Here is a 52449-nt window from a genome sequence, read left to right as displayed (position 1 = left end):
CGCCTAACTCTTTGCCGCCACCGCTCCCCGGGGTGCCCCCCGGGCGCGCGGCCGGCACGCTGTACCCACACTCCACCACCGGGGGGCGGCCGCGCCCGCCCCCCCCGCCACTACCACAACGAAAAAGGCGGCCCTGCGGCCGCCTTTTCGTGGATCACTTGCCCTTGACGTGCTTCATCAAGCGCCGCTTGGCCTTGACCTGGCGTTCGGTCAGCACGTTCTTCTTGCCCTCGTACGGGTTGGCACCCTCGCGGAAGATGAACTGCACCGGCGTACCGACCAGCTTGAAGCGCTTGCGGAAGAAGTTCTCCAGGTAGCGCTTGTACGACTCCTGCAGCTCTTTCAGGCGGGTGCCGTGCACGATGAAGGTCGGCGGGTTGGCGCCGGCCGGGTGCACGTAACGCAGCTTGGAGACATGGCCGCGGATGGTCGGCGGCGGGTTGGTCTCGTAGGCCACTTCCAGCGCCTTGTTCACTTCGCTGGTGGTGAATTCCTTGTTGGCCGACTCGTGCGCACGGTGCACCGCACGGAACAGCTCACGCAGGCCCGAACCATGCTTGGCCGAGATACGCACCGATTCCGCCCACGGCACGAAGCCCAGGCGCAGCGACAGCATCGTTTCGGCCTGCTCGCGCTGGTAGTCGGTCAGGCCATCCCACTTGTTGATGGCAATCACCAACGCGCGGCCGGCATCGAGCACCGCGCCGAGCACGGTGGCGTCCTGGTCGGTCACGCCTTCGGTGGCGTCCAGCATCAGCACCGCCACCTGGCACTGCTCGATCGACTGCATGGTCTTGACCACCGAGAACTTCTCGACAACCTCGTCCACGCGCGAGCGACGGCGCAGGCCGGCGGTATCGATCAGGCGGTATTCGCGACCATCACGCTCCAGGTCCACGGCGATCGAGTCGCGGGTGGTGCCCGGCACGTCGGAGGCGATCATGCGCTCCTCGCCCAGGATGCGGTTGACCAGCGTCGACTTGCCCACGTTGGGGCGCCCGACGAAGGCGATGCGCACGCGGTTCGGATCGTTGTCCAGCTCTTCGCCGCTGCCCTCTTCCGGCAGACGCTGGATCACTTCTTCCAGCAGGTCATCCAGACCCTGGCGATGCGCGGCCGAGACGGTCAGCATTTCGCCAAAACCGTAACGGGCGAACTCCGAACGCACGGTGTCCTCGTCGGTGCCGTCGATCTTGTTGATCAGCAGCAGCGTCGGGCGCGACAGCTTGCGCAGCCACGCCAGGATCTCATCGTCCATCGCCGAGGTGCCCTCACGGGCATCGACGACAAACAGGATCAGGTCAGCTTCGCCAGCGGCAGCGCGGGCCTGGCGCGTGGTAGCGCCAGCCAGGCCTTCTTCTTCCTCTGCGATGCCGCCGGTATCGACGACGAGGAAATGGTTGTCCTCGTCAAGCCGGCAGACGCCATAGTTGCGGTCCCGGGTGACGCCGGGCTGGTCATGGACCAGGGCGTCACGTGTACGGGTGAGTGCATTGAATATGGTCGACTTGCCGACATTCGGCCGTCCAACCAGGGCGACCAAAGGCAGCATCGCGATTACTCCGTATTAATTTGCCAACCGGAATGCGGTCAGCTTGCCATCAACGTTCTGCACCAGCAGCACCCCATCGACGACGATCGGCTGGGCCAGAAGGGCGTCACCGCCACTTTTTGCCCGCGCCGCCATCGCGCCATCGGAGGCCTGCAGCCAATGCAGGTATCCCTTGTAGTCACCGACCACGACGTAGTCGCCGTGCAGGGCCGGACCGGTCAGCGAGCGACGGGCCAGTGCGGTCTGCGACCACATTGCCGCGCCGCTGGCCTTGTCCAGGCCGAACACGCCGCCCTTGTTGTCGGTAACGAAAACATTGCCCGAAGAAACCGCCACGCCACCGGCACCGCCGTGGTCACGCGCCCACAGCGGGCGACCGGTCGGGCCTTCGATGGCCATGGTCTGGTTCTTGAAGCTGCTTACAAACAGCGTATTGCCATCGAGCACCGGGGCGCCATCGACGTCGGCCATGCGGTCCAGCTCGGTACGGCCTTCGCCGGTACCCACGTTCTGGTCCCACAGGGTGCGGCCGTCCTGCATGGCCAGCGCAGCAACGCTGCCCTCGTCCTTGCCGATGAACAGCACGCCCGGGCCCGCCACCACCGGCGCGTTGCCACGCACGGTCAGCGCCGGCAGCTCGCTGGGGTTGAACCACTTCTGGGTACCGTTGCCGGCATCGAAGGCGGTGACACGACCGTCATTGCTGCGCACGAACACCATGCCCTGGGCAATGGCCGGCGCGGCGATGACTTCGTTGGGCACGCGGGCGCGCCACTTCTCGCTGCCATCGTTGATGTCCAGCGCGATCACCTGGCCATCCAGCGTACCGATGACCACCAGGTTCTCGCCGACACCCGGGCCGCCGGACAAGCGCAGCTTGGCCTTCTTCTTTTCCTTCTTCGGCTCCCAGGTCCAGACCTTCTTGCCGGTCTGCAGGTCGATGGCGTGCACGCCACCGGTGATCGCCGCAGCGAACACGTGGCCATTGGCCACTGCCGGGCCCTGGCGTACGCCGATGCGGCGCTCGCCCTTGCCCAGGTTGACCGACCAGGCCTTGCTGACCTTCAGGGTCGGCTCGAACTTGACCAGTTCCGCCGGCTCCTGTGCCTTCTTCGCTGCTGCGTCCTTACCGGCGAACCAGCCCTTCATGGTGCTGCAACCGGACAGCGCCATCCCGAGCAGGAGCACGGTGGCGACGCGCGTGATCATGACCTTCTGACTCATCAAACCGACTCCGCAGGGGCGGCGACGGTGCCGCCGGCGTCCATAACCTTGGTTTCCAGCAGTCGCCGCTGCGGCGCTGCCACGTCCAGCGTCTTCAGCGCCTTCTCATACTGTTCGCGGGCCGCGTCACGCTTGCCCTGCGCCATCAGCGCGTCGCCGTGGATTTCCAGGCTGCTGCTGTCGCTGGCGCTGCCAAGCAGCTTGATCGCTTCATCGCCCTTGCCGGTAGCCACCAGCAGGCGCGCCACACGCTGGTCGACCACGCGCTGCAGGTCACCTTCGACCTTCACCGCGCGCAGGGTGGCCAGCGCTTCTTCATTCTTGCCCGCATCAACCTGGGCCTTGGCCAGCTGCAGCGCGGCCAGGTCGCCATAGATGCTGGACGGGCCAGCCTCCAGCGCCTTGACCGCCTTGGCCGCGTCGTCGAGCTTGTTGTCCTGCAGGCCCACCAGGGCCTTCTGGTACTCGACATTGGCCGAAGCCAGCTTGCCGCCCTGGTCCTTCTGGTACCACTGCCAGCCGGCAATGGCACCGATGGCGATTACTACGCCACCAATGATGCTGGCGCCATTCTTCCGCAGCCAGCTGCGGACGCGTTCACTTTGTTCGTGCTCGTCGAGCAGGTCGTCGATCGCCATGCGTACTCTCGCCCCGCCCATCGGGAGGGACCATTGGGATTATCGAAGGTGGTGAAACCGCGCCTCAGTGTGAAACCGGGACAACGGAGCCTTCAGAGGATACCTGAAAGCGTGCCACGTTGGCTCGCTGATAGGGCGTCAGATCGACGATAGCGCCATTCTGCTGAACCTGGACCGCCGAGGCGTTGCCCAGGGTGACCCGGGCCACCTGGCCGGGGGTGAAGCTGCGGGTCTCGCCGGCTTTGATCAGGGCCTTTTCGACACTGCCGCCATCGGGACCTGCGATATCGACCCAGCTGTCACCACTGAACTGCATGTCCAGATTGGCCGCAGCGGCCGCCGGAGCAGCACGCGGCACCGGCGCCAGGGAGGCGACGTACGGTGTGGCGGCAGGCTTGGCCACCGGCGCGGCAACCACATCGGCCGGCGCTGCCGCAGCGGAGCCCGGCCCGGCCGGGGTGACCGGCACCGCCGCCGGAATCACGTCCAGCGAGGCAGTGCTCGGCGAGGGCGAGGTGCCGTCGAAGTGGCCACGGGTGGCAAACCAGACCGGCACGGCCAGCACCGCGGTGATGCCGACATACAGCGCGCGACGGCCGAGGTTCTCGGCGATCCGCCGTGCGCGGGGGGTATGGGTATGGCTGACCAGGGTCGGCGGAACCACCGGGCCCACCTGGGCCTGCTCCAGCAGTTCACTCACATCCACCTTGAGCAGGCGCGCATAGCTGCGCAGCTGGCCACGCACGAAAACCGGCGCCCCCAACTTCTGCCACTGCTCTGCTTCAAGCGACTTCACCACCTGGACCGGCATGCGCAGGCGCTGGCCGACGTCTTCAAGGGTCAGTCCGGCGGCCTCACGGGCCTGGCGCAGGCGGGTGCCGCAGCCGGCCACAGTGTCGAGATCGCTCACAGTCTGGTCATCAATCACAATGCATCAACCCTGGAGTTAGGAGCCCGCTTCCTGCGGAAATTCCTGTCGAATCCGCTGAAGATAGCGATCAGATGCTGCCCGATCGCCCAGTCGCGCCTCGATTTCAGAGGCAAGTTGTAACACGGAACGCGTGGCCGGTGCAGCCGCAATCCTACGTTCGGCGAAGGCCCGGGCCTCCATGAACTGCCCGCGGCGGAAGCTGAGCTGCGCCATCGACTCCAGCGCAACCGGGTTGTCAGGCACCTGGGACAGGGACGCACGCAGGTCGCGCTCGGCACGTTCGAGCTGCCCGGCATCCAGCGCACAGCCGCCGGCATTGGCCTGCGCGGCCGCCGGGGTGGCGTAATCGGGAGCCTGCAGCGCGCGGTCGAACCACACCAGCGACTCGGCCGCCTGGCCGTGCTGGCACAACCAGGCCGCGTAATTATTGAGCACATCGCCACGCTGGGGGGCCAGCTCGGCGGCCCTGCGGAAGCCGTCTCCGGCCTGCTGTTCGCGGCCCCGGCGGTCTTCAATGCCGGCCAGCAGCATCACCGCATCCACGCCATTGGACTGCAGCTTCAGCGCGCGTCGCACCTTGCGCTCGGCCTCGTCCAGGTTGCCCACCTGCATGTCGCGTGCAGCCAGGGCGAGCAGATCCTCGTAGTGGAACTTCTGGCGCACGCCCGGCGCGTCGCGCACGCTGTGGACCGGCGCCACGCCACCAGGGCCGATCGGAATTTCACTGGTGGTCGTGCAACCGCCGGACGCCACTGCCAGCGCGCCTGCGAACAGGGCCGGCAACAGGCGATCAAGCGGCCGCATCACTCCCCTTCCCTGCCTGCAGCGTCTTGTTGAACTCGGCCTGGCGACGGGTGCGATCCATCACCTGACCCTTGAGCTGGCCGCAGGCCGCATCGATGTCGTCACCGCGCGTGCGGCGCACCATCGTCAGTACATTGCTGTCGAGCAGGATCTTCTGGAAGGCGCGGATGTGCGCTTCTTCCGAACGCTCGTAGCGGGTACCCGGGAACGGATTGAACGGGATCAGGTTGACCTTGCCCGAGTCCTTGGCCTGCACCGCGTTGTCGAACTGGCGCATCAGGCGGGCCAGCTCGCGGGCATGCTCGGGCTTGTCGTTGATGCCCTTCATCAGGGTGTATTCGAAGGTGACCGATTCGCGGCGCTTGTTGGCGCGCAGGTAGCGTGCGCACGAGGCCATCAGCTCGGCGATCGGGTACTTCTTGTTGAGCGGCACCAAGGTCTCGCGCAGCGCATCGTTGGGCGCATGCAGCGACACCGCCAGCGACACGTCGCTTTCGGTGGACAGGCGGTCGATCTGCGGCACCAGGCCGGAGGTCGACAGTGTCACGCGCTTGTTGGCCAGGCCGTAGCCCAGGTCGTCGCGCATCACGCTCATGGCGCGCACGACGTTGTCGAAATTCATCAACGGCTCGCCCATGCCCATCATCACCACGTTGGTGAGGCGGCGCATCTGGTGCGGCACATTGCCCAGGTGACGCGCAGCGATCCACACCTGGCCGATGATCTCGGCGGTGGTCAGATTGCGGTTGAAACCCTGGGTGGCGGTAGAGCAGAACGTGCAGTTCAGGCCGCAACCGACCTGCGAGGACACGCACAGCGTGCCGCGGGTCTTGTCGGGGATGTACACGGTCTCGATGGCGTTCTTGCCATCCACGCCCATCGCCAGCAGCCACTTGTGGGTGCCGTCGGCGGAGGGCTTGTCGAACACGATGTTCGGGACGAGGACCTCGGCATGCTCCTGCAGCTTGGCGCGCAGGACCTTGCCGAGGTCGGTCATCTCATCGAACTCGGTGACGTAGCGATGGTGGATCCACTTCATCACCTGATGGGCACGGAACTTCTTCTCGCCAAGAACCTCGACGAAAAACTTCTCCAGGCCCGCGCGATCGAGGTCGAGCAGGTTCTGCTTGCCAGCCGTGGGTGCCGACTTCGGCAGCGGCTGGATGGCGGGTGTCTGTACGACCTCGTTCACGGCATTACTCTCAGCGCGAAACGACTTCGGTGGCGGCGAAGAAGTAGGCGATTTCAATCGCTGCATTCTCGACCGAGTCCGAGCCGTGTGCGGCGTTGGCATCGATGGATTCGGCGAAGTCGGCGCGGATGGTGCCTGCGGCGGCTTCCTTCGGGTTGGTGGCGCCCAGCAGGTCGCGGTGGGCCAGGACGGCGTTCTCGCCTTCCAGGGCCTGGATCATCACCGGGCCGGAGATCATGAACTCGACCAGCGCGTTGAAGAACGGACGCTCGCGGTGCACGGCGTAGAAGCCTTCGGCTTCACGGCGCGACAGCTGCTTGTACTTGGCGGCCACGACCTTCAGGCCAGCCTTCTCAAAGCGGGCGTAGATTTCGCCGATGACGTTCTTTGCAACGGCATCCGGCTTGACGATCGAAAGGGTGCGCTCCAGCGCCATGGGATGTCTCCAATGGAATCGGGCCGCTGATGGCCCGAAGGGTAACAAAAAAAAAGCCGCGTCGAAACGCGGGCTTAGCCTGATAAACGTGCGCGGATTGTAAAAGATCCCGCTCGGTAGTGCCAGCCCATGGCTGGCAGGCCGGATGTCGGGCGCCATGGCTCGGATTCCGCCCATTCAGGATCAAGCGCTGCCAGCCATGGGCTGGCACTACTGAATCCCTTCTAACCGGGCAGTGAAATTTTGCTGCACTGCAAAATGCCATACGCTACCGTCTGGTTCTAGTATCAAACAATCGTTTGATTAAGGTCCGTCCAGCCAATGGCCAAGCCCGCCCACTTCTCGACCAAGGACCGGATCCTCGGTGCCGCCGAGGAGCTGTTCGCCCAGCACGGCTTTGCCGGCACCTCGCTGCGCCAGGTCACCAGCCAGGCCGACGTCAACATCGCTGCGGTGAACTACCACTTCGGCTCCAAGGAAAACCTGGTCAACGAGGTGTTCCGCCGCCGCATGGACGAGATGACCGGTGCCCGCCTGACCCAGCTTGAACGCGCCCGCAGCGAGCACCCCGGCCAGCTGCGCCCGGTGCTGGCTGCCTTCGTCGAACCGGCGCTGGCCATGGCCCAGGACCGCCAGAGCGGCGGCGCATTCGTACGCGTGATCGCCCGCGCCTACGCCGAGAAGAACGACAACCTGCGCAAGTTCCTGTCCGACCATTACGGCCATGTGCTGCGCGCGTTCGGCAAGGCCATCGCCGAATGCGTGCCCGACCTGAGCAAGGAAGAGCTGTACTGGCGCCTGGATTTCCTGGCCGGTTCGCTTACCTACGCCATGGCCGACTTCGGGCTGATCAAGCGTCCCGCTGGTGTCACCGAAGCGGCGCATCGTGCCCATGCCGCCCATGAACTGATCCATTTCGCCGAGGCCGGGTTCCGCGCCGCCGCACGCAGCGGCAACGCCCTGCCCGCCTCCATTGATTCCACCCAGTAACTGCTGACCAACAAAGGCCCTACACCATGTCCAATTCCCTGCTAGTCCGCCGCGCCGCCGTGCTGGGTGCCGGCGTCATGGGTGCCCAGATCGCCGCCCACCTCACCAACGCTGGCGTCGACACCGTGCTGTTCGACCTGCCCGCCAAGGAAGGTCCGGCCGACGGCATCGTGCTGAAGGCGATCGCCAACCTGGGCAAGCTGAGCCCGGCGCCGCTGGCCAGCAAGTCGCTGGCTGAAGCCATCACTCCGGGCAACTATGAGAGCAGCCTGGAGCAGTTGAAGGACTGCGACCTGATCATCGAGGCCATCGCCGAGCGCATGGACTGGAAGCAGGACCTGTACAAGAAGATCGCTCCGTTCGTGGCCGACCACGCGGTGCTGGCCTCCAACACCTCCGGCCTGGGCATCAACAAGCTGGCCGACGTGCTGCCCGAGCAGCTGCGCCACCGCTTCTGCGGCGTGCACTTCTTCAACCCGCCGCGCTACATGCACCTGGCTGAGCTGATCCCCGCCACCACCACCGACGCCGCCGTGCTGGAAGGCCTGGAAGCGTTCCTGGTCACCACTCTGGGCAAGGGCGTGGTGTACGCCAAGGACACCCCGAACTTCATCGGCAACCGCATCGGCGTGTTCTCGATCCTGTCCACCATCCACCACACCCAGCAGTTCGGCCTGGGCTTTGACGAAGTGGACGGCCTGACCGGCCCGCTGGTCGGTCGCCCGAAGTCGGCCACCTACCGCACCTCCGACGTGGTCGGCCTGGACACCATGGCCCACGTCATCAAGACCATGGGCGACACGCTGCCCAATGATCCGTGGCATGAATTCTTCAAGTCGCCGAAGTGGCTGGACGCGCTGATTTCCAAGGGCGCGCTGGGCCAGAAGACCGGCGCCGGCATCTTCCGCAAGGTCGGCAAGGACATCGTCGTCCTCGATCTGGAAAAGCAGGACTACCGCGCCGCCGACCGCACCGCGGCACCGGAAGTGGTGGAGATCCTGAAGATCAAGAACCCGGCCGAGAAGTTCGCCAAGCTGCGCGAGAGCCAGCACCCGCAGGCGCAGTTCCTGTGGGCGACCTTCCGCGACCTGTTCCACTACAGCGCCTACCACCTGGCCGACATCGCCGAGACCGCGCGCGACGTCGACCTGGCAATCCGCTGGGGCTACGGCTGGTCGCTGGGCCCGTTCGAAACCTGGCAGGCCGCCGGCTGGAAGCAGGTCGCGCAGTGGATTGCCGATGACATCGTGGCCGGCAAGAGCATGAGCAACGCACCCCTGCCGGACTGGGTGTTCGATGGCCGCGACGGCGTGCACGCCGCCGAAGGCAGCTACAGCCCGTCGCGCAACGCCAAGCTGCCGCGTTCGTCGCTGCCGGTGTACCAGCGCCAGCGCTTCCCCGATCCGCTGCTGGGCGAGAAGTTCGCACCGGGCGAGACCGTGTTCGAGAACGATGGCGTGCGCATGTGGCACGACGGCGACGGCATTGCCGTGGTCAGCTTCAAGACCAAGATGAACACCGTCTCCGACCACGTGCTCGACGGCCTGCAGGAATGCGTGTCGCTTGCTGAAAAGAACTTCCAGGGCCTGGTGATCTGGCAGCAGAAGGAACCCTTCTCCGCTGGCGCCGACCTGGCCGGCGCGCTGGGCCTGCTGCAGGCCGGCAAGGTCGACCAGTTCGAAGAAATGGTGCACAACTTCCAGCGCACCAGCCAGCGCATCAAGTACTCGCTGGTGCCGGTGGTGGCTGCCGTGCGCGGCCTGGCCCTGGGTGGCGGCTGCGAGTTCCAGATGCACAGCGCCAAGACCGTGGCCTTCCTGGAAAGCTACATCGGCCTGGTCGAGGCCGGCGTCGGCCTGCTGCCGGCCGGTGGCGGCCTGAAGGAACTGGCCGTGCGCGCCTCGCAGGCGGCCGGCCCGGGCGGTGACGTGTTCGCCGAGCTGAAGAAGACCTTCGAGACCGTGGCAATGGCCAAGGTCTCCAACTCGGCGGTCAACGCCCAGGAACTGGGTCTGCTGCGCAGCACCGACAAGGTCGTGTTCAACAGCTACGAGGCGCTGTACATCGCCAAGGCTGAAGCACGTGCGCTGGCCGAGGCCGGCTACCGTCCGCCGCTGCCGGCACGCCGCATCCAGGTGGCCGGCGATGTTGGCATCGCCACCTTCAAGATGATGCTGGTCAACATGCTGGAAGGTCGCTTCATCAGCCCGTACGACTATGAGATCGCCGAGCGCATCGCCACCGTGCTGTGCGGCGGCAAGGTCGACCGCGGCACCCTGGTCGACGAAGAGTGGCTGCTGACCCTGGAGCGCAAGCACTTTGTCGAACTGGCCCAGCAGGAAAAGACCCAGGCCCGCATCGCGCACATGCTCAAGACCGGCAAGCCGCTGCGGAACTGATTGATGGCGAGTGCCGGCTGTGGCCGGCACTCCTCTGCCTCTGGTAGGTGCCGACCGTTGGTCGGCACACCGGCAAACCTATTCAAGAGATCACTGCAATGACCAAGCAAATCCAGGACGCCTACATCGTCGCCGCCACCCGCACCCCGGTTGGCAAGGCGCCCAAGGGCATGTTCCGCAACACCCGCCCCGATGACATGCTGGCCCACGTGCTGCGCAGCGTCGTGGCGCAGGCGCCGGGCGTAGACGTCAACCGCATCGATGACGCGATCATCGGCTGCGCCATGCCGGAAGCCGAGCAGGGCATGAACGTGGCACGCATCGGCGTGCTGCTGGCCGGCCTGCCCAACACCATCGCCGCGCAGACCGTGAACCGCTTCTGCTCATCCGGCCTGCAGGCCGTGGCCCAGGCCGCCGATGCGATCCGCCTTGGCAATGCCGACCTGATGCTGGCCGGCGGTACCGAGTCGATGTCGATGGTGCCGATGATGGGCAACAAGATCGCGATGGCGCCGAGCGTATTCGACAACGACCACGTGGCCATCGCCTACGGCATGGGCATCACCGCCGAAAAGGTGGCTGAAGAGTGGAAGGTCTCGCGCGAAGACCAGGACGCCTTCGCTCTCGCCTCGCACCAGAAGGCGATGGCCGCGATCCAGAACGGCGACTTCAAGGACGAGATCAGCCCGTACGAGATCGTCTCGCACCAGCCGGACCTGGCTGACGGCAAGCGCATCATCACCCGCAACAAGGTGGCCGACACCGACGAAGGCCCGCGCCCGGATTCCTCGGCTGAAGGCCTGGCCAAGCTGCGCCCGGTGTTCCGCAACGGTCAGTTCGGCGGCACCGTCACCGCCGGCAACTCCTCGCAGATGAGCGATGGCGCTGGCGCGGTGCTGCTGGCCTCGGAGCAGGCGATCAAGGACTACGGCCTGACCCCGCTGGCGCGTTTCGTCAGCTTCTCGGTGGCTGGCGTGCGTCCGGAAGTGATGGGTATTGGCCCGATCGCCGCGATTCCGAAGGCGCTCAAGCAGGCTGGGCTGACCCAGGACCAGCTGGACTGGATCGAGCTCAACGAAGCCTTCGCCGCGCAGTCGCTGGCGGTGATCCGCGATTGCGGCCTGGACCCGAGCAAGGTCAACCCGCTGGGCGGCGCGATCGCGCTGGGTCACCCGCTGGGTGCGACCGGCGCGATCCGTACCGCGACGCTGCTGCACGGCCTGCGTCGTCGCCAGCAGAAGTACGGCATGGTGACGATGTGCATCGGCACCGGCATGGGCGCAGCGGGCATTTTCGAGGCGCTGTAAGGTTCAAAGCGTTGCCGGCGGACCTGTCGGTTTGCTGAAGGGCCCGGGTGGGTGAGACTGCCCGGGACACGCCGTAAACCCATCCTTCCCCGCAGCGGAGGGATGAGCAGAGGCAAGTGCAGTAGATCCACGCCATGCGTGGATGCCCTGGAAACGAAAAAGGCAGCCATCGGCTGCCTTTTTTGTTTCTGCCCTGCCCTTGATTCCGCCCTTCCCATCCGCGCCACACGGAAACTGTCGAGAGGGGGCGGGTAGCCCTCTCCAAAACCGTTGGCGCCATGGATGGCGCCATCGAGCACCATGGAAGGGCTTTGGCGTGTTTTGGAGAGGGCTGCCCCCCCCCTCCCCCACGTATCAATCAAAGCGCGAGCGGAGCGCTCGATAAACCTTACTCCGCCAACATCGCCGCCAGCTTCTCGCGCGCCGGCCCGGCCAGCTTCGGATTATCCAGCGCAAAGCGGATCGTCGCCTCGACCAGCCCCAGGTGGGTGCCGCAATCGAAACGCGTGCCCTCGAAACGGAAGGCATCGACTTGGTCGGTCTTCAACAGCTCGGCAATCGCATCGGTCAGCTGGATCTCGCCGCCGGCACCACTGCCGGTCGCCTCCAGCAGCTCGAAGATCTTCGGGCTCAGCACATAGCGGCCGACCACGGCCAGGTCGCTCGGCGCATCCTCCGGCTTCGGCTTTTCCACGATCTGCGAGATCCGGCCCTTGCGGCCATCGAAGGCCTCGGTCGCCACGATGCCGTAGCTGGCGGTCTTGTCGTGCGGTACATCCTCGACGGCGATGACGCTGGCGCCACTGGCCTCGTTGAGGTCAGCCATCTGCTTCAGCGCACCGGCGCCGCGGTTCCAGATCAGGTCATCGGGCAGCAGCACGGCGAACGGCTCATCGCCGATGACGGCCTTCGCGCACAGCACCGCGTGGCCCAGCCCCAAGGCTTCGGCCTGGGTCACGAAGATCGCGCGCACACCTTCCGGCAGCACATGGCGGATCAGCTCCAGCTGCTCCTGCTTGCCTGCACGCTCGAGCTTCTGCTCCAGCTCGTAGGCCTTGTCGAAATAGTCGGCGACGGCGTGCTTGTAGCGATTGGTGATGAACACCAGGGTGTCACAGCCCGCTTCGATCGCCTCATCCACAGCGTACTGGATCAGGGGCCGATCGATGATCGGCAGCATTTCCTTCGGGACCGTCTTGGTCGCCGGCAGGAAACGCGTACCCAATCCCGCGACCGGGAATACTGCTTTGCGAATGCGCTTGCTCATCAGTGCCTGTTGGCCTCACGTGCCGGGAAAGGCACAACTTTAGCGGACGAAATGTAAGCGTCCTGTTCGATTGGCGAGAATTCCGGCATCGTCGCAAACAGGATTTCCTGGATGGTGGCGGTGTCGTAGCTGGCGATCGCTTCGCGCAGTCGCGGCACGTTGCCCAGCACGACATCGCGCGAGAACGCGCGCACGCCGGCTTCCAGGATCTTGGGGTGCGCGGTCGGCCGGTAGTCCTCGTCGGAATAGAACAGGGTCTCGTGCAGCTTCTCGCCCGGGCGCAGCCCGGTGTAGATGATCGGGATTTCCTTGTACGGCTGCTTGCCGGCCAGACGGATCATCTGTTCGGCCAGCACCCGGATCGGCACCGGCTCGCCCATGTCCAGCGTGTAGATCGCCCCGTGCGAGGCCGACGCGGCCGCCTGCAGGATCAGCTGGCAGGCCTCGGGAATGGTCATGAAGTAACGACTGACCTCCGGATCGGTGACAGTAACCGGGCCGCCCTTGAGGATCTGATCGCGGAACAGCGGCACCACGCTGCCGGCCGACGCCAGCACGTTGCCGAAGCGCACGGTCACGAAACGGGTGTGCGTGGATTTCTGGTCCAGGCTCTGGCAGATCATCTCGGCATAGCGCTTGCTGGCACCGAGCGCATTGACCGGATCGACCGCCTTGTCGGTCGAAATGAACACGAAGTGCTCGACGCGGGCTTCCAGGCAGGCCCGGGCCACGTTCTCGGTGCACAGGATGTTGTTGCGCACGGCCTCACGCAGCTGGCGCTCCAGCACCGGCACATGCTTGTAGGCGGCGGCATGGAAGGCGGTGTCGACCGGATGCAGCGACAGCGCATGGCGGATCACCGCCGGGTCGCCGCAGTCACCCAGCACCGCTTCGATCTCGACATCGGGGAAGCTGCGACGCAGCTCGCCTTCGATGGTCAGCAGCAACAGCTCGCTGATCTCAAGCAGCACGATGCGCCCGGCACCATGGCGTGCGCACTGGCGGCACAGCTCCGAGCCGATCGAACCACCGGCACCGGTCACCATCACCGTGCGCCCGCCCAACCAGCCACGGATCAGGTTCCAGTCGGGCATGATCGGCTTGCGGCCCAGCAGGTCTTCGATCGCCACTTCCTTCAACTGCCCCGGCAGCGACTGTCCCTGCAGGATGTCGCTGAGCTTGGGCACGGTGCGGAACGGGATGCCGGTGCTCTCGCAGATGGCCACCACCCGCTGCATGCCCACGGCGTCCAGCGACGGCATGGCGATCACCAGCAGCTTGGCCGCCGTCTCGCGTGCCACTGCCGGCGCATCGTCCAGCGTGCCCAGCACCGGCAGGCTCTGCAGCTTGGCGCCACGCAGGTGCGGTGCATCGTCAAGAAGGCCGACCGGTTCGAAGTTGCCGGACCGGCGCAGATCGCGGACCAGGGTTTCGGCCGCCTGCCCTGCACCCAGGATCAGCACCCGTCGTGCGGTCGAATCGGACTGCAGCGACTGGTAGTCCTTCCACGCCCGGTACAACAGGCGCGGCGCGCCCAGCAGCGCCGACAGTGCGAACGGATAGATCACCAGCACCGACATCGGCACGCCGTTGAAGCGCTTCCAGGCCAGCACCAGCACGATGGCGATCAGGCCGATGAAGCTGGCCTTGAAGATGTTGAGCAGGTCGCTGACGCTGGCAAAGCGCCACAGGCCGCGATAGAGGCCGATACGCCAGAACACCAGCCCCTGCAGCAGCAGGACCAGCGTGGTGTCGACATTCCAGAGCGGCAGCGCAGGTGCGTCAGCGAGGATCGAGTAACGACCGGCATGCAGCAGCTGCCAGCACGCCCAGACCATGAACAGGTCGTGGCAGACGATGGCCGTCCGCGGCATCAGACCGAGAATTCTGTCCCGCCAGGGTGAAGACATAGATCGAGTAATTCCTTATCGGTGGCGCAATCCATTGCGCAGGAGGAGCCAGAGCAGAGTCAGCGCGACCAACCACGCCACCGCTACGACAGCCTCCCACCTCGGCTGCAATTTGGAGCAGATATTGAACACTGTAATACTGAACAGGCCCAAAACAAAGTACATCCCTGTCACCGTTGCATGGCTGGCTCCTGCCTGCACTGCGCGCTGGTAGACATGCTGGGTGTGGGGCTCCATCCAGCGTTGCCCGGAGAGCATGCGCGCCAGCAGCGTGAAGCCCGCGTCCACAAGGAAGGCAGACGGCGGCAGCAGCAGCAGGATCCAGCTGATATCGGTCTTCAGCGCGGCAACAGCCAGCACCACGGCCACCGCATAGCCCAGCGCACCGCTGCCGACATCGCCCATGAAGATCCGCGCGTTGGGGAAATTGAACGGCAGAAAACCCAGGCACGCCACGCCCAGCGCAACGGCTACCAGCGAATAGGGCCAGGGCAACACACTGGCAAAGCCCAGCGCGACGATGACCGCCTGGCTGGCGGCAATACCGTTGATCCCATCCATGAAATTCCAGATGTTGATCAGCGATGCAGTGAAGAACAGCACCAGCAGGCTCAGCAGCCAGCTGCCGCCGTGCAACTTGACCAGCCCCGCCAGCAGCGCGGCGGCGAGCACATGCACCAGCAGCCGGCGCAGGGCGGGCAGCGGCCGGTGGTCGTCCCACCAGCCGATGCCGGCAACCAGCATCAAGCCGATGCTGACCACAGCCAGGCTGGGCGCGGCGACGGGCCAGACGATGGCCGCCGCCGCTGCGGCGACCAGCAGACTGGCCACGATGGCGATACCACCGCCGCGCGGCGTTGCCACGCTATGGCTGCGACGCTCACCCGGCTGATCCAGCAGCTGCCGGCGCAGCGCATAGCCACGCGCGGCCCAGGTCAATGCCGCGCTGAGCGCGGCCAGGCCCAGCAGCGCGGCCATCACAAGCCACGGCATGGTTCAGAGCACCGCGTAGTTCAGCAGCGGCTTCACCGTGCCCCACTCCTTGCAGCTCGGGCACTGCCAGTGATGGGTACGCGCGCCAAAGCCACAACGGGTGCAGCGATAGGCCGGATTGCGCACCAGCAGCTGGTCGGTGATGTGCTTGAGATCGTGCAGGGTGGCGGTGGAATCTGCGCCTTCGGCCAGGGTCAGGTCGATCAGGGCCGACTCGCCACGCACCGACGGGCGGTCCTTCAACTGGCGGCCGAGGTAGGCACGCGCCGGCGCCACACCTTCCTGCTCTTCCATCAGGCGGGTCAGCGCCAGCACCGGGGCGATGCCGCGATAGTGCTCGGTCATCTCCGACAGGAACGCGCGCGCGCCGCCGAGGTCGCCGACCTTGCGATAGTTTTCCATCAGCGCCGGCAGCACTTCCGGCAGATATTCCGGATCATTGCGGGCAGCGCGCTCGAAGGCGCGCACGGCCGCTTCGGCGTTGCCGGCGTCGGTTTCCAGGCGGCCTTCGATGATGCCTGCGCGGACGGACATGGCATCGGCCTGGTAGGCCCGGGCAATGGCCGCCCTCGCCTCTTCCAGCTTGCCGGCACCACGGAAGCGCTCGGCCAGCTCACATTCGAACTGACCGATCAGCTTGCCCATCGGCTCGCCGGTGACGTCCTCGAAACGGGTGGCGTTGTCGATCGCCTTTTCCCAGTCGCGCTCGGCCTGGTAGATGCCGATCAGGTGCTTCAGTGCCTGCGGCGCACGTTGATCCAGCTGCGCAAGTTCGGTGAACACGGTTTCGGCGCGGTCCAGCAGGCCGGACTTCATGTAGTCCTCGCCCAGTGCCAGCAGGGCCTGCACGCGCTGTGCGTCGCTCAGGTCGGTGCGGTTGACCAGACCCTGGTGCAGGCGGATCGCACGATCCACTTCACCGCGACGACGGAACAGGTGGCCCAGCGCGACCTGGGTCTCGAAGGTTTCCTTGTCCAGCTCGGCAATGTGCAGGAACAGCTCGATCGCCTTGTCCGGCTGCTCGTTGAGCAGATAGTTCAGGCCGCGGAAATAGGTGCTCGACAGGTGGCTGACCTGGTTGTCACCGTGGCGCTGACCGCCGCGACGACCGATAACCCAGCCGGCCAGGGCCGCCAACGGCAGACACAGGAAGAACCAGAACCACTCGGAGACAAATTCCATCTTCGATCAACGTCCATCAAACGATTGGGAGGGGGCAACCGGCGCCACAGGCGCAGCCGCCGTCTTGTTGGCGCGACGCAACTGGCCGTAGAGCGGAATGACCACGCTCACCAGCACCAGGCCGGCACCGACGATCACACCGATCAGCAGGGCGGCAATCAGCGCCACACCGACGGAGGTGTTCAATTGGGTGAACAGCAGGTTGATCGACATGGCCGTCATGTTGACCGCACCGATGATCAAACCAAGGATCAGAACCGCCAGCAGGACCAGCAGACGAAAAACCTTCATGCGACAGCTCCATTGGCAGGAGGCCGTAGCTTATCCGACTCGTGGTGGAATCCGCACGCAGTCGCGCGACGGCGGGGCTCAGGCCGGATCGGCGTCCAGCGGCAGCACACTGCTGACCCGCTCGCGCAATTCCTTGCCTGGCTTGAAATGAGGGACATGCTTGCCCGGCAGGGCAACTGATTCGCCGGTTTTCGGGTTGCGACCCAGGCGCGGCGGACGGTAATGCAACGAGAAGCTGCCAAAGCCACGGATCTCGATCCGATCTCCGGCTGACAGCGAGCCCCCCATCATTTCCAGCAATGACTTGACCGCCAGATCGACATCATCGGCCTTCAGGTGCGCCTGCCGGCGCGCAAGGATTTCGATCAGTTCGGATTTGGTCATTACCGGCTCACATCAGGGGCATCTCAGCCTGAAACGGCCCGGGCAGTGCCCGGGCCGTCCAGGAAACAACGAACAGCGTAAGGCCGATTACTCGGACTTGTTGCCGCTCAGCTGTGCACGCAGCAGCGCGCCCAGCTGGGTGGTGCCGCTGGCAGCCGAAGAGGACTGGTATTCTTCCAGCACTTCGCGCATTTCAGCGTCGTCCTTGGCCTTGATCGACAGCTGCAGGGTACGGCCCTTGCGGTCCATGCCCACGAACTTGGCTTCGACCTTGTCGCCGACCTTCAGGTGCTGGGTCGCGTCGTCAACACGCTCGTTGGCGATGTCGCGAGCCGCAACGTAACCTTCGATGCCGTCGGCCAGTTCGATGATCGCGCCCTTGGCGTCGACTTCCTTCACCACGCCTTCGACCTTGGAGCCCTTCGGATTGGTCGCCATGTACTGGCCGAACGGATCCTGCTCCAGCTGCTTGACGCCCAGCGAAATGCGCTCGCGCTCCGGATCGACGGCCAGGACCACTGCGTCCAGGTTGTCGCCCTTCTTGAAGTTGCGAACGATGTCTTCGCCAGTGGTCGCCCAGCTGATGTCGGACAGGTGAACCAGGCCGTCGATGCCGCCGTCCAGGCCGATGAAGATGCCGAAGTCGGTGATCGACTTGATCTGGCCCGACACCTTGTCACCCTTCTTGTGGGTGGCAGCGAAGGTTTCCCACGGATTGGCGGCAACCTGCTTCATGCCCAGCGAGATGCGGCGACGCTCCTCGTCGACGTCCAGGACCATGACTTCAACTTCGTCACCGACCTGCACAACCTTGGACGGGTTGACGTTCTTGTTGGTCCAATCCATCTCGGAAACGTGCACCAGGCCTTCGACGCCCGGCTCGATCTCGACGAATGCGCCGTAATCGGTGACGTTGGAGACCTTGCCGAACACGCGGCTGTTGGCCGGGTAACGACGGGCGATGTTATCCCACGGATCTTCGCCCAGCTGCTTCAGGCCCAGCGAAACGCGGTTGCGCTCGCGGTCGAACTTCAGCACGCGCACGTCCAGCTCGTCGCCGACGTTCACGACTTCGGACGGATGGCGCACGCGCTTCCATGCCATGTCGGTGATGTGCAGCAGGCCGTCGATACCGCCCAGGTCCACGAATGCGCCGTAATCGGTCAGGTTCTTGACGACACCCTTCAGGATCGCGCCTTCCTGCAGCTTGTCCATCAGCTGCTCGCGCTCTTCCGAGTGCTCGCTTTCGACGACAGCGCGGCGCGAGACCACGACGTTGTTGCGCTTGCGGTCAAGCTTGATGAGCTTGAATTCCAGCTCCTTGCCTTCCAGGTAGGCCGGATCGCGCACAGGGCGCACATCGACCAGGGAACCCGGCAGGAAGGCGCGGACATCCTTGATGTCCACGGTGAAACCACCCTTGACCTTGCCGCTGATGCGGCCGGTGATGGTTTCGTTCTTTTCCAACGCTTCTTCCAGCTCGTCCCACACCATCGCGCGCTTGGCCTTCTCGCGCGACAGGACGGTTTCACCGAAGCCGTTCTCGATCGAGTCGAGGGCGACCTTGACGATGTCGCCTTCGGCAACATCGATTTCGCCAGCGTCGTTACGGAACTGTTCGATCGGCACGATGCCTTCGGACTTCAGCCCGGCGTTGATCACCACGACGTCGCCGCGGACTTCAACAACGGTACCGCTGACGATGGCGCCCGGCTTCAGCTTGGCCAGATTGGCCTGGCTGGCTTCAAACAGTTCGGCAAATGATTCGGTCATTAGATTTACTCTGTTGGACACATGGGTCGGTGGCGTCCCTTCAGGGATTGGCGACCGCCCGCCTGTTGGTCGACCCCGGTAGTGCAGGTCGTGTGTGGAAGTAGGAAAACCGCCACGCATCATTGCGCGACGGAGCTTTTACAGCACTGCAATGCACGACGCCTGCCGATGCTGCTGGCAGAACTCCCGCGCGAACGGATCAGGCAGCCGGAACCGGAAGCAGATCCATCACTCTGGCAACGACATCTTCGATGCCGATGCCTGTGGTGTCGATGAGGACAGCATCGTCTGCCGGCTTCAGGGGCGCCACGGTACGCTGAGCATCACGGGCGTCGCGGGCCATGATCTCGCGCAGGAGGTCATCAAAGCTAACAGAAACCCCCTTGTCTTTCAACTGCTTATGCCGGCGCTCGGCGCGCTCCTCGGCACTGGCGGTCAGAAACACCTTGTAGGGGGCGTCGGCGAAGATCACGGTGCCCATGTCGCGGCCGTCCGCGACCAGGCCCGGGGCCATCCTGAATGCGCGCTGGCGCTCTTTCAGCGCGGCCCGGACCTCGGGAATGGCGGCAATGGCCGAGGCCAGCGCGCCGGTGGTCTCCAGCCGCAGCTCGTCGGTGGCGTCGGTGCCATTGACCAGCACCCGCATGGCATCGCCCTGCTCGACGAACTGGACATGGGTATCAAAGGTGCAGCGCACCAGCGCCGAAGCATCGGAGGTGTCGATGTCGGCCCAGCTGGCCGCCACGCCGACGGCGCGGTACAGGGCGCCCGAATCCAGGTAGTGCCAGCCCAACCGGCGCGCCACGATGCGGCTGATGGTACCCTTGCCAGCCCCTGACGGGCCGTCGATGGTCAGGACGGGAACGAGTGGATTCATGGGGGTCCTTGCGCGTGTGAAGGGGGCATTCTAGCCCCTGCCAGACACCCCGCAACGGGCCATTTTCGCAACCACTTGAAACCACGGGGAAAAGCCCGGTAGAATGGCGGGCTTGAACGAGCGTCAACTGCCGATTGTCTTTCGCATATCGCGGCCACGCTCCACCCGAACAACTACTGTTTACGCCGAGGTATGCCATGAAAGTTCTGTCCTCCCTGAAGTCGGCGAAGGCCCGTCACCGTGACTGCAAGGTCGTGCGTCGTCGTGGCAAGATCTTCGTCATCTGCAAGTCGAACCCGCGTTTCAAGGCGCGTCAGCGCTAAGCCCAACGGCCTTCCGGCCGCGGCTGGCCCCACGCGGGGCCGACCCGATGCAAAAAGCCGCCTTCGGGCGGTTTTTTGTTTATGCGGCTTTTTTCCGTCGATTTTGCTGTAATCGCCGTTCTTGACCACTGGGGAGTAGATCGAGATGAAGCGTTACCTGTCCACCCTGGCCGTACTGGCCACCTTGGCCGCCGCCACACCGGCGCTGGCCGACACCCTGCTGGTTGACCGTGCCCGCGAAAAGCCGGCCGGCGCCCTGCCCGTCCGCGGCCAGAGCATGCAGCAGGTGCAATCCCAGTTCGGCGCGCCGGCAGAGCAGCTGCAGCCGCGCGGCGGGCAGAAGCGGCAATGGCCGACCATCCACCGCTGGGTGTACCCGCAGTTCACCGTCTACTTCGAGAAGCAGAAGGTGATCGACGTGGTGGCCAACCAGGCGGACCCGAATGAAATCGGCCCCAAGCCTCCCATCCGTTGACCCCCATGCCCGCCCCTGGCGGGCGCGTGTAGCGAGACCATGAACCAGACCCTTCGATTTCCTGCCGAATGGGAAGCCCAGAGCGGCGTCCTGATTGCCTGGCCCACCGCCGATACCGACTGGGCCGACCGCCTGGGCCAGGTGGAAGAGACCTATATCGCCCTGGTCGCGGCCATCACCCGCTTCCAGCCGGTGCTGATCTGCGTGGCCGACGATGACGTGGAGACCTATGCCGAGATGCGGCTGCGCTCCAACCGCATCGACATGGACAAGGTCCACTTCACCACGGCCGCCTACGACGACACCTGGCTGCGCGACTCCGGCCCGATCACCCTGCGCCGTGCCGATGGCAGCTTCCAGCTGCTGGACTTCCGCTTCACCGGCTGGGGCGGCAAGTTCGACGCGAGCCTGGATGACCAGCTGGTGGGCGTGCTTGCCGAGGCGCAGGTGTTCAACGACGCCGCCGTGCGCAGCATTCCGTTCGCGCTGGAAGGCGGCGGTATCGAAACCGATGGCGAAGGCACCCTGCTGACGACCTGGAAGTGCCTGCACGAACGCCATCCGGACCGCGACCGCGACAGCCTCAGCGCCGACCTGGCCAACTGGCTGCAGCAGGAGCGCGTGCTGTGGCTGGACCACGGTTACCTGGAAGGCGACGACACCGACGCCCACATCGATACCCTCGCCCGCTTCGCTTCGGCCGACAGCATCGTCTATCAGGCGTGCGATGACGAAAGTGACTCGCACTACAGCGAGCTGCAGGCAATGGGTGCCGAACTGGCCGCGTTGCGTACCCGCGACGGCCAGCCGTACCGCCTGTTCCCGCTGCCGTGGGCACAGCCGGTGATCGATGAAGGTCGTCGCCTGGCCGCGTCCTACGCCAACTACCTGATCGTCAATGGTGCGGTGCTGATGCCGGTCTACGGCGATCCGGCCGATGATCGTGCCCGCGACGTGCTGGCGCAGGCCCACCCGGGCCGCGAGATCGTGCAGGTTCCCTGCCGTTCGTTGATCTGGCAGAACGGCAGCCTGCACTGCATCACCATGCAGCTGCCGGCAGGGTTGCTGAAGGCATGACGGTAGTGCCGGCCGCTGGCCGGCAACCATGCAATGCCTGATGGATGAACCGGATTGCCGGCCAGCGGCCGGCACTACCGGGCAGGCCATTCAGCGGCCAACACGCTGCCGTGCCGCATCCGCGTTAACATGCCGGTTTACCCTCGCAGGAACGCCCCGCATGAACTCGCGCAGCCCCCTTTCCGTCGCCCTGATCCAGGAGCGCAACCACGGTGATGCCGCCGCCAACCTGGCGGTGATCGAAGCGCGCGTGGCCGAGGCGGCAGCGCAGGGCGCCAAGCTGGTGCTGCTGCAGGAACTGCACAACGGTGCGTACTTCTGCCAGCACGAATCGGTGGATGAGTTCGACCTGGCCGAGCCGATTCCGGGCCCGAGCACGGAGCGACTGGGTGCGCTGGCCAAAAAGCACGGCGTGGTGCTGGTGGGCTCGCTGTTCGAGCGCCGCGCCGCCGGCCTGTACCACAACACCGCGGTCGTCTTTGAAAAAGACGGCACGCTGCTGGGCAAGTACCGCAAGATGCATATCCCGGACGATCCGGGCTTCTACGAAAAGTTCTACTTCACCCCGGGCGACATCGGCTTCAAGCCGATCGACACCTCGGTTGGCCGCCTTGGCGTGCTGGTGTGCTGGGACCAGTGGTACCCGGAAGCGGCGCGCCTGATGGCGCTGGCCGGTGCCGAACTGCTGCTGTACCCCACTGCGATCGGCTGGGACCCGGATGATGTGCAGGACGAAAAGACCCGCCAGCGCGATGCGTGGGTGCTGAGCCATCGCGGTCATGCCGTTGCCAACGGCGTGCCGGTGCTGAGCTGCAACCGCGTGGGACACGAAGCCTCGCCGCTGGGTGCTTCCGGTATCCAGTTCTGGGGCAACAGCCACGTGCTGGGCCCGCAGGGCGAGTTCCTGGCCGAGGCCGGCACCGAGGCCACCGTGCTGATGTGTGAGGTCGACCTGCAGCGCAGCGAACACGTGCGCCGCATCTGGCCGTTCCTGCGTGATCGCCGCATCGATGCATATGGCGACCTGCTCAAGCGCTACATCGACTGACCGGGAACCTGCGCATGGGCGTACTCATCCGTGATGCCGGCGACGCCGACATTTCCGCCATCACCGCGATCTATGCGGTGGAAGTGACCGACTTCGTCAACACCTACGAGTACGAGATCCCCGATGCATCGGAGATGCTGCGCCGCATGCGCGACATCATCGATCGCGGCTTCCCCTACCTGGTCGCCGAGATCGACGGCCAGGTAGCCGGTTACGCCTACGCCAACACCTATCGCACCCGTGTCGCCTACCAGTGGACGGTGGAGAATTCGGTGTATGTGGATGCCCGTTTCCAGGGGCAGGGCGTTGGCACCGGCCTGCTGCAGGCGCTGATCGATACCTGCACCGAGCGTGGCTTCCGGCAGATGATCGCGGTGATCGGCGAACCGACCAATACCGCATCCATCAAGCTGCACGAACGCTTCGGCTTCGAACTGGTGGGCGTGTTCCGCGGCCTTGGCCGCAAGCACGGCCGCTGGCTGGACACCGTGCAGATGCAGCGCGCGCTCGGCGATGGTGCCGATTCCGCTCCTTCCAATGAATGATTCCATGACCGAAACCCTTCCCGAAACCGGCGACGACCTGTTCGCCGGCCAGCCCGTGCGCGTTGTTGAACGCGACGGCGTGCGCTACACCCTGCTGGGTACCGCGCATGTTTCCCATGCCAGCGTCGAGGCGGTGGAAAAAGCCATCGGCAGCGGCCGCTTCGACGCGGTTGCCGTCGAGCTGGATCCGCAACGCCTGCAGGCATTGAGCGACCCGGACACGCTGGCCAAGCTGGACCTGGTGGAAGTGATCCGCAAGGGGCGCGTGGCACTGTTCGCGGCGAACCTTGCGCTGTCGGCCTACCAGCGCCGACTGGCCGAGCAGCTGGGCATCGAACCGGGCGCCGAACTCAAGCGCGCGGTCGATCTGGCCCGCGAGCGCAACCTTCCGGTGCACCTGATCGACCGCGAAGTCGGCCTGACCTTCCGTCGTGCCTCGCAGCGGCTGGGCTTCTTCGGCAAGCTCAAGCTGGTAGCTGGCCTGGGTGCCGGCCTGTTCTCTTCGGAGGACGTGGGCGAAGACGAGATCGAGAAGCTGAAGCAGGGTGACATGCTGGAATCGAGCTTCGGCGAGTTCGCCAGCGAGAGCCCGGCGCTGTACGAAACCATCATCGGCGAACGTGACCGCTACATGGCCACGCGCCTGCGCGAAGCGCACGACCCGCAGCAGCGTGAAGTGCTGGCCGTGGTCGGCGCCGGCCACCTGGCCGGCCTTGCTCGCTACCTGGAAACCGATACCGAGGCGCCTGCGCCGTTGCGCGAGCAGCTGGAAGCGGTGCCGAAGAAGCGCAACATCCCGTGGTTTACCCTGGCGATCCTCGCCATCGTGGCCACCGGCATTGGTGTCGGCTTCTATCGTGGTGGACTGGGCGTGGGCACCGAACTGCTGGCGACCTGGGCGATGTATACCGGCGGCCTGGCGGGCCTGGGCTGCCTGGTTGCCGGCAGCCACCCGCTGAGCATCCTCACCGCGATCGTGGTGGCGCCGTTCAAGCCGTTCCGCCTGAGCATCCCCACCGGCGCATTCTCGGCATTGGTGGAAGCGCGCCTGCGCAAGCCGACCTACGAGGATTTCCTCAAGCTGCGCGATGACGCGCAGACGTTGAAGGGCTGGTACCGCAACCGTGTCACCCGCGTGGTGCTGACCTTCATGCTGACCAACCTGGGCAGCATGCTGGGCCTGTGGCTGACGGCCGGCAAGGTGTGGAGCAAGGTCGCGAGCTGATTGCCGCGCCCCGCAGGGCGTGGCCCGGCGCTACCGGCAGATGCCAACCCTGGTTGGCACGGCATCTGCACGACAGGGCAAAAAAAAGGGGGAGACCGCCCCACTACGACCGGTCTCCCCCCACCACAAACACGTTGTGTTGTGCATTACAGCTGGGCAGCGCCCGGCTCTACCCTTTCCAGCCCGCGAGCGCGCTGGATCAGCCGCACCACCGCGTTGCGCATGTCATCGAGCACCGCATAGATCGTCGGCAGGAACAGCAGGCTGACCACGGTGGAGAACGCCAGGCCACCGGCGATCGCACGCGCCATCGGCGAGTATTCCGGCCCGTTGCCGAACATCTGCGTATCGGTCAGCGAGATCGGCACCATCGCCAGGATGGCGGTGCCCATGGTCATCATGATCGGGCGCAGGCGTTCGCGTGAGCCCTCCACCAGCGCCTGGGTACGTCCCATTCCGTTGCGGCGCAGGTTGTTGATGTGCTCGATCATCACGATACCGTTGTTCACCACCACGCCCATCAGCACCAGGATGCCGATGAAGGACATGATTCCGAACGAGGTGCCGGTGATCCAGAACAACCAGAACACGCCGAAGATCGAGAACAGCACGCCGCTCATGATCGCCGCCGGGAACAGCAGCGACTCGAACACCGCGGCCATCACCACGTAGATCATCACCAGTGCGATCAGCAGGTTGAACACCATCTGCTGCATCGCCTCGTTGTCGTCACCGTAGTCACCGCCATCGAAGGTGAAGCCGTAGCCTGCCGGGAAGTTCATCGGCTTGAGCACGGCCTCCATCGCCTTGCGCCCGTCGGGTGCGGTGATCTTCTCGGCCAGATTGGCCTTGATGGTCAGCGTGGTCTGGCGGTTGGTGCGACCGATCTGGGTCGCCGACGAGCCGACGTCGACGCTGACCAGGCTCAGCAGCGGTACGCTGCGGCCATCGCCGGTGCGCACGCTGAAGCCCGCCAGGTCTTCCGGGCTGCTCTGTTCGGCACCGGCAAAGCGCACCCACACCGGCACCTCGTTGTCGCCGCGACGGAACTCGCGCATGGGCGCACCGCGCAGCGCCAGGCCGACGAAGCTGGCGACCTGCTCGGCATTGAAGCCAAACGCCGCGGCGCGCTCGCGGTCGACGTGCACCTTCAGCTCACCACCCTTCTCGCCGTTGTCGATGCGCACGTCACGCAGCTCGCTGCGCTGGGCCAGCAGCGGCAGCACTTCCTGGCCGATCTCCTGCAGCATCGCACTGGAGTCCCCCACCAGCTGCACCTGCACGCCCTGATTGCCACCGCCGCCGCCCCCATCGCCGCCCTGGTTGCCGACGAAGTAGTCGGTGCGCGCGGACTTCGGCAGGCCCTTGCGCAGCTCTTCCTGCAGCGCCTTGATGTCCTTGGCGTACTTTTCGTCCAGGGTGACCACGGTCGAACTGCCTTCCTGCTCGCTGTACCAGGAATAGACCTGCTGCACGTGCAGGCGCTCGCGGTTCTCCTCGATCCAGCCCTCCACGCGCGCCACTTCCTCGGACATCTGCCGGTAGGTGTAGGCGCCCTTCCACATGTAGCCGATGAAGATGTCCTTGCCACCTTCTCCGCCAAACATGTCGATCTTGGTCAGCTTCATCGGCACCAGGCTCACCAGCACCACCAGCAGGATGCCCAGCAGGCTCCAGCCGCGATGGCGCAGCGACCAGTCCAGCAGCTGCGCGTAACGCCGTTGCAGGCGCGCGATCACGCCGGTCTGCGAATGCACCAGCTTGGGCGTGGCCATGCGCGCGGACAGCATCGGAATCAGGCTGACGGCCACCAGCCAGGACGCCAGCAGCGAGACCGAGATGGTGATCGCGATCTGCGCCATGAAGATGCTGATGTTGTTGGTTTCACCGAACAGGTTGGGCACGAACACGATGCAGTGGCACAGGGTGCCGGCACTGAGCGCAATGGCCACGTTGCGGGTACCGATGATCGAGGCCAGGCGTGGTTGGTCGGGCAGCCGCTCGCGCTCCTGGTAGATGCTCTCCACCACCACCACGGCGTTGTCCACCAGCATGCCCACCGCCAGCAGCAGGCCCATCATGGTCAGGATGTTCAGCGTCACCCCGGCGAAGTACATGAAGCCCAGGGTGATGGTGAAGCAGATTGGAATGGCCAGGGTCACCATCAGCGTGGACGGCCAATGGCGCAGGAAGAAGAACAGCACCGTGACCGACAGGATCAGGCCGACGCCACCGGCCTCGGCCAGCTCCAGCAGCGAAGACGTCACCGCCTTGCCCTGGTTGTCGATCACCTTGATCTGCACATCGCGCATCGATGCCTGCGCGCGGATCGCCTCGACTTCAGCCAGGGCCCCGCGCGAGACGTCCACCAGATTGGCGCTGCGTTCCTTGTAGATGTCCAGGCCAACGGCAGGATTGCCATCCAGGCGGCGGCCGTAGCTCATCCGCGCCGGCTTCAGCCGTACCTCGGCAATGTCGCCCAGGCGCAGCCCCTTGGCATTGATGACCAGGTCGCGCATCTCCTGCAGGTCGGTGATCTCGCCCACCGGCTGCACGCGCACGCGCTGCCCGTTGTCATCGATCTGCCCTGCCGAAATCGAGAAGTTCAGCGTGCGCAGGCGATCACTCAGTTCGTTGATGCTCAGGCCATGGGCGTTGAGCCGGTTCGGATCGATCGCGATCTCCACCTCGTTCGGTGGCGCGCCGGTGATCTCCACGCGCGCCACGCCGGGAATGCGCTCGATGCGTCGCTTGAACTCACGATCGAGCATGTCATAGGCGGTGGTCAGGTCGGTGGTGCTGGCCAGGCGCACCTTCAGCACCGGCTGGTCACTGCTGGACCACTTGAACACGTTGTAGCGCTGCACATCGTCGGGCAGATCGCTGCGGATCGCGTCGATGCGCTCGCGCGCGTCGGACGCGGCGATGGCGATGTCACGGTCCCAGTCGCTGAACTCGATGAAGATCGAGGCGGCTTCGGAGGTGGCCGAAGAGCGCATCCGCTTGATTCCGGTCATCGTCGCCAACGACTCTTCGACAGGGCGGATGATGGTCCGCTCGACCTCTTCAGGGGTCGAGCCGGTATACGGGATCTGCACGAACAGGAACGGTGCGGAGATGTCCGGCAGTGCCTCCAGTGGCAGCCGGAACGAGGCGATCAGCCCGACCACCACCAGCGACACGAAACACATGATGGTGGTGACGGGACGGCGGATGGAAAACTCGGCAACACTCATGCCGGCTCCTCCCCACCCGCGCTGCCACCCGGCGCGGCCTGCAGGCCTTCACCGGCGTGCTTGCGGCCACGCTCGCGGTAGTAGGCATCGCCACGACGATCCATCAGGTCGTACACCACCGGGATGACCAGCAGGGTCAACAGGGTGGACACCAGCAGGCCGCCGATCACGGTGATCGCCATCGGTGCGCGCACTTCGGCGCCCTCGCCCATCGCAATGGCCAGCGGCAGGAAGCCGAACAGCGTGCACAGGGTGGTCATGATGATCGGCCGCAGGCGCGAACGTGCGCCTTCCACCAGCGCATCGTGCTTGGCCACGCCGGCCTCGCGCAGCTGATTGACCTTGTCGATCAGGATGATCGCGTTCTTGGTGACCAGGCCGACCAGCAGGATCAGGCCGATGAACACCACCACCGAAATGGGCTTGCCGGTGAGCATCAACGCCAGGATCGCGCCGACCAGCGCCAGCGGGATGGTGAACAGGATCACGAACGGATGCAGCAGCGATTCGAACTGCGAGGCCATCACCAGATAGACCAGGAAGATCGCCAGGCCGAAGGCGAAGATCAGTGACTTCGCGGCCTGTGCCAGCTCTTCACCCTGGCCACCGATGTGCAGGCCCACGCCGGCGCCCAGCGGCTGTTCGGACACCATCTGCTGTACTTCGCGCATGGCCGCGCCCAGATCGATATCGCGCAGGTTGGCCGACACCACAGCCACCCGCGTCTGGTCGGCACGGTGGATCTCGCTCGGCCCGGTGGTGGCGACCACGTCGGCCACCGCATCCAGGGTGACCGGGCGGGTGCTGCCGGGATTGACGATCAAGCGGCGGATGCTCTCCACGCTTGCACGGTCATTCTCCTGCGCGCGCACCAGTACGTCGATCTTGCGATCGCGGAAGCTGTAGCGGGTGGCCACGTCGCCACGCACCTTCTTCACCACCACGTCGGCGATCTGGCGCGTGGTCAGGCCCAGTGCACCGGCGCGCTCCTGGTCGAAGCGGATCTGGATTTCCGGGAAGCCTTCCTCCACGGTGGATTTGACGTCTGCGTAGTGCGCGTTGCCGCGCAGCAGTGCAGCCAGGCGCTGGCCGGCCACTTCCAGGGTTGCCATGTCCTGCCCGCGCAGCTCGATTTCCAGCGGCGTGGAGAAGCTGAACAATGCCGGCCGCGCGAAATCCACCTGCGCCCCCGGATGCTGGCCCATGGTATCGCGCAGGCGTTCGGTGATCTCCGCTTCGGTCTGCGGATTGCCGCCGCCTTCCATCACGATGGTCAGCTTGCCGATGTTCTCGCCACTCTCGGTGGGACTGGCATCCAGGCGGGTGCCGCTGCCGCTTACGCCGTACAGCGATGCCACGCCTTCGCCCTTGCCGTGCGCCAGCTGCAGCTCGCGGACCAGTGCATCGGTCTGCTTCAGCGGCGTGCCCGCCGGCAGCTTGACCGTCATTTCGAACCGGTCCTGCGCCAGCTGCGGGATCAGGTCGGCACCGAGCATCGGCACCAGTGCCATCGTCGCCACAAATGCCAGTGCCGCCATGCCCAGCACTTTCCCGGGATGGGCCAGTGCGTTGGGCAGCAGGCGCAGGTAACCGCGCTCGGCACCGGCATAGGGCTTCATGGCGATATCGCTTGCCTTGCGCATCACCGGCCCGATCACTGCCACCACACCGCGCCACACGCGCACCACCAGCCAGGCCAGTGCGTAGAAGGTCCAGCGCACGCTTGCCATCAGCCCACGGCGGCCGAGCGCAACGGGCTTCTGCCAGCGGTTCTGCGGCTGCCACGGCGCGACAGCGGCCTCTTCCGGGAACGCCAGCGGCGGGCGCCCCTTCAGCGAGCTCAGCATCGGAATCAGGGTCATCGACACCAGCAGCGAGATCGCGATGGCGATGGCCACGGTCAGTGCCTGGTCACGGAACAGCTGGCCGGCGATGCCGTCGACGAACACCAGCGGCAGGAACACGGCGATGGTGGTCAGGGTCGAAGCGACCACGGCCATGCTTACTTCGCGGGTACCGGCGATGGCGGCCTGCAGGATGCCCAGGCCGCGCTCGCGCGCCTTGGCGATGCTCTCCAGCACCACGATGGAGTCATCCACCACCAGGCCGGTTGCCAGCGCCAGGCCGCCCAGCGACATCACATTCAGGCTCAGGCCCAACTGCCCCATGAAGAAGAAGGTAGCGATGATCGAGACCGGCAGCGACAGGCTGATCACGAACGTGCTCCAGCCATCGCGCAGGAACAGGAAGATGATCAGGATCGCCAGCAGGCCACCGATCACCGCATCCTTCTTGACGTCGGCGATGGCGTGCTCGATGAAGCGCGACTGGTCTTCGATCGTGGTCAGTTCGGCATCGGCCGGGAACGTCGCCTTGATCTGCTCCAGGCGCTTGCGCAGCGCATCGGCGGTGGCAACGGTATTGGCATCACCTTCCTTGTAGATCGCCAGTTCGACCGATTCCTTGCCGCCCAGACGGATCACCGCTTCGCGCTCCTTGTAGCCCTGGCGCACGGTGGCCACGTCTTTCAGGCGCACCGGCACGCCATTGGCGACCACGCTGGAGCCACCGCCCGCAGAGGCGCTCTGTGCGGCAGACGCCGCAGCAACGGCCGCTGCCGAACCGGTGGAGGCGGCAATGTTGAACATCTGCTGCAGGGCCGAGTCGGCCGCGCTGCCGTTGGCGGCCTGGGTAGTGACCAGCAGGTTGCGGATCTCTTCCAGATCGGCGAACTGATTGACGGTGCGCACCAGGAAGCGCTGCGAGCCCTCCTCCAGGCGGCCGCCGGAAATATTGATGTTCTCTTCCTTCAACCGCTTGATGACAGTGTCGATCGGCAGGTTGAGCTGGGCCAGTTTCTGCTGGTCGATATCGACCTGGATCTCATCTTCCAGACCACCACCCACCTTGACCGCGGCCACGCCGGTGACCGGCTCCAGCTTCTTCTTCAGGTCTTCATCGGCATAACGGCGCAGGCCGGTCAGTTCACGGATCGCTTCTTCGTCGGTTGCGGGCGCAGCCTTGGTCGACAGCACCAGGCGCATGATCGGCTCGGTGGATGGATTGAAGCGCAGCAGCACCGGGGCCTTCGCCTCCAGTGGCAGGTTCAGCGCCTCCATCTTGTCGCGCACCTCCAGGCTGGCCTGGTCCATGTTGGTGCCCCAGGCGAACTCCAGCACCACATCGCTCTGGCCGGTGCGCGAAACGGATTTCAACTTGCGCAGGTTCTTGACCACGCCCACCGCTTCTTCAACCGGTTGGGTGATCAGGGTTTCGATTTCGGTAGGCGCAGCACCGGTGTATTCGGTGCGCACAGTGAGCGTCGGATAGCTCAGGTCAGGCAGCAGGTTGACCTTGAGGTTGCCCAGCGCGATCAGGCCGAACAGCAGCAGCGTGACCGTGCACATGGCAATGGTGACGCGGCGCCGGGTGGCAAATTCCACCAGGCCGCCGCGCGCGCTGGCGGCGGCGCCGTCGCTCCCGGGCGAGGCACCGTGGTCATGGCCGGGCGCGGTCATTGCGTGCTCCCGGCCTTCTCTGCCGGCTTGGCCGAGGCCGTTACAGTCTTGGCCTTGGCCTTCGGATCGGCGATCACCTGCACCGCCGTGCCATCACGCAGCGCGACCTTGCCGGCAGTGACGATCTGATCGCCGGCCACCAGGCCTTCGCGGATCTCCACCCACGGCCCTTCGGCGTAGCCCAGCTTGACCGGCACCCGCGAGACCTTGCCCTCGCGCACGCGGAACACCGCCGGTTCGCCGTCGTCCAGCAACGCCAGGCGCGGCACCACCAGCGCGTCGGCGCGCTGGTCGTAATCGATGCGGATACGACCGAACATGCCCGGCTGCAGCGCCTGTGCACCGCCATCGAAGGCGCTGACGACGCGGAAGGTGCCGCTGCCCGAATCCACTACCGGCGCGATGCGGTCCACGCTGCCACTGAAGGTCTGTCCCGGCAGCGCATCGGCCGACAGCGTCACCGGCTGGCCGGCGCGCAGGGTCGCCAGTTCACGTTCGGGTACGTTGAGGGTCGCTTCCAGCCGCGAGTTGTCGACGATGCGGAAGATCGGCGTATTGATCTGCACGAAGTTGCCGGTCTTGATCGAGCGCGAGGCGATCACCCCGGAAATCGGGGCCACCACGGTGGTGTAGGACAGCTCCAAAGTCGCCAGGCGGTACTGCGCGCGCATGTTTTCCAGGTCGTAGCGCAGCTGGTCGACATCGGCGGCACTGACCATCTGCTGGCCAACCAGTTTCTGCGCGCGCTGGTAGTTGTTTTCCAGCTTGCGCATCTGTGCCTCGCTCTGCGCCACTGCCAGGCGTGCGCGGTCCGGGTCAAGCCGCACCAGCGGCTGTCCGGCACTGACCCGCTGCCCTTCCTCCACCAGCACCGCCAGGGCGACGCCGGAGGTCTTGGCCACCACCTGCGATTCGGCGCGCGGCTCCAGCGCCGCAGTGCCGGTGTAACTGGCGGCGACTGCGCGATGGGTGACCACGGCCACTTCCACCGGAACCGCATCCACCTTCTTCTCGTCCTTGGTCTCGGCCGCCTTGGCCTCGTTGGTGGGACCAGCGGCACAGCCGCTCAGCAGCAGTGTGGTGGAGAGGACAAGCGCGGCAGCGCAGAGTCCGCTGCGGGGGCCGGGCAGGAAGGTTCGGTGCGACATCGTCAGATCCCTGGAGGATGCGTGGGCAGGTGTGGTAGCAAAGTAATGCACCACTTCACGGCAACACCATATCCCAAAGGTCATGGTGCCTTCACGCCGCCGGTCGGACCGCCCCCATTTCAGCTAGATGAAACCTGAGGCTATACTCGGGTCGTTCCGTACCCCACGCCGGAACGTCCAGACCCGAATCCCCGGAAACGACATCATGCGCCCGCAGCCGCTCGCCGCTTGTCTCGCTCTGGCCGTCCTCCTGCCCCTAGGGGTCGCCGCACAGCCCGCTCCTGCTCCTGCAGCACCTGCCCCGGCACCGGCTCCCGCCGCTGCGCCGGCGCCCGCCGCGCCCACCGGCAGTTTCGACAACGGCCGGGTCCTGGCCTATACCTGCCAGGGCTGCCACGGCATCACCGGTTACAAGAACGCCTACCCCAGTTACCGGGTGCCCAAGATCGGTGGCCAGACCCAGCAGTACCTGACCCAGGCCCTGACCGAATACCGCCAGGGCAAGCGCCGGCATCCGACGATGCAGGCACAGTCGATGAGTTTCAGCGAACAGGAGATCGCCGATCTCGCTGTTTACCTGTCCACCGTCAAGTAAGGCCCGCCCATGTCGAAAGCCGCGCATCCACTGCGTCACGCCATCGCCCTGTCCGTCGCCCTGCTGCTGGCGGCCTGCTCGCAGTCGCAGGTGGAGAACAGCGAAAAATCCGCCGCCGATCCGGGTCATGCCAGCGGCGAGCACGGTTCATCTTCATCGGCCGGTCTGCCCGCGGGGCGCGAAGCCGCCGGTGAAGCCCGTGCCAAGGTGAAGAGCAAGGCGACCAGCCAGAGCTGCATCGATTGCCATGGTGCCGACGGCAATGCGCCGATCGATGCGACCTACCCCAAGCTGGGTGGCCAATATGGCGATTACCTTGCGCATGCATTGCAGGCCTATCGTGCCGGCGATCGCCAGCATGCGCTGATGACGCCGCAGGCCAAGGACCTGAGTGATCAGGACATCGCCGATCTGGCCGCGTATTTCGGCAGCCGGCCGAGCCAGCTGCGGGATCTGCACGGGGTCAAATGACCGCCGCGCCCTTGCGGGCGCGGAAACCGCTCGGATGGGTGCGGACCGTTGATTGGTGGGTGCGGACCGTTGGTCCGCACGGATCCGGATATCCACGCATGGCGTGGATCTACTGAGCCCAGCCGGCGACGCCGACCGACGATCAGCCTTCCAGCTCTTCCCAGCGCGCGTAGGCGGCATCCAGCTCGGCCTGCACCTTGGCCAGCTGCTGGGTATGCGCGGTCACTTCGGCACTGCTGCGGGTATAGAACGACGGGTCGTTCATGGCCGCGGTCAGGCCTTCGACGTCGCCCTCGAGCTTCTCGATCGTCTTCGGCAGCTGTTCCAGCTCGCGCGCTTCCTTGTAGGGAAGCTTGCGCTTCGGTGCTGCCGGCTCGGCGGCAGCCACCGCAGCGGCAGGCGTCGGCTTGCCTGCAGCAACCGCGGCCGGTGCAGCCGGTGCGGCGGCAATGCGGCTGGCGTAACGCTGCCAGTCGCTGTAACCGCCGACGTATTCGCCGATCACGCCATCGCCTTCCATCACCAGCGTGGAGGTCACCACGTTGTCGATGAAGTCACGATCATGGCTGACCAGCAGCAGCGTACCGTTGTAGTCACCCAGCAGCTCTTCCAGCAGCTCCAGGGTTTCCACGTCGAGATCGTTGGTCGGTTCGTCCATCACCAGCAGGTTGGACGGCTGCGCGAACAGCTTGGCCAGCAGCAGGCGGTTGCGCTCGCCACCGGACAGGCGGGTGATCGGTGCGCGTGCACGTTCCGGGGTGAACATGAAATCCTGCAGATAGGCATGCACGTGCTTGCGCTTGCCATTGAATTCGAGGAAATCGCGGCCCTCGGCCACGTTCTCGATCGCGCTCCAGTCTTCGCGCAGCACCGCACGGTACTGATCGAAGTAGGCAACCTGCAGGTTGGTGCCGGCGTTCACTTCGCCCTTCTGCGGCTGCAGTTCGCCCAGCAGCAGCTTCAGCAACGTGGTCTTGCCGCTGCCGTTGGGGCCGATCAGGCCGATACGGTCGCCGCGCAGGATGGTGGTGGAGAAATCACGGACCATGGTGCGATCGCCGAAGGCGAACGACACATCCTTGATATCGATGACCTTCTTGCCGGAGCTGACGCCCTGGGCGGCTTCCATCTTGACGTTGCCGCTGAGATCACGGCGCTCGGAGCGCTCGTTGCGCATCGCCTTCAGGCGGCGCACACGGCCTTCGTCGCGGGTACGCCGCGCCTTGATGCCCTGGCGGATCCAGACTTCTTCCTGCGCCAGCAGCTTGTCGAAGCGTGCATTTTCCTGTGCCTGCGCGTTCAGGCGCTCCTCGCGGCGACGCTCGTAGTTGGCCCAGTCGCCCGGCCAGCTGGTGACCTGGCCGCGGTCGATCTCGACGATGCGGGTAGCCAGCGCACGCAGGAAGCGGCGGTCATGGGTGACGAACACCACACTGCCGCTCCAGCCCTTGAGGAACATTTCCAGCCAGTCGATGGCTTCGATGTCCAGATGGTTGGTCGGTTCGTCCAGCAGCAGCAGGTCCGGGCTGGACACCAGCGCGCGGCCGAGCAGCACACGGCGCTTCATGCCGCCGGACAGGCGCGCGAATTCGGCTTCGCCGTCGAGGTCGAGCTTGGTCAGGGTTTCGCTGACGCGCTGGTCCAGGCCCCAGCCGTTGGCGGCGTCGATCTTGGCCTGCACGTTGCCCAGCGCCTCGCCGTCGAATTCCTCGGCATGGCTGAGATGGTGGAATTCGGCCAGCCACTGCCCCAGTTCACCCAGGCCATCGGCAACCACATCGAACACGGTGCCGGCGGCGCCATGCGGCACTTCCTGCTCCAGGCGGGTAACGCGCACACCCTGCTGCACGCGCACTTCTCCGTCGTCGGGCTTGTGGTCGCCGGACAGCAGCTTGAGCAGGGTGGATTTGCCGGCGCCGTTGCGGCCGATCAGGGCGATGCGTTCGCCCGGCTCGATCGACAGTTCGGCCTTTTCCAGCAACAACGGGCCGCCGACGCTGAAGTCGACGTTTTGTAGGGTAATCAGAGGCATCCGACCATTGTACCGGTTGGTGGCGTCGGCCGGGTTGCACCCGGCACCCGCAGAGGCAACGGCCGCAGCAAAGGCAACAGCTTGAAGCGGGCTTGCCGTGGGATGGCGAGGCAGTGTGGGGCTGCAGGACACGCCGTAAACCCTTCCATGGGGGCTCGATGGCGCCATCCATGGCGCCAACGGTCCTGCAGCCCCACACCGCCCCGCCTCTGACAGGCTACCGCGATCTGTCGGGGAGGCATTCTGCTCTGGTGGGTGTCGACCTTGGTCGACACGGTAGATCCACGCCATGCGTGGATGAGCACTACAAGAAGGGTCGATGGATGGAATCGACTGGGAATCTGATGACTTACCCCACTTCCCCCAGCAACGCCTGCAACCCCGGCAGCCATTGCTTGCCGGGATGGCGTACCAGCCACAGGGTGCGCTGCAGGGCGGGCAATGGGGTCTGCAGCACGCGCAGGCGGCCGAGCGCCAGCGGCTCTTCAAGGGCGTGACGGGAAAGACAGGCCAGGCCGAGGCCGGCAACGGCCGCCTGCTTGATGGCTTCGGTGTTGCCCAGCTGCAGGGTCTGGGCGAAGCCGCGCAGGTGCGGCAACAAGGCCTGCTCCACCGCTTCGCGGGTACCTGAGCCCGGCTCGCGCAGCAGCCAGCGCGCGCCGCGCAGTTCATCCAGCGACCAGCGCGCCGGGGCGTCGGCGGCGGCCACGATCACCAGAGGGTCCTGCTGCCACGGCGTCACCTGCAGGCCGCGTTCATGGCACGGGCCTTCGATCAGGCCGGCGTCGACGTCCAGGCGCTGCACGGCGGCAACCACGCCAGCACTGTTGTCGATGCGCAGGTCGACCTCGGCCTGTGGCGCCTGGCGCAGCAGTTCGGCGATGCGCGGCGGCAGCAGATAGTTGCCGATGGTGGTGCTGGCGGCCAGCACCAGCCGCAGCGGTGCACCCTGCGCCGGGTCGCCACCTGCGGCGAGCTGGCGTTCGAGGTCTGCAGCATTGACCAGCAATGCCCGCGCCGGTTCCAGCAAGGCGCGGCCATGACCGTTCAGGACCAGGCGACGGCCGATGCGATCAAACAGCGGCGTGCCAAAGTGGGCCTCCAGTTCCTGCAGTGCGGCGCTGCTGGCCGATTGTGAGAGCGCGATGGCCTGCCCGGCAGCGGTGGTGCTGCCGTGGTCGGCGATGGCGACGAAGACCTGCAGCTGGCGCAGGGTCAGGCGCATGGCATTTACCCGTTCTATCGGTAGATTCTAGCCATCTTATTCGTTTTACAGGTCAACGCCCGGGGCGCACGCTTATGCGGTCACCCCAGCCCTGCCCCAGCCATGAACGCCCCCGCACTTTTCTCCTGGTCCCTGCCCGCCTTGCGCCAGCGTTGGCAGCCGCGCCTGCCCGGCCTGCTGCTGGTCGGCCTTGTTGCAGCCGCATCGCTGTACCTGGCCGAGCTGCCCTGGCTGCAGGCCCATGGGCTGAGCGCGCTGACCGTGGCGATCGTCGCCGGCATCGTGGTCGGCAATACCGTCTACCCGCGGCTGGCACCGCGCAGCGCGGCCGGCGTGGGCTTCTCCAAGCACTGGCTGCTGCGCGCCGGCATCGTGCTGTACGGCCTGCGCCTGACCTTCCAGGACATCGGCCATGTCGGCGTCACCGGTGTGCTGATGGACGTGCTGGTGGTCGCCAGCACCTTCGGACTGGCCTGCTGGCTGGGCATGCGCGTGTTCAAGATGGAACGTGAGGCGGCGATGCTGATCGGTGCCGGCAGCGCGATCTGCGGTGCGGCGGCGGTGATGGCCGCCGAACCGGTGGTGCGCGGCCGTGCTGCGCAGGTCACGGTGGCGGTGTCGACGGTGGTGGTGTTCGGCACGCTGGCGATGTTCCTGTACCCCGCACTGTATGCGCTGGTGCAGTCGCATGGCTGGCTGGTGATGGACGCGCGTCAGTACGGCCTGTTCACCGGGGCGACGGTGCATGAAGTGGCGCAGGTGGTGGCCGCTGGCCGCGCGGTGGGTGAGTCGGCCGCCGATACCGCCGTGATCACCAAGATGGTGCGGGTGATGTTGCTGGCACCGTTCCTGGTCACGCTGTCGCTGTGGCTGGCGCGTGGCGGCAAGGCCAACGCCGACGGCAGCAAGGCGCGCATCGTGGTGCCGTGGTTCGCCTTCGGTTTCGTGGCGGTGGCCGGTTTCAACTCGCTGCATCTGCTGCCGGCCGGCCTGCAGGCGGGGCTGGTGCAGCTGGATACCGTGCTGCTGGCGATGGCGATGGCTGCGCTGGGCCTGACCACCCACGTCTCGGCGCTGCGCCAGGCCGGGCTGAAGCCGCTGCTGCTGGCGCTGATCCTGTTTGCCTGGCTGCTGTTCGGCGGGCTGGCGATCCACCAGGCCGTGCTGGCAATGCTGGGATGAGCGGCCATTCCCGCTTGCCGAGGCCATCCGCAGGTCGTACAAGAATGCCTGCCCTGCACCACATGGACGACATGAGCACCCATCACCTTCCCGACTTCCGCTACCATCCGGACCCGGTTGCGACCGGCAACGTGGGGCCCTCCGCTACGGCCTGCAGGGTCTGCCAGCAGGCGCGTGGATACGTGTACCTGCACGATGCCGTCCACATAGGGCGCGCAGATTACTCGGAACAGATCTGCCCCTGGTGCATTGCCGATGGCCGTGCAGCTTCAACGCTGGACGTCGCATTTGCCTGCAGCCTGGACATCGACGAAAGCGTGCCCAGATCCGCATTGGAAGAACTGTCCCTGCGCACGCCAGGCTACGTCAGTTTCCAGGGGGAAAAATGGCTGGCGCATTGCAACGATGTCTGCCGCTTCCTGGGCGACGCCACGATGAAACAGGTGAACCAGGCCTCGGCAGCGACCATCGCGGCCTGGTGCGCGGCCAATGACGCCGACGAAACACGTTGGTCGGAGCTGGCCAGCGACTACGCACCCGGTGGAGATATCGGCTTCTACACGTTCGAGTGCCTGCACTGTGGCCTGATTCAGTTCCATGTTGACGCGGCCTGAGCCTGCTCCGCATGTCCCACGTGGATCGTTAGACTTGAGGCATGCCCGCCTCCCCCGCCCTGCTGCCGGTCCCGTTGCGATTGCTGGATGATCGCTATGGGCCGGGCAATGTCGATGAAGCCGAAGACACGCTGATCGCGATCGTGCAGGCGGTGATGGGCGAGCAGGCAAGCTGCGCATTCCATTTCGACACGCAGCACGCCAACCCGTGGTTTCACCAGCTGCTGCTGGAACCCAGGGCCGCTGGAGAACCCGCCAGCCCGGAGCAGTTGCAGGCGATGGCGGCACGATTGGCGGCCCTCGGGCTGGGTTGAAGGGACGTCTGTCCAAGCTGTCGGCCAAGCTCGGCCGCTACCGGCGCCCTTACAATCGTGAACGACGGCGGGACCGGCCGCGCACGCAGGTACAATGCGCCATGACTGACTTTTCGACCCTGCCGCTGAGCCCGGCCCTGCAGCCCGGCCTGGATGCCCTCGGCTACACCACCCTCACGCCGATCCAGGCGCAGAGCCTGCCCGCCATCCTCGACGGCCGCGATGTGATCGCACAGGCGCCGACCGGCAGCGGCAAGACCGCCGCGTTCGGGCTGGGCCTGCTGCAGAGCATCGACCCCAGCCTGATCCGCGTGCAGGCGCTGGTACTGTGCCCGACCCGCGAGCTGGCCGACCAGGTTGCCAAGCAGATCCGCAAGCTGGCGACCGGCATTCCCAACCTGAAGCTGTTGCTGCTGGTCGGTGGCGTGCCGCTGGGCCCGCAGCTGGCGTCGCTGGAAGGCCATGACCCGCACGTGGTGGTCGGCACGCCCGGCCGCGTGCAGGAACTGGCACGCAAGCGCGCGCTCAACCTGGGCGCGGTGCGCACGCTGGTGCTGGATGAAGCAGACCGCATGCTCGACATGGGCTTCGAGGAGCCGATCCGCGAGATCGCCGGCCGCACCCATCGCGATCGCCAGAGCCTGCTGTTTTCGGCCACCTTCCCCGACACCATCCGCGTGATGGCCCGCGACCTGCTGCGCGACGCGCTGGAAGTAACCGTGGACGGCGCAGACCAGGCGCCCGCCATCCGCCACGTGTTCTGCGAGGTTGAACCCGCACACCGGCAGAAGGCGCTGGCCGGCCTGCTGCTGAAATACACCCCGGAATCGGCGGTGGTGTTCTGCAACACCCGCAAGGACGTGGACGAGGTTGCCAATTCGCTGCAGCAGTTCGGTTTCTCCGCGCTTGCCCTGCATGGCGACATGGAACAGCGTGATCGCGAGGAAGTGCTGCTGCGCCTGGCCAACCGCAGCTGCAACGTGCTGGTCGCCAGCGACGTCGCCGCGCGTGGCCTGGACGTGGAAGAACTGGCGGCGGTGATCAACTACGAGCTGCCGACCGACGTTGAGAGCTACCAGCATCGTGTGGGCCGTACCGGCCGTGCCGGTGCCAGCGGCCTGGCGATCAGCCTGGTGGCGGGCCGCGAGAAGTCGCGTGCCGAGGCTATCGAAGCACAGCGCGGTGAGCCGCTGGACTGGCAGAAGACGCCACTGGCGACCTCACGCCCGGCCGAACTGCCGCAGGCAGCGATGCGCACCCTGCGTATCGATGGCGGCAAGACCGACAAGCTGCGTGCGGGCGACATTCTCGGCGCGCTGACCGGCGATGCCGGCCTGTCGGCCAAGCACATCGGCAAGATTGCGATCTTCCCGACCCGTTCCTACGTGGCAATTGCCCGCGAGCAGGTCAACAAGGCCGTGGCCAAGCTGGAAGCCGGCAAGATCAAGGGCCGTCGTTTCCGCGTGCGGATGATGTAACGACCTGACCGGGCGGGTGCCAACCAAGGTTGGCAACTGCCGGTTCGCGGCGATTTGCTCTGGTAGATGCCAACCTTGGTTGGCACCTACCCTCTGATCAGAACACCAGTTCGGTGTGCAGCGGCAGATCCGCTTTCCAGCGTCCGCGGCCGCCCAAGCCGTCGAGTTCGACCAGCACGCCGGCACCCACCACGTCCACGCCCAGGCGACGCACCAGCGACAGCGCCGCGACCAGCGTGCCGCCGGTGGCCAGCACATCATCGATGATCGCCACGCGCGCACCCGCCGGCAATGCATCGGCGTGTACTTCGATGCAGTCACTGCGGTATTCCAGGGTGTACTCCTCGCGCAGCACCTTGCCCGGCAGCTTGCCCGGCTTGCGCACCGGCACGAAACCCACGCCGAGCTCAAGGGCCATGGCGGCGCCGAGAATGAAGCCGCGCGATTCGATGCCGACCACGGCATCCAGCTTCTGGTCACGCCAGCGCTCGGACATTGCGACGATGGCGCCGCGGAAGTCATCGCTGTGCGCGAGCAGCGGCATGATGTCCTTGAACAGGATGCCCGGCTTGGGGAAGTCAGCGATGTCGCGCAGGCGCGAGGCCCACTGCGGAGCGACGATGGCGTCGGTCATGGCGATTCGGTTGTCTGATGGCGGCATAGGGTACCTGTTCCGGCCCCCGCCTGCCTGTTGAGGGGTATCGGCCGGGCGGCGCCCGGCACCGGCAGAGGCCAGATCAAAAGCCAGAGCAAAAGCGGATTCCGTGGTTTGGCGGGGCGGTGTCGGAGTGCGGGGACGCCGCAAGTACGTCCCTGTAGGCTTGGCAGCCGCATCCATGCGGCTGACTGATCAGACACCCTGCACTCCGACACCGCCCCACCTTCGACAGTTCCCTGCGATCTGTCGTAGATCCACGCAATGCGTGGATGGATCTCAATCAAAGTCGAGTATTTCGACAATTGAACGAAGAGCATCCACGCATGGCGTGGATCTACCGTGCCGACCAAGGTCGACACCTACCCACAGCAGCGGGAATCTGTCGGAGGCGGGGCGGTGTGGGGCTGCAGGACCGTTGGCGCCATGGATGGCACCATCGAGCCCCCAAGGATGGGTTTACGGCGTGTCCTGCAGCCCCACACCGCCCCGCCAAACCACTGAATCCAGCTTTTGCCCTGGCTGTTGCCTTGGCTGTCGCTCTGGCCTCTGCGGGTGCAGGGCGCAGCCCTGCAAAAGCCCCCCTCAGGAACTGCAGGACAGCATCGAGCAGCCGGCCCGGTTGTCTGCCCAGGCCGGGCGCTTGCCCGCGTAGTGCTCCAGCCCGGCACGCTCGGTGTACGGGTCACGCAGCACATCCTGCAACGCGTGCACGCCGCCCATGTCGCCCTGCTCGGCCCGGTCGATGGCTTCCTGGGCCAGCCAGTTGCGCAACACGTACAGTGGATTGGCCGCCGCCATCCTTGCCGTGCGCTCACTGGGCGGGAGCGGATCGGCACGCAGACGCGCGGCGTAATCCTGCAGCCACTGCTGCAACGGGGCCTGCACGGCCTGCTGGCGTTCGTCGTCGTAGTACACCGCGTCCAGCAACACTGTATCCGGCGCGTCCGGATCGAGCTGCATCAGCGCGCGCCAGGCCAGCGTCATGTCCATGCCACCGTCCTGCATCAGCTGCTGCCAACGCTGGTACAGCTGTAGATCGGCATCGTCGGCGGCGGCCAGGCCGAGCTTGGCGGCGGCATCGCGGCGGGTGCAGGCAACGAATGTGGCCTGGTAGGCCGCCAGCCCCGCCTGCAGCGGCGCGACATCGGCAAACAATGGCGACAGCGCCTGCGCCAGCCGGCCCAGGTTCCAGTACGCCACCTGCGGCTGGGTACCGAACCGGTAGCGGCGGCCCTGCGCATCGGTCGTGTTGGGCGTCCAGTCCGGATCGAAATCCTCGACCCAGCCGTAGGGACCGTAATCCAGCGTGAGGCCGAGCACGGACAGGTTGTCGGTGTTCATCACCCCGTGCACGAAGCCCACACGCATCCAGTGCGCGACCATTTCGGCAGTGCGCACCGCGATCTGCGCGAACCAGTCGCCGTACAGGGCTTCACCCTGCCCGTTCAACTCCGGGAAATCGCGGCGGATGCAGACGTCTACCAACTGCTGCAGCAAGGCGGTTTCGCCACGCGATGCCGGCAGTTCAAACGAACCAAAACGCAGGAAAGACGGCGACACGCGACAGACGATGGCGCCGGGTTCCGCGGCGGGATGGCCGTCATAGAACATGTCGCGGATGACTCCTTCGCCGGTACCGACCAGCGACAGCGCACGCGTGGTCGGCACACCAAGGTGATGCATCGCTTCGCTGCACAGGAACTCACGGATCGACGAGCGCAGCACCGCGCGCCCATCGGCGCCACGCGAGTACGGCGTCGGGCCGGCGCCCTTCAACTGCAGCTCCCAATGCCGCCCGTCGGATGCCACCAGCTCACCCAGCGAGATGGCGCGGCCATCACCCAGCTGCCCGGCCCAATGACCGAACTGGTGGCCGCCATAGTTGGCCGCCCACGGCTGCATGCCCGGATACAGCGCGTTGCCGCCGAACACCTGGGCGAAGCCTTCGTCTTCCAGCTGCGCGGGGCTGAATCCAAGCAACCCGGCCACCTCCGGCGATGAGGCCAGCAACGTCGGCGCGGCGACCGGCGTGGGCATCACCGCCGACCACGCCGCACCCCGTACGTCACGCCGGCGCGGGCCGGACTCGGGATCGCCCGGCAGCAGGCTCAGCAGGCGGTTGTCGAACGCGGGGGTATTGGTATCCATCGGCATAGGATGGGGGCGGTCGGATCGGTCCTCAATCGCCGCGCAGCGCCTTCAGCGCACCGCCATGGGCCTCCGCGCGCTGATACGCCGGGCGCTCGCCGATGCGCTTGAGGAAAGCGCGCAGCGCCGGCTTGTCATCCAGGCCGCCCCCACGTGCGGCTGCGGCCTGGATCGGGAAGCTCATCTGGATGTCGGCCGCGCTGAAACGTTCACCGGCAAACCAGGGGCTCTCGGCCAGCCGCCGCTCCATCCAGTCAAGATGAAGCCGGCGCTGCGGACCGATGAAACCGCGCTCGGCCTTGTCGGCAATACTGCGTGCAATCGGGCGCGCGAAGAACGGCATCGGCGCGCTGCGGATGCGGCTCATCACCAGGGTCAACAGCATCGGCGGCATCGCCGAACCTTCGGCGTAGTGCAGCCAGTAACGGTAAGCCATGCGCTCGCTACCCTCGGCAGGCACAGGCGACGGCGACAGTTGACGCTGGGTGTCGTAGCGGTCGGCCAGGTAGTCCAGGATCGCACCGGACTCTGCCAGTACCAGCTCGCCATCCTGCAGTACCGGCGACTTGCCCAGCGGGTGCACCTGGCGCAGTTCCGGCGGTGCCAGCAGCGTCTTCGCATCGCGTGGATAGCGGCGCGGTTCGTAGTCCAGTCCCAGTTCTTCCAGCATCCACAACACACGCAGTGAGCGGGAATTTTCCAGGTGATGGACGATGCGCATGGGGACTCTCCAGGAAGGAACGGCCGATGGTAGCGCGCCGTCATGTACGGGAGCGTCTGCTAGGCTTCGTCCTCTGCACGAGGGCTTCATGATTGACCCGCTCACTCGCCCAGCTGCCACCCTTCGAGTTCATGCTGCACTACCTCGATGCCCCTGAGGACGGGCACTGGAATGAGTACATCTGTGAGCTCATCGCCCTGCGCGTGGTCAGCGCGTTCCAGCCGGCCGACTGGCAGCGTCTGCGGCGATGGGTTGGCGGGCAGCCGCTTTACTGGCAGCTGCGCTGCACTGAAGTGCTCAGCATCTGCGGGCTCCCCGAGGCACGGCCGCTCCTGCTGGAGCAACTGGATTCGCCCGATGACGAAACGCGCATCCAGGCCGCCTGTGCGCTGCAGAACATGGACATGTCGGTCGGTTCACAGCACGTCAGGGTGCTGCGCGAGACCTTGGCCCGCACACCTGAGTCGCGCCCCAGCGAGCGCACCGATATCGCCCTTCTGCTCGAAAAGGCGTTGGCGGCCACGCAATAAAAAACGCCGGGAGCTTGCGCTCCCGGCGTTCTGGCTACCAAACGGTAGCAGACGGATTAAGCCGCCTGCACCTGGTCAGCCTGCATACCCTTCTGACCCTGGACGGCGACGAAGGTAACCTTCTGGCCTTCCTGCAGGGTCTTGAAGCCGGTGCCCTGGATCGCGCGGAAATGCACGAACAGGTCCGGGCCGCTTTCCGGGGTGATGAAGCCGAAGCCCTTGGCGTCGTTGAACCACTTGACGGTGCCGGTCTGACGATCAGACATTTGACTAACTCCTGAAACACATGTTGAAAAAAAATCGCAGCCACCGGGTATCGGGGCTGAGACTGAGTTGCAGGCGTTGGTAAAGCGGATCGATGAGCGGATCGTGAGATCAACTGCACCAGGCCACGATTCACGGTGACCCTAGCAAACACAGTGGGTCAGACGATACGCGTGTTTTGATCAAAAAGCGATAGCCCTGATATTCAGCGACAATCCGGCGGTCGCTAGGCGCGACAAGGGGTTAGGCCAGATCGGCGCTAAACCCGGGCCCCCATTCAGGTTTTTCCTACCCTACACTGGGTAAATGACTGAAGCTGAAACCCGAGCTGAACCCCTCCCTCCCCGCATCTGGGTCGATGCAGACGCCTGCCCCGTCGTCATTCGCGACATCCTGTTCCGCGCAGCTGAACGGGCAGGCGTGGAACTTACCCTGGTCGCCAACCAGTGGATCCGCACGCCCCCATCGCGCTGGCTGCGCTCGATCCAGGTCCCGCAGGGGCTGGACGTGGCCGACAGCGCCATTGTCGAACGCGTCGCCGCCGGTGATCTGGTGGTCACCCAGGACATCCCGCTGGCCGCCCTGGTGCTGGAGAAGAAGGGCGTGGCCCTGAACCCGCGCGGCCAGCTCTACACCCCCGACAACATGGCCGAGCGGCTGTCGATGCGCAATTTCATGGAAGAACTGCGTGGCGCCGGGGTGCAGACCGGCGGACCGCCGCCACTGGGTGCGCGCGACCGGCAGCTGTTCGCAGCCGAACTGGACCGCTGGCTGGCGCGCCGCTCAAGCCGATGAATGCCGCCGCGGTCAGCCGGGAACGCGCAGCGTGCGAGCACTGCTGAAACTGCGCCGCTGGCCACTGAGCGGATCGTCAAAGACCAGGGTCTGCGCCAGCAGCTGCAGGGGCCGCGCGTCAGCATCCGGCGGGCGCTGCTGAAGCTGCGGATACAGATCGTCCCCCAGGATCGGCGCGCCCAGCGCCGCCATGTGCACGCGCAACTGATGCTTGCGGCCGGATTCGGGCACGAGCCGGTAGCGCCAGACCGGGCCGCAGGCGTCGATCACATCGACACAGGTACGTGCATTCGGTTCACCCGGGACTTCGGCCATGCGGAAGAACGGCTCACCGGGCTGCAGCCGGGTATGCCGCTGCACCGGAAACGCCAGCTGCGGCAGGGCCGGCGCCAGTGCCTGGTAGGTCTTTTCGATGCGTCGCTCCCGGAACAGCCGCTGGTAGGCGTCACGCGACGCGGCCTGGGTGGAGAACAGCACCAGGCCGGCGGTAAGCCGATCCAGCCGGTGCAGCGGCACCAGACCGGCATTTCCGGTGCGCGCGATCAGTCGCGCCAGCAGGGTTTCGCGCACGTACCCGCCGGCAGGCGTGACCGGCAGAAAGTGCGGCTTGTCGGCCACCAGCAGGTGCTCGTCCTGATGCAGGATGGCCTCGGCGAAGGGAATCACCGGCTCATCAGCCACTTCGCGGAAGTACTGGATTTCCAGCCCCACCTGCCAGGCCATGCCTGGCGCCAGCGCCCTGCCCTGCGCGTCCTGCACCCGCCCCCGCGCGAAGCGACTCTCCCATTGCAGCCGGTCGATGCGCGGGAAGCGCGCGCACAGCCCGTCCAGCAGGCTGGCCCACGTACCAGGCGGCAGCTGCAGGCGGCTGGGCGTGGTCACGGTGGAATCCTGCCGTTGTGGAACAGCGGGCAACAAGGGCGTGAACGGGGCATGCGACAGGACACATCAAGCGGACCAGGGCCGCCAGCGTGCCATCGATCACGCCGCGCAGACACCCCCACACCGGACACCTCCCGGGCAAACCTCTATCATTGACGGTCTTTACCCCTCTGGATCTTCATGGCCCTCACCGCCACCATCCGCAAGGCCGAACTGCAGATCAGCGACATGGATCGCGGCTACTACGCGACCCACAACCTGACCCTTGCCCAGCATCCTTCGGAAAACGATGAGCGCCTGATGGTGCGCCTGCTGGCCTTCGCACTGAATGCCGAGGATCGGCTCGAATTCGGCCGCGGCCTGAGCACCGATGACGAGCCGGACCTGTGGAACCGTGACTACACCGGCGACATCCTGCAGTGGATCGACCTGGGCCACCCCGACGAATCGCGCATCCGCAAGGCCTGCAACCGCAGCCGCCAGGTGCAGGTGGTCAACTACGGTGGGCATGCCTCGGAAATCTGGTGGCAGAAGCAGAGCAAGGGCCTGGCCCGCTTCGACAACCTTTCGGTGATCGACCTGGACGGTGGCTTCGTCGAACTGTGGGGCCAGCAGATCCAGCGCGCGATGCGTTGGAGCGTGCTGATCCAGGACGCCGAAGTGCAGCTCCTCAACGATCAGATGCAGCTGGATGTGATCCCGAACTGGCGCAAGCGCGCCAAGGCATGAGCACGATCCGCTGCGACGTGCTGGTGATCGGCGCCGGCGCAGCCGGGCTGATGACCGCGATCACCGCCGGCCAGCGCGGCCGCCACGTGCAGGTGATCGACCACGCCAACAAGATCGGCAAGAAGATCCTGATGTCCGGTGGTGGCCGCTGCAATTTCACCAACACCGGCACCACACCGGCCAACTTCCTGTCGGCCAATCCGCATTTCTGCAAGTCCGCGCTGGCGCGCTATTCGCCTTACCACTTCATCGACATGGTCGAGCGCCACGGCATCGCCTATCACGAAAAAGAGCTGGGGCAGCTGTTCTGCGATGTCTCGTCCAAGCAGATCGTGAAGATGCTGGTGGACGAGTGCGAGGCGGCCGGCGTGCAGATCCGCACCCAATGCAGCGTCGAGCGCATCGAGCACGGGACGGACGGCTTCCGCGTTCATACCACGCACGGCCAGTTCCATTGCGCCTCGCTGGTGGTGGCCAGCGGCGGCCTGTCGATTCCCAGCCTGGGCGCCAGCGGTTTCGGCTATGAGGTCGCACGCCAGTTCGGCCATCAGGTGCTGCCCACGCGTGCCGGGCTGGTACCGCTGACGCTCAGCGGCACCCATCAGGAGCGCCTCGCCGAGTTGAGCGGCGTGGCCGTGCCGGTCGAGGCGAGCTGCAACGGCACAAGCTTCCGCAACTTCATGCTGCTGACCCATCGCGGCGTGAGTGGTCCGGCCATCCTGCAGATCTCCTCGTTCTGGCAACCCGGCGATGCCCTGTCGCTGGATCTGCTGCCCGGCCAGGACGCTGCCGGATGGCTGCGCGAGATGAAGCGCGAGCGACCGGCCGCCGAACTGCGTACGGTGCTGGCCGAGGTGCTGCCCAAGCGCCTGGCGCAGCGCCTGTGCGAACACTGGCTGCCCGACCGGCCGGTGCGCCAGCTGGACGAACCGGACCTGCGCAAGGCGGCACAGGTGCTGTCCGCGTTCCCGCTGGTGGCCAGCGGCACCGAGGGCTACCGCACCGCCGAAGTGACCCTGGGCGGCGTGGACACCAACGAGGTGTCGTCCTCTACGCTCGAATCCAAGCGTGTGCCGGGCCTGCATTTCGTTGGCGAGGTGCTGGACGTGACCGGCTGGCTGGGCGGCTACAACTTCCAGTGGGCCTGGGCCAGCGGGCACGCCGCCGGCAGCGTGGTGTGAACCGCATCGCCGTTCCGCGCATGCAACCGTTGCGCGCATGGACGCGCCGCCACGCATCGTGTATCTAGATTTGCAGATTGGGGAGCAGTGCATGCAGAACGCGAACGACATCACCATCCGCCTGTTGATCGTCGATGACAGCGGCGAGAACGCCGAAGCCATCGTCAGCACCCTGCGCAACAGCGGCATCGCCGTGCGTCCCTGGCGGCCGCAGGATTCGGCCGAGCTGTCGCAGGTGCTGGCCAGCCAGGCGATCGACCTGGTGTTGGCAGCGCCCTCGCAGGCCATTCCGCTGCCCCTGGTGGCCCAGCACATCGCGGCCAGCGGCAAGGACATCCCACTGGTGCTGCTGGCCGAGCGCATCGACGAAGACGAACTGGTACAGGCCAGCAGCAACGGCGTACGCGCCCTCGCCCTGCGCCAGCGTGCCGAACACCTGCTGGCCGTGGTCCGCGACCAGTGGGTGGACCTGCAGGCGCGCCGCGGCCTGCGCCGCATTGAAGCGCAGATGCGCGAGACCGAGCGCCGCTGCGACGCGCTGATCGCCTCCTCGCGCGAGCCGATCGCCTATGTCCATGAGGGCATGCACATCCGCGCCAACGACGCCTACCTGGAAATGTTCGGTTACGAGGATTTCGAGGAAGTCGAAGGCATTTCCCTGCTGGACATGGTCGCGGCCCAGCATGTGGATGATTTCAAGCAGCTGCTGAAGTCGCTCAGCCGCGGCGAGGCACCGCCGCCGCAGTACCAACTGGATGCCCGCCACCAGGACGGCAGCGCCTTCCCGGCAACGATGGAATTCACCGCGGCCACCTACGAAGGCGAGTCCTGCCTGCAGGTGGTGTTCCGCCGCCGCATGGAATTCGACCCGGAACTGGCGCGCGAAGTCGAAGATCTTCGCCAGCGCGACCAGGTCACCGGCCTGCTCAATCGCCCGACGTTCATGCTGCAGGTCGAGGACGCGGTTGCCCAGGCGGGTCGCAGCGAGGGCCAGTTCGGCCTGCTGATGGTCGAACCGGACCACTACGCACGCCTGATCCCCGACATCGGCTTGGCCTCGGCCGATGCACTGATCGGCGCCCTTGCTGCGCTGCTGGCCGAGGTGGTGGGTGACGATGCACAGCTGGCGCGCTTTGGCGAGCACAGCTTCGCGGTGCTGCAGGCCGGCCCCTATGCGCAGACCGTGGCACTGGCAGAGCGCATCCGTGAGGCCTACGCCGCGCATGTGTTCAGCATCGGTGCGCGCTCGGCAACGGTGACCGTCAGCATTGGCGGCGTACAGGTGGGCGAGAAGATCGCCAGCATCGGACAGGTGCTTGCGCGTGCCAGCGAGTGCGCGCAGGCCGCTGCTGCGCTTGGCAACACCTGCCGCATCTTCGACCCGGCTGCGGTCGACCGGGTGGAAGAAGAGCGCGTACAGCGCTGGGTCACGCGTATCCGCGAAGCATTGGCCGGCGACGGCTTCCAGCTGCACTACCAGCCGGTGCTGAACCTGCAGGGCGAATCGCTGGAGCTGTACGAAGCGTATCTGCGGCTGGAACACAACGGCGAACTGCTGAGCCCGACCGCGTTCCTCGGCATCGCCGAAGAGCACGGCCTGCTGGCCGACATCAACCGCTGGGTGGTGTCACAGGCGATTGCCGTGCTGGGCGCGCGCGCGCGCGACGGGCATCCCACGCAGATGCTGGTGAAGGTGACCCCGGAGTCGTTCGACGACCCCAGGATGATCGCCACGTTGAACCAGCAACTGCAGGCCCATGGCGTGCCCGGTGAAAGGCTGTGGCTGCATGCGCCGGAGGCGAAGGTATTCACCCACCTGCGCAGCGCCCAGCAGTTCCTGGCCGATGTTGCTCCGCTGGGCTGCAGGATCGGCCTGGAGCAGTTCGGTTCGGGCCTGGATTCGTTCCAGCTGCTGGCGCACTTCCAACCGCAGTTCCTCAAGCTCGATCGTGGCTTCACCAGCGACCTGGCGGCGACCCGCGAGAACATCGACCGGGTCAGCCAGATCACCGCACGTGCGCAGGAGGCCGGCATCCGCACCATCGCCGAATTCGTCAGCGACGCCAATTCGATGACCCTGTTGTTCAGTGCCGGGGTGGACTACGTGCAGGGCGATTTCGTCGGTCCGGCAGCGCCGGCGATGAACTTCGAGTTTGGTTGAGCAGTTGCGCCGGGCCATGCGCGGCGCTACCTTTTGCTTCAGGTCAGATCGACCAGGTTGTCGATCTTCACGTCCGGGTTTACGTCGGCTTCGTAGTCGACGCCTTCCACACCGAAGCCGAACAGGCGCAGGAAATCGGCCTTGTAGCCGGCCAGGTCGCTGATCTCGTACAGGTTCTCGTTGGTGACCTGCGGCCACAGCGCGACCACTTCACCCTGCACGTCGGCCGCCATTTCCTTGTAATCGGCACGCAGGCGACCTTCTTCGTCGATCAGCGCGACCGTGTGGCCGTCGCCGTCAACCAGGTCATGGCGCAGGCGATCGACCGCCACGCCATCGGCGCTGCCGCCGTACAGGATGTCGTACAGCACATCGAGCTGTTCGATGCAGCCCTCGTGCGTGCCCTTGGCTTTCATCACCTTGAACAGCAGCGACAGGTACAGCGGCATGGTCGGGATGGCCGAGCTGGCCTGGGTGACCACGGCCTTCAACACCGACACGCGCGCGTCGCCACCGATCTTGGCCAGCGTCTCGCGCAGGCCCAGCACCTTGTCGTCCAGATCCTTCTTGGCCGCGCCGATCGAACCGTTCCAGTAGATCGCCTGGGTGATTTCTTCGCCCACGTAGGTGAAGGCGGTGGTGGTGCAGCCGTTGGCCAGCACGCCGGCATCGGCCAGCGCATCGATCCACATCTGCCAGTCTTCGCCACCCATCACCGCGACGGTGCCACTGATCTCTTCCGGGGTGGCCGGCTGCAGGTGGGTCTCGGTCAGCACTTCCTTGTCGGTGTCCAGACCGCGCAGGACGATCGGCTCGCCAATCGGCTTGAGCGTGGAGCTGATGATCTCGCCGGTCTTGGGATGCTTGCGGCGCGGCGCGGCCAGGCTGTAGACCACCTGGTCGACCTGGCCGAGATCGGCCTTGATCATCTCGATGGTCTTGGCCTTCACCTCGTCGGAGAACGCGTCGCCGTTGATGCTCTTGGCATACAGGCCGGCTTCGTCGGCGTACTTGTGGAACGCCGCCGAGTTGTACCAGCCGGCCGTGCCGGGCTTGGTCTCGCTGCCCGGACGCTCGAAGAAGATGCCCAGCGTGGCAGCGCCGCTGCCGAAGGCGGCGGTGATGCGCGCGGCCAGCCCGTAACCGGTCGAGGCACCGATCACCAGCACGCGCTTGGGGCCGTTCTGGATCGGCGGACGTGCGCGGATGTAGTCGATCTGCTGCTTGACGGCAGCGTCGCAGCCGGTCGGATGGGTGGTGACGCAGATGAAGCCGCGGACGCGCGGTTTGATGACCATGGAGACCTCGGGTTGGCAGGTGCGGCGCACGGGGCGCTCAGCAGGAATTCGGGTGCGCGCGTGCGCGCGAGTCGCAGGATCGTAGTGCGCGGGGGAAGATTGCACAACCGACGGCGGCGTAGGGTGAGGTTTCTTTTGCAGGGCTTGCAGCCCTGCACCTGCCGAGACCAGAGCAACGTCAACGTCAACGTCAAAAGCTGGGCTACCGAGGGCTGGCGGGGGGGGGGGGGGGGGGGGGGGGGGGGGGGGGGGGGGGGGGGCGGGGGGCGGGGGCGGTGGGGGGGGCCGCGAAGCGGCGGTTTTCTAGGAGCGGGTATGGGGGGCCCGCGGTTCGCGAAGCGAAGGGTGGTAGCGACAGCGCGCATGCGATGACGCGTACCAGGGCGCAGCCCCGCCAACAAAAAACCCCGCTTGCGCGGGGTTCTC

At 65.8% G+C, this 52449-nt stretch carries 46 protein-coding genes; 20 read left to right on the top strand and 26 right to left on the bottom strand.

The annotated features are described in order from the left end of the window. Positions 1–154: 154 nt before the first annotated feature. The 7 genes from der to ndk all read right to left on the bottom strand — a co-directional run bounded on the left by der (position 155) and on the right by ndk (position 6777). Complete coding sequence (gene der / locus ACVOLJ_RS15085) at positions 155–1552, bottom strand: ribosome biogenesis GTPase Der (protein WP_475279640.1); 1398 nt, start codon at positions 1550–1552, stop codon at positions 155–157. 15 nt (positions 1553–1567) lie between these two features. Continuing rightward, positions 1568–2776 (bottom strand): outer membrane protein assembly factor BamB, encoded by a 1209-nt coding sequence (bamB, locus tag ACVOLJ_RS15080; RefSeq protein WP_475279639.1) that lies wholly within the window; start codon positions 2774–2776, stop codon positions 1568–1570. Next, positions 2776–3414 (bottom strand): YfgM family protein, encoded by a 639-nt coding sequence (locus tag ACVOLJ_RS15075; RefSeq protein WP_475279638.1) that lies wholly within the window; start codon positions 3412–3414, stop codon positions 2776–2778. Before ACVOLJ_RS15075 ends, bamB begins: the two co-directional genes overlap by 1 nt. Before the next feature lie 64 nt (positions 3415–3478). Next, positions 3479–4342 carry a helix-turn-helix domain-containing protein gene (locus ACVOLJ_RS15070; protein ID WP_475279637.1) on the bottom strand — a complete coding sequence of 288 codons (864 nt, stop codon included), beginning with the start codon at positions 4340–4342 and terminating at the stop codon, positions 3479–3481. An 18-nt stretch (positions 4343–4360) separates the two neighbouring features. Continuing rightward, positions 4361–5152: a tetratricopeptide repeat protein gene (locus ACVOLJ_RS15065; protein ID WP_481564467.1), complete on the bottom strand. Its 792-nt coding sequence runs from the start codon at positions 5150–5152 to the stop codon at positions 4361–4363. Then, a complete protein-coding gene (gene rlmN / locus ACVOLJ_RS15060; RefSeq protein ID WP_012510797.1) occupies positions 5136–6341 on the bottom strand; it encodes a dual-specificity RNA methyltransferase RlmN in 1206 nt (401 codons plus the stop codon). The genes ACVOLJ_RS15065 and rlmN overlap by 17 nt, the downstream gene beginning before the upstream one ends. Positions 6342–6351: 10 nt before the next feature. Then, positions 6352–6777 carry a nucleoside-diphosphate kinase gene (gene ndk / locus ACVOLJ_RS15055; RefSeq protein WP_089240536.1) on the bottom strand — a complete coding sequence of 142 codons (426 nt, stop codon included), beginning with the start codon at positions 6775–6777 and terminating at the stop codon, positions 6352–6354. Positions 6778–7098: 321 nt separating this feature from the next. Between ndk and ACVOLJ_RS15050 the strand changes: the two genes are divergently transcribed. From ACVOLJ_RS15050 to ACVOLJ_RS15040, 3 genes are all read left to right on the top strand, one after another. Then, positions 7099–7767 (top strand): TetR/AcrR family transcriptional regulator, encoded by a 669-nt coding sequence (locus ACVOLJ_RS15050; protein ID WP_135273271.1) that lies wholly within the window; start codon positions 7099–7101, stop codon positions 7765–7767. Between the two features lie 26 nt (positions 7768–7793). Continuing rightward, positions 7794–10166 carry a 3-hydroxyacyl-CoA dehydrogenase/enoyl-CoA hydratase family protein gene (locus ACVOLJ_RS15045; RefSeq protein WP_475279635.1) on the top strand — a complete coding sequence of 791 codons (2373 nt, stop codon included), beginning with the start codon at positions 7794–7796 and terminating at the stop codon, positions 10164–10166. Between the two features lie 98 nt (positions 10167–10264). Then, the gene (locus ACVOLJ_RS15040) at positions 10265–11473 is read left to right on the top strand and encodes an acetyl-CoA C-acyltransferase (protein WP_089240530.1); all 1209 of its coding nucleotides are present in this window, start codon (positions 10265–10267) and stop codon (positions 11471–11473) included. 388 nt (positions 11474–11861) lie between these two features. Here the strand turns inward: ACVOLJ_RS15040 and galU are convergent, their stop codons facing one another. The 8 genes from galU to cmk form a co-directional block, all read right to left on the bottom strand. Continuing rightward, positions 11862–12740, bottom strand: a complete 879-nt coding sequence (galU, locus tag ACVOLJ_RS15035) for a UTP--glucose-1-phosphate uridylyltransferase GalU (RefSeq protein WP_475279634.1) — start codon at positions 12738–12740, stop codon at positions 11862–11864. Next, positions 12740–14650: a polysaccharide biosynthesis protein gene (locus ACVOLJ_RS15030; RefSeq protein WP_481564466.1), complete on the bottom strand. Its 1911-nt coding sequence runs from the start codon at positions 14648–14650 to the stop codon at positions 12740–12742. Before ACVOLJ_RS15030 ends, galU begins: the two co-directional genes overlap by 1 nt. Before the next feature lie 15 nt (positions 14651–14665). Next, a complete protein-coding gene (locus tag ACVOLJ_RS15025) occupies positions 14666–15643 on the bottom strand; it encodes an MraY family glycosyltransferase (RefSeq protein WP_481564465.1) in 978 nt (325 codons plus the stop codon). Positions 15644–15646: 3 nt separating this feature from the next. Next, complete coding sequence (gene lapB, locus ACVOLJ_RS15020) at positions 15647–16825, bottom strand: lipopolysaccharide assembly protein LapB (protein WP_475279631.1); 1179 nt, start codon at positions 16823–16825, stop codon at positions 15647–15649. A 6-nt stretch (positions 16826–16831) separates the two neighbouring features. Continuing rightward, positions 16832–17116 (bottom strand): LapA family protein, encoded by a 285-nt coding sequence (locus tag ACVOLJ_RS15015; RefSeq protein WP_475279630.1) that lies wholly within the window; start codon positions 17114–17116, stop codon positions 16832–16834. A gap of 78 nt (positions 17117–17194) precedes the next feature. Then, positions 17195–17500 (bottom strand): integration host factor subunit beta, encoded by a 306-nt coding sequence (locus tag ACVOLJ_RS15010; protein ID WP_005409286.1) that lies wholly within the window; start codon positions 17498–17500, stop codon positions 17195–17197. 87 nt (positions 17501–17587) lie between these two features. Next, positions 17588–19273, bottom strand: coding sequence for a 30S ribosomal protein S1 (gene rpsA / locus ACVOLJ_RS15005; protein ID WP_475279629.1), 1686 nt, complete (start codon positions 19271–19273; stop codon positions 17588–17590). Positions 19274–19472: 199 nt separating this feature from the next. Next, positions 19473–20150, bottom strand: coding sequence for a (d)CMP kinase (gene cmk, locus ACVOLJ_RS15000; protein WP_475279628.1), 678 nt, complete (start codon positions 20148–20150; stop codon positions 19473–19475). Positions 20151–20347: 197 nt separating this feature from the next. Here cmk and ykgO point away from each other — a divergent pair, with 197 nt between their 5' ends. The 6 genes from ykgO to ACVOLJ_RS14970 all read left to right on the top strand — a co-directional run bounded on the left by ykgO (position 20348) and on the right by ACVOLJ_RS14970 (position 24843). Next, positions 20348–20473, top strand: a complete 126-nt coding sequence (gene ykgO / locus ACVOLJ_RS14995) for a type B 50S ribosomal protein L36 (RefSeq protein WP_005409283.1) — start codon at positions 20348–20350, stop codon at positions 20471–20473. Between the two features lie 145 nt (positions 20474–20618). Continuing rightward, a complete protein-coding gene (locus ACVOLJ_RS14990; protein WP_475279627.1) occupies positions 20619–20948 on the top strand; it encodes a hypothetical protein in 330 nt (109 codons plus the stop codon). 39 nt (positions 20949–20987) lie between these two features. Continuing rightward, positions 20988–22025 (top strand): agmatine deiminase family protein, encoded by a 1038-nt coding sequence (locus ACVOLJ_RS14985; RefSeq protein ID WP_481564464.1) that lies wholly within the window; start codon positions 20988–20990, stop codon positions 22023–22025. 160 nt (positions 22026–22185) lie between these two features. Next, entirely contained in the window at positions 22186–23073 is an 888-nt protein-coding gene (locus ACVOLJ_RS14980; protein ID WP_475279625.1) for a carbon-nitrogen hydrolase, read from the top strand. Between the two features lie 14 nt (positions 23074–23087). After that, entirely contained in the window at positions 23088–23618 is a 531-nt protein-coding gene (locus ACVOLJ_RS14975) for an N-acetyltransferase family protein (protein WP_475279624.1), read from the top strand. A gap of 4 nt (positions 23619–23622) precedes the next feature. After that, complete coding sequence (locus ACVOLJ_RS14970; RefSeq protein ID WP_475279623.1) at positions 23623–24843, top strand: TraB/GumN family protein; 1221 nt, start codon at positions 23623–23625, stop codon at positions 24841–24843. A gap of 146 nt (positions 24844–24989) precedes the next feature. Here ACVOLJ_RS14970 and ACVOLJ_RS14965 read toward each other — a convergent pair whose 3' ends face one another. From ACVOLJ_RS14965 to ACVOLJ_RS14955, 3 genes are read right to left on the bottom strand one after another with little or no spacing between them, the layout of a single operon-like run. Next, on the bottom strand, positions 24990–28079 hold the full coding sequence (locus tag ACVOLJ_RS14965; protein WP_481564463.1) for an efflux RND transporter permease subunit: 3090 nt from the start codon (positions 28077–28079) through the stop codon (positions 24990–24992). Then, on the bottom strand, positions 28076–31597 hold the full coding sequence (locus ACVOLJ_RS14960) for an efflux RND transporter permease subunit (protein WP_481564462.1): 3522 nt from the start codon (positions 31595–31597) through the stop codon (positions 28076–28078). Before ACVOLJ_RS14960 ends, ACVOLJ_RS14965 begins: the two co-directional genes overlap by 4 nt. Then, positions 31594–32745, bottom strand: coding sequence for an efflux RND transporter periplasmic adaptor subunit (locus ACVOLJ_RS14955; RefSeq protein WP_475279620.1), 1152 nt, complete (start codon positions 32743–32745; stop codon positions 31594–31596). The genes ACVOLJ_RS14960 and ACVOLJ_RS14955 overlap by 4 nt, the downstream gene beginning before the upstream one ends. Before the next feature lie 205 nt (positions 32746–32950). Between ACVOLJ_RS14955 and ACVOLJ_RS14950 the strand changes: the two genes are divergently transcribed. Further along, positions 32951–33340, top strand: a complete 390-nt coding sequence (locus ACVOLJ_RS14950) for a c-type cytochrome (RefSeq protein WP_481564461.1) — start codon at positions 32951–32953, stop codon at positions 33338–33340. 9 nt (positions 33341–33349) lie between these two features. Further along, positions 33350–33811, top strand: coding sequence for a c-type cytochrome (locus tag ACVOLJ_RS14945; RefSeq protein ID WP_475279618.1), 462 nt, complete (start codon positions 33350–33352; stop codon positions 33809–33811). A gap of 142 nt (positions 33812–33953) precedes the next feature. Here ACVOLJ_RS14945 and ACVOLJ_RS14940 read toward each other — a convergent pair whose 3' ends face one another. Together ACVOLJ_RS14940 and ACVOLJ_RS14935 are read right to left on the bottom strand one after the other, a co-directional pair. Next, on the bottom strand, positions 33954–35843 hold the full coding sequence (locus ACVOLJ_RS14940; RefSeq protein WP_481564460.1) for an ATP-binding cassette domain-containing protein: 1890 nt from the start codon (positions 35841–35843) through the stop codon (positions 33954–33956). A 349-nt stretch (positions 35844–36192) separates the two neighbouring features. Next, positions 36193–37068 carry a LysR family transcriptional regulator gene (locus ACVOLJ_RS14935; protein WP_475279616.1) on the bottom strand — a complete coding sequence of 292 codons (876 nt, stop codon included), beginning with the start codon at positions 37066–37068 and terminating at the stop codon, positions 36193–36195. A 102-nt stretch (positions 37069–37170) separates the two neighbouring features. Between ACVOLJ_RS14935 and ACVOLJ_RS14930 the strand changes: the two genes are divergently transcribed. From ACVOLJ_RS14930 to dbpA, 4 genes are all read left to right on the top strand, one after another. Continuing rightward, positions 37171–38250 (top strand): YeiH family protein, encoded by a 1080-nt coding sequence (locus tag ACVOLJ_RS14930; protein ID WP_481564459.1) that lies wholly within the window; start codon positions 37171–37173, stop codon positions 38248–38250. A 44-nt stretch (positions 38251–38294) separates the two neighbouring features. Beyond that, on the top strand, positions 38295–38864 hold the full coding sequence (locus ACVOLJ_RS14925) for a CbrC family protein (protein WP_481564458.1): 570 nt from the start codon (positions 38295–38297) through the stop codon (positions 38862–38864). Between the two features lie 41 nt (positions 38865–38905). Next, positions 38906–39178, top strand: a complete 273-nt coding sequence (locus ACVOLJ_RS14920) for a hypothetical protein (protein ID WP_481564457.1) — start codon at positions 38906–38908, stop codon at positions 39176–39178. Between the two features lie 101 nt (positions 39179–39279). Next, on the top strand, positions 39280–40656 hold the full coding sequence (gene dbpA, locus ACVOLJ_RS14915) for an ATP-dependent RNA helicase DbpA (protein ID WP_481564456.1): 1377 nt from the start codon (positions 39280–39282) through the stop codon (positions 40654–40656). A gap of 97 nt (positions 40657–40753) precedes the next feature. Here dbpA and ACVOLJ_RS14910 read toward each other — a convergent pair whose 3' ends face one another. The 3 genes from ACVOLJ_RS14910 to ACVOLJ_RS14900 form a co-directional block, all read right to left on the bottom strand. Beyond that, on the bottom strand, positions 40754–41290 hold the full coding sequence (locus tag ACVOLJ_RS14910) for an adenine phosphoribosyltransferase (protein ID WP_475279611.1): 537 nt from the start codon (positions 41288–41290) through the stop codon (positions 40754–40756). Between the two features lie 606 nt (positions 41291–41896). Next, positions 41897–43462 (bottom strand): protein adenylyltransferase SelO, encoded by a 1566-nt coding sequence (locus ACVOLJ_RS14905; RefSeq protein ID WP_481564455.1) that lies wholly within the window; start codon positions 43460–43462, stop codon positions 41897–41899. A 31-nt stretch (positions 43463–43493) separates the two neighbouring features. Continuing rightward, positions 43494–44183, bottom strand: a complete 690-nt coding sequence (locus ACVOLJ_RS14900; RefSeq protein ID WP_481564454.1) for a glutathione S-transferase — start codon at positions 44181–44183, stop codon at positions 43494–43496. Between the two features lie 131 nt (positions 44184–44314). Between ACVOLJ_RS14900 and ACVOLJ_RS14895 the strand changes: the two genes are divergently transcribed. Then, on the top strand, positions 44315–44713 hold the full coding sequence (locus tag ACVOLJ_RS14895) for a hypothetical protein (RefSeq protein ID WP_481564453.1): 399 nt from the start codon (positions 44315–44317) through the stop codon (positions 44711–44713). Positions 44714–44769: 56 nt separating this feature from the next. Here the strand turns inward: ACVOLJ_RS14895 and ACVOLJ_RS14890 are convergent, their stop codons facing one another. Then, on the bottom strand, positions 44770–44979 hold the full coding sequence (locus ACVOLJ_RS14890) for a cold-shock protein (RefSeq protein ID WP_475279607.1): 210 nt from the start codon (positions 44977–44979) through the stop codon (positions 44770–44772). Positions 44980–45283: 304 nt separating this feature from the next. Here ACVOLJ_RS14890 and ACVOLJ_RS14885 point away from each other — a divergent pair, with 304 nt between their 5' ends. Further along, complete coding sequence (locus tag ACVOLJ_RS14885) at positions 45284–45772, top strand: YaiI/YqxD family protein (protein WP_475279606.1); 489 nt, start codon at positions 45284–45286, stop codon at positions 45770–45772. A gap of 12 nt (positions 45773–45784) precedes the next feature. Here the strand turns inward: ACVOLJ_RS14885 and ACVOLJ_RS14880 are convergent, their stop codons facing one another. Further along, the gene (locus ACVOLJ_RS14880) at positions 45785–46654 is read right to left on the bottom strand and encodes a pseudouridine synthase (protein ID WP_475279605.1); all 870 of its coding nucleotides are present in this window, start codon (positions 46652–46654) and stop codon (positions 45785–45787) included. Between the two features lie 180 nt (positions 46655–46834). On the opposite strand from ACVOLJ_RS14880, the gene ACVOLJ_RS14875 reads away from it, so the two are divergent. From ACVOLJ_RS14875 to ACVOLJ_RS14865, 3 genes are all read left to right on the top strand, one after another. Then, on the top strand, positions 46835–47383 hold the full coding sequence (locus ACVOLJ_RS14875; protein WP_475279604.1) for a YaeQ family protein: 549 nt from the start codon (positions 46835–46837) through the stop codon (positions 47381–47383). Next, entirely contained in the window at positions 47380–48564 is a 1185-nt protein-coding gene (locus ACVOLJ_RS14870; RefSeq protein WP_475279603.1) for a BaiN/RdsA family NAD(P)/FAD-dependent oxidoreductase, read from the top strand. The genes ACVOLJ_RS14875 and ACVOLJ_RS14870 overlap by 4 nt, the downstream gene beginning before the upstream one ends. 91 nt (positions 48565–48655) lie before the next feature. Continuing rightward, complete coding sequence (locus ACVOLJ_RS14865) at positions 48656–50725, top strand: EAL domain-containing response regulator (RefSeq protein ID WP_481564452.1); 2070 nt, start codon at positions 48656–48658, stop codon at positions 50723–50725. Between the two features lie 38 nt (positions 50726–50763). Here the strand turns inward: ACVOLJ_RS14865 and fabV are convergent, their stop codons facing one another. Next, positions 50764–52023 carry an enoyl-ACP reductase FabV gene (fabV, locus tag ACVOLJ_RS14860; RefSeq protein WP_475279601.1) on the bottom strand — a complete coding sequence of 420 codons (1260 nt, stop codon included), beginning with the start codon at positions 52021–52023 and terminating at the stop codon, positions 50764–50766. Positions 52024–52449 lie beyond the last annotated feature (426 nt).

The organism is Stenotrophomonas sp. STEN046 (assembly GCF_056759755.1).
Note: the sequence above shows the minus strand (reverse complement) of the source record. Positions and strands in the feature narration are given on the sequence as shown.

Excerpts from the sequence above, each read along its gene's own strand:
- lapB (WP_475279631.1), bottom strand. The coding sequence starts at position 16,825 with ATGGAATTTGTCTCCGAGTGGTTCTGGTTCTTCCTGTGTCTGCCGTTG.
- ACVOLJ_RS15025 (WP_481564465.1), bottom strand. The coding sequence starts at position 15,643 with ATGCCGTGGCTTGTGATGGCCGCGCTGCTGGGCCTGGCCGCGCTCAGC.
- ACVOLJ_RS14865 (WP_481564452.1), top strand. The coding sequence starts at position 48,656 with ATGCAGAACGCGAACGACATCACCATCCGCCTGTTGATCGTCGATGAC.
- ACVOLJ_RS14955 (WP_475279620.1), bottom strand. The coding sequence starts at position 32,745 with ATGTCGCACCGAACCTTCCTGCCCGGCCCCCGCAGCGGACTCTGCGCT.
- ACVOLJ_RS14890 (WP_475279607.1), bottom strand. The coding sequence starts at position 44,979 with ATGTCTGATCGTCAGACCGGCACCGTCAAGTGGTTCAACGACGCCAAG.
- ndk (WP_089240536.1), bottom strand. The coding sequence starts at position 6,777 with ATGGCGCTGGAGCGCACCCTTTCGATCGTCAAGCCGGATGCCGTTGCA.
- ACVOLJ_RS14900 (WP_481564454.1), bottom strand. The coding sequence starts at position 44,183 with ATGCGCATCGTCCATCACCTGGAAAATTCCCGCTCACTGCGTGTGTTG.
- ACVOLJ_RS14990 (WP_475279627.1), top strand. The coding sequence starts at position 20,619 with ATGAAGCGTTACCTGTCCACCCTGGCCGTACTGGCCACCTTGGCCGCC.
- ACVOLJ_RS15015 (WP_475279630.1), bottom strand. The coding sequence starts at position 17,116 with ATGAAGGTTTTTCGTCTGCTGGTCCTGCTGGCGGTTCTGATCCTTGGT.
- ACVOLJ_RS15045 (WP_475279635.1), top strand. The coding sequence starts at position 7,794 with ATGTCCAATTCCCTGCTAGTCCGCCGCGCCGCCGTGCTGGGTGCCGGC.
- ACVOLJ_RS15075 (WP_475279638.1), bottom strand. The coding sequence starts at position 3,414 with ATGGCGATCGACGACCTGCTCGACGAGCACGAACAAAGTGAACGCGTC.
- ACVOLJ_RS14960 (WP_481564462.1), bottom strand. The coding sequence starts at position 31,597 with ATGACCGCGCCCGGCCATGACCACGGTGCCTCGCCCGGGAGCGACGGC.
- fabV (WP_475279601.1), bottom strand. The coding sequence starts at position 52,023 with ATGGTCATCAAACCGCGCGTCCGCGGCTTCATCTGCGTCACCACCCAT.
- galU (WP_475279634.1), bottom strand. The coding sequence starts at position 12,740 with ATGAGCAAGCGCATTCGCAAAGCAGTATTCCCGGTCGCGGGATTGGGT.
- ACVOLJ_RS14925 (WP_481564458.1), top strand. The coding sequence starts at position 38,295 with ATGCCTGCCCTGCACCACATGGACGACATGAGCACCCATCACCTTCCC.
- ACVOLJ_RS14885 (WP_475279606.1), top strand. The coding sequence starts at position 45,284 with ATGACTGAAGCTGAAACCCGAGCTGAACCCCTCCCTCCCCGCATCTGG.
- ykgO (WP_005409283.1), top strand. The coding sequence starts at position 20,348 with ATGAAAGTTCTGTCCTCCCTGAAGTCGGCGAAGGCCCGTCACCGTGAC.
- cmk (WP_475279628.1), bottom strand. The coding sequence starts at position 20,150 with ATGAATCCACTCGTTCCCGTCCTGACCATCGACGGCCCGTCAGGGGCT.
- der (WP_475279640.1), bottom strand. The coding sequence starts at position 1,552 with ATGCTGCCTTTGGTCGCCCTGGTTGGACGGCCGAATGTCGGCAAGTCG.
- ACVOLJ_RS14920 (WP_481564457.1), top strand. The coding sequence starts at position 38,906 with ATGCCCGCCTCCCCCGCCCTGCTGCCGGTCCCGTTGCGATTGCTGGAT.
- ACVOLJ_RS15030 (WP_481564466.1), bottom strand. The coding sequence starts at position 14,650 with ATGTCTTCACCCTGGCGGGACAGAATTCTCGGTCTGATGCCGCGGACG.
- ACVOLJ_RS14965 (WP_481564463.1), bottom strand. The coding sequence starts at position 28,079 with ATGAGTGTTGCCGAGTTTTCCATCCGCCGTCCCGTCACCACCATCATG.
- ACVOLJ_RS15050 (WP_135273271.1), top strand. The coding sequence starts at position 7,099 with ATGGCCAAGCCCGCCCACTTCTCGACCAAGGACCGGATCCTCGGTGCC.
- ACVOLJ_RS14945 (WP_475279618.1), top strand. The coding sequence starts at position 33,350 with ATGTCGAAAGCCGCGCATCCACTGCGTCACGCCATCGCCCTGTCCGTC.
- ACVOLJ_RS14985 (WP_481564464.1), top strand. The coding sequence starts at position 20,988 with ATGAACCAGACCCTTCGATTTCCTGCCGAATGGGAAGCCCAGAGCGGC.
- ACVOLJ_RS14930 (WP_481564459.1), top strand. The coding sequence starts at position 37,171 with ATGAACGCCCCCGCACTTTTCTCCTGGTCCCTGCCCGCCTTGCGCCAG.
- ACVOLJ_RS14940 (WP_481564460.1), bottom strand. The coding sequence starts at position 35,843 with ATGCCTCTGATTACCCTACAAAACGTCGACTTCAGCGTCGGCGGCCCG.
- ACVOLJ_RS14870 (WP_475279603.1), top strand. The coding sequence starts at position 47,380 with ATGAGCACGATCCGCTGCGACGTGCTGGTGATCGGCGCCGGCGCAGCC.
- ACVOLJ_RS14975 (WP_475279624.1), top strand. The coding sequence starts at position 23,088 with ATGGGCGTACTCATCCGTGATGCCGGCGACGCCGACATTTCCGCCATC.
- ACVOLJ_RS14950 (WP_481564461.1), top strand. The coding sequence starts at position 32,951 with ATGCGCCCGCAGCCGCTCGCCGCTTGTCTCGCTCTGGCCGTCCTCCTG.
- ACVOLJ_RS14970 (WP_475279623.1), top strand. The coding sequence starts at position 23,623 with ATGACCGAAACCCTTCCCGAAACCGGCGACGACCTGTTCGCCGGCCAG.
- ACVOLJ_RS15040 (WP_089240530.1), top strand. The coding sequence starts at position 10,265 with ATGACCAAGCAAATCCAGGACGCCTACATCGTCGCCGCCACCCGCACC.
- ACVOLJ_RS15010 (WP_005409286.1), bottom strand. The coding sequence starts at position 17,500 with ATGACCAAATCCGAACTGATCGAAATCCTTGCGCGCCGGCAGGCGCAC.
- ACVOLJ_RS14905 (WP_481564455.1), bottom strand. The coding sequence starts at position 43,462 with ATGGATACCAATACCCCCGCGTTCGACAACCGCCTGCTGAGCCTGCTG.
- ACVOLJ_RS14980 (WP_475279625.1), top strand. The coding sequence starts at position 22,186 with ATGAACTCGCGCAGCCCCCTTTCCGTCGCCCTGATCCAGGAGCGCAAC.
- ACVOLJ_RS14935 (WP_475279616.1), bottom strand. The coding sequence starts at position 37,068 with ATGCGCCTGACCCTGCGCCAGCTGCAGGTCTTCGTCGCCATCGCCGAC.
- bamB (WP_475279639.1), bottom strand. The coding sequence starts at position 2,776 with ATGAGTCAGAAGGTCATGATCACGCGCGTCGCCACCGTGCTCCTGCTC.
- ACVOLJ_RS14895 (WP_481564453.1), top strand. The coding sequence starts at position 44,315 with ATGCTGCACTACCTCGATGCCCCTGAGGACGGGCACTGGAATGAGTAC.
- rpsA (WP_475279629.1), bottom strand. The coding sequence starts at position 19,273 with ATGACCGAATCATTTGCCGAACTGTTTGAAGCCAGCCAGGCCAATCTG.
- dbpA (WP_481564456.1), top strand. The coding sequence starts at position 39,280 with ATGACTGACTTTTCGACCCTGCCGCTGAGCCCGGCCCTGCAGCCCGGC.
- ACVOLJ_RS14910 (WP_475279611.1), bottom strand. The coding sequence starts at position 41,290 with ATGACCGACGCCATCGTCGCTCCGCAGTGGGCCTCGCGCCTGCGCGAC.
- ACVOLJ_RS14875 (WP_475279604.1), top strand. The coding sequence starts at position 46,835 with ATGGCCCTCACCGCCACCATCCGCAAGGCCGAACTGCAGATCAGCGAC.